At 72.1% G+C, this 42,148-nt stretch carries 42 protein-coding genes; 22 read left to right on the top strand and 20 right to left on the bottom strand.

Features of this window, described 5'->3' with window-relative positions:
- Positions 1–126 precede the first annotated feature (126 nt).
- Positions 127–810: a pyridoxal 5'-phosphate synthase gene (locus AB8A24_RS03740; RefSeq protein ID WP_328962855.1), complete on the top strand. Its 684-nt coding sequence runs from the start codon at positions 127–129 to the stop codon at positions 808–810.
- A gap of 24 nt (positions 811–834) precedes the next feature.
- Here the strand turns inward: AB8A24_RS03740 and AB8A24_RS03735 are convergent, their stop codons facing one another.
- On the bottom strand, positions 835–1,260 hold the full coding sequence (locus AB8A24_RS03735) for a Zn-ribbon domain-containing OB-fold protein (protein WP_328962854.1): 426 nt from the start codon (positions 1,258–1,260) through the stop codon (positions 835–837).
- Complete coding sequence (locus AB8A24_RS03730; protein ID WP_369474677.1) at positions 1,257–1,709, bottom strand: DoxX family protein; 453 nt, start codon at positions 1,707–1,709, stop codon at positions 1,257–1,259. Before AB8A24_RS03730 ends, AB8A24_RS03735 begins: the two co-directional genes overlap by 4 nt.
- Positions 1,710–1,941: 232 nt before the next feature.
- Between AB8A24_RS03730 and AB8A24_RS03725 the strand changes: the two genes are divergently transcribed.
- The 4 genes from AB8A24_RS03725 to AB8A24_RS03710 all read left to right on the top strand — a co-directional run bounded on the left by AB8A24_RS03725 (position 1,942) and on the right by AB8A24_RS03710 (position 7,024).
- On the top strand, positions 1,942–3,144 hold the full coding sequence (locus AB8A24_RS03725) for a flavin-containing monooxygenase (protein ID WP_369474676.1): 1,203 nt from the start codon (positions 1,942–1,944) through the stop codon (positions 3,142–3,144).
- On the top strand, positions 3,141–3,590 hold the full coding sequence (locus AB8A24_RS03720; protein ID WP_369474675.1) for a hypothetical protein: 450 nt from the start codon (positions 3,141–3,143) through the stop codon (positions 3,588–3,590). Before AB8A24_RS03725 ends, AB8A24_RS03720 begins: the two co-directional genes overlap by 4 nt.
- Positions 3,591–3,853: 263 nt before the next feature.
- Positions 3,854–6,088 carry an acetate--CoA ligase family protein gene (locus tag AB8A24_RS03715; protein WP_369474673.1) on the top strand — a complete coding sequence of 745 codons (2,235 nt, stop codon included), beginning with the start codon at positions 3,854–3,856 and terminating at the stop codon, positions 6,086–6,088.
- 144 nt (positions 6,089–6,232) lie between these two features.
- A complete protein-coding gene (locus AB8A24_RS03710; protein WP_369474672.1) occupies positions 6,233–7,024 on the top strand; it encodes an enoyl-CoA hydratase/isomerase family protein in 792 nt (263 codons plus the stop codon).
- Here the strand turns inward: AB8A24_RS03710 and AB8A24_RS03705 are convergent, their stop codons facing one another.
- Positions 7,025–7,810, bottom strand: coding sequence for a VOC family protein (locus AB8A24_RS03705; protein WP_266384167.1), 786 nt, complete (start codon positions 7,808–7,810; stop codon positions 7,025–7,027).
- 110 nt (positions 7,811–7,920) lie between these two features.
- On the opposite strand from AB8A24_RS03705, the gene AB8A24_RS03700 reads away from it, so the two are divergent.
- From AB8A24_RS03700 to AB8A24_RS03690, 3 genes are all read left to right on the top strand, one after another.
- Complete coding sequence (locus AB8A24_RS03700; RefSeq protein ID WP_369474670.1) at positions 7,921–8,346, top strand: hypothetical protein; 426 nt, start codon at positions 7,921–7,923, stop codon at positions 8,344–8,346.
- Between the two features lie 43 nt (positions 8,347–8,389).
- A complete protein-coding gene (locus AB8A24_RS03695; RefSeq protein ID WP_328965937.1) occupies positions 8,390–9,007 on the top strand; it encodes a flavin reductase family protein in 618 nt (205 codons plus the stop codon).
- Positions 9,008–9,178: 171 nt separating this feature from the next.
- Positions 9,179–10,111 (top strand): D-alanyl-D-alanine carboxypeptidase, encoded by a 933-nt coding sequence (locus AB8A24_RS03690; protein WP_328962847.1) that lies wholly within the window; start codon positions 9,179–9,181, stop codon positions 10,109–10,111.
- Positions 10,112–10,257: 146 nt separating this feature from the next.
- Here AB8A24_RS03690 and AB8A24_RS03685 read toward each other — a convergent pair whose 3' ends face one another.
- The 3 genes from AB8A24_RS03685 to AB8A24_RS03675 are packed head-to-tail and all read right to left on the bottom strand — an operon-like array spanning position 10,258 to position 13,469.
- Entirely contained in the window at positions 10,258–11,325 is a 1,068-nt protein-coding gene (locus AB8A24_RS03685) for a Zn-dependent alcohol dehydrogenase (RefSeq protein ID WP_369474668.1), read from the bottom strand.
- On the bottom strand, positions 11,322–12,527 hold the full coding sequence (locus AB8A24_RS03680) for an acyl-CoA dehydrogenase family protein (protein WP_328962845.1): 1,206 nt from the start codon (positions 12,525–12,527) through the stop codon (positions 11,322–11,324). Before AB8A24_RS03680 ends, AB8A24_RS03685 begins: the two co-directional genes overlap by 4 nt.
- A gap of 30 nt (positions 12,528–12,557) precedes the next feature.
- On the bottom strand, positions 12,558–13,469 hold the full coding sequence (locus tag AB8A24_RS03675; RefSeq protein ID WP_030731961.1) for an SDR family NAD(P)-dependent oxidoreductase: 912 nt from the start codon (positions 13,467–13,469) through the stop codon (positions 12,558–12,560).
- 120 nt (positions 13,470–13,589) lie between these two features.
- Here AB8A24_RS03675 and AB8A24_RS03670 point away from each other — a divergent pair, with 120 nt between their 5' ends.
- Positions 13,590–14,516, top strand: coding sequence for a cyclase family protein (locus tag AB8A24_RS03670; RefSeq protein ID WP_369474666.1), 927 nt, complete (start codon positions 13,590–13,592; stop codon positions 14,514–14,516).
- A gap of 141 nt (positions 14,517–14,657) precedes the next feature.
- Entirely contained in the window at positions 14,658–15,350 is a 693-nt protein-coding gene (locus tag AB8A24_RS03665) for a hypothetical protein (protein ID WP_328962843.1), read from the top strand.
- Here AB8A24_RS03665 and AB8A24_RS03660 read toward each other — a convergent pair.
- Positions 15,347–15,595, bottom strand: coding sequence for a hypothetical protein (locus AB8A24_RS03660; RefSeq protein ID WP_369474664.1), 249 nt, complete (start codon positions 15,593–15,595; stop codon positions 15,347–15,349). The genes AB8A24_RS03665 and AB8A24_RS03660 overlap by 4 nt on opposite strands.
- 157 nt (positions 15,596–15,752) lie before the next feature.
- On the opposite strand from AB8A24_RS03660, the gene AB8A24_RS03655 reads away from it, so the two are divergent.
- On the top strand, positions 15,753–16,370 hold the full coding sequence (locus AB8A24_RS03655) for a TOPRIM nucleotidyl transferase/hydrolase domain-containing protein (protein ID WP_328962841.1): 618 nt from the start codon (positions 15,753–15,755) through the stop codon (positions 16,368–16,370).
- A 196-nt stretch (positions 16,371–16,566) separates the two neighbouring features.
- On the opposite strand, the gene AB8A24_RS03650 is transcribed toward AB8A24_RS03655, so the two are convergent.
- The 4 genes from AB8A24_RS03650 to AB8A24_RS03635 form a co-directional block, all read right to left on the bottom strand.
- On the bottom strand, positions 16,567–17,043 hold the full coding sequence (locus tag AB8A24_RS03650) for an ATP-binding protein (protein ID WP_328962840.1): 477 nt from the start codon (positions 17,041–17,043) through the stop codon (positions 16,567–16,569).
- 384 nt (positions 17,044–17,427) lie between these two features.
- On the bottom strand, positions 17,428–18,324 hold the full coding sequence (locus tag AB8A24_RS03645) for an acyl-CoA dehydrogenase family protein (RefSeq protein WP_369474661.1): 897 nt from the start codon (positions 18,322–18,324) through the stop codon (positions 17,428–17,430).
- Positions 18,325–18,329: 5 nt separating this feature from the next.
- Entirely contained in the window at positions 18,330–19,487 is a 1,158-nt protein-coding gene (locus tag AB8A24_RS03640; RefSeq protein ID WP_328962838.1) for an acyl-CoA dehydrogenase, read from the bottom strand.
- Positions 19,487–20,692: an amidohydrolase family protein gene (locus tag AB8A24_RS03635; protein WP_328962837.1), complete on the bottom strand. Its 1,206-nt coding sequence runs from the start codon at positions 20,690–20,692 to the stop codon at positions 19,487–19,489. Before AB8A24_RS03635 ends, AB8A24_RS03640 begins: the two co-directional genes overlap by 1 nt.
- 133 nt (positions 20,693–20,825) lie before the next feature.
- Here AB8A24_RS03635 and AB8A24_RS03630 point away from each other — a divergent pair, with 133 nt between their 5' ends.
- Positions 20,826–22,379, top strand: a complete 1,554-nt coding sequence (locus AB8A24_RS03630) for an AMP-binding protein (RefSeq protein WP_369474659.1) — start codon at positions 20,826–20,828, stop codon at positions 22,377–22,379.
- 93 nt (positions 22,380–22,472) lie between these two features.
- On the opposite strand, the gene AB8A24_RS03625 is transcribed toward AB8A24_RS03630, so the two are convergent.
- A complete protein-coding gene (locus tag AB8A24_RS03625) occupies positions 22,473–22,688 on the bottom strand; it encodes a hypothetical protein (RefSeq protein WP_328962835.1) in 216 nt (71 codons plus the stop codon).
- Positions 22,689–22,787: 99 nt separating this feature from the next.
- The gene (locus AB8A24_RS03620) at positions 22,788–23,153 is read right to left on the bottom strand and encodes a hypothetical protein (protein ID WP_328962834.1); all 366 of its coding nucleotides are present in this window, start codon (positions 23,151–23,153) and stop codon (positions 22,788–22,790) included.
- Between the two features lie 146 nt (positions 23,154–23,299).
- On the opposite strand from AB8A24_RS03620, the gene AB8A24_RS03615 reads away from it, so the two are divergent.
- The 5 genes from AB8A24_RS03615 to AB8A24_RS03595 all read left to right on the top strand — a co-directional run bounded on the left by AB8A24_RS03615 (position 23,300) and on the right by AB8A24_RS03595 (position 28,652).
- Positions 23,300–24,298 (top strand): LuxR C-terminal-related transcriptional regulator, encoded by a 999-nt coding sequence (locus AB8A24_RS03615; RefSeq protein ID WP_328962833.1) that lies wholly within the window; start codon positions 23,300–23,302, stop codon positions 24,296–24,298.
- Positions 24,299–24,876: 578 nt separating this feature from the next.
- On the top strand, positions 24,877–26,031 hold the full coding sequence (locus AB8A24_RS03610) for a DUF692 family multinuclear iron-containing protein (protein WP_328962832.1): 1,155 nt from the start codon (positions 24,877–24,879) through the stop codon (positions 26,029–26,031).
- Entirely contained in the window at positions 26,031–26,849 is an 819-nt protein-coding gene (locus AB8A24_RS03605) for a DUF692 family multinuclear iron-containing protein (RefSeq protein ID WP_328962831.1), read from the top strand. The genes AB8A24_RS03610 and AB8A24_RS03605 overlap by 1 nt, the downstream gene beginning before the upstream one ends.
- Positions 26,788–27,330 (top strand): hypothetical protein, encoded by a 543-nt coding sequence (locus tag AB8A24_RS03600; protein ID WP_328962830.1) that lies wholly within the window; start codon positions 26,788–26,790, stop codon positions 27,328–27,330. The genes AB8A24_RS03605 and AB8A24_RS03600 overlap by 62 nt, the downstream gene beginning before the upstream one ends.
- On the top strand, positions 27,327–28,652 hold the full coding sequence (locus tag AB8A24_RS03595; RefSeq protein WP_328962829.1) for an MATE family efflux transporter: 1,326 nt from the start codon (positions 27,327–27,329) through the stop codon (positions 28,650–28,652). The genes AB8A24_RS03600 and AB8A24_RS03595 overlap by 4 nt, the downstream gene beginning before the upstream one ends.
- Positions 28,653–28,710: 58 nt before the next feature.
- Here the strand turns inward: AB8A24_RS03595 and AB8A24_RS03590 are convergent, their stop codons facing one another.
- The gene (locus tag AB8A24_RS03590) at positions 28,711–30,009 is read right to left on the bottom strand and encodes a zf-HC2 domain-containing protein (protein ID WP_369474654.1); all 1,299 of its coding nucleotides are present in this window, start codon (positions 30,007–30,009) and stop codon (positions 28,711–28,713) included.
- The gene (locus AB8A24_RS03585) at positions 30,006–30,569 is read right to left on the bottom strand and encodes a sigma-70 family RNA polymerase sigma factor (protein WP_030732432.1); all 564 of its coding nucleotides are present in this window, start codon (positions 30,567–30,569) and stop codon (positions 30,006–30,008) included. The genes AB8A24_RS03590 and AB8A24_RS03585 overlap by 4 nt, the downstream gene beginning before the upstream one ends.
- Positions 30,570–30,871: 302 nt before the next feature.
- Between AB8A24_RS03585 and AB8A24_RS03580 the strand changes: the two genes are divergently transcribed.
- Positions 30,872–31,390, top strand: coding sequence for an EF-hand domain-containing protein (locus tag AB8A24_RS03580; RefSeq protein ID WP_266384111.1), 519 nt, complete (start codon positions 30,872–30,874; stop codon positions 31,388–31,390).
- A 197-nt stretch (positions 31,391–31,587) separates the two neighbouring features.
- Here AB8A24_RS03580 and purU read toward each other — a convergent pair whose 3' ends face one another.
- Both purU and AB8A24_RS03570 read right to left on the bottom strand, forming a co-directional pair.
- Positions 31,588–32,466: a formyltetrahydrofolate deformylase gene (gene purU / locus AB8A24_RS03575; protein ID WP_328962827.1), complete on the bottom strand. Its 879-nt coding sequence runs from the start codon at positions 32,464–32,466 to the stop codon at positions 31,588–31,590.
- A 14-nt stretch (positions 32,467–32,480) separates the two neighbouring features.
- The gene (locus AB8A24_RS03570; protein ID WP_030774087.1) at positions 32,481–32,927 is read right to left on the bottom strand and encodes a hypothetical protein; all 447 of its coding nucleotides are present in this window, start codon (positions 32,925–32,927) and stop codon (positions 32,481–32,483) included.
- A gap of 195 nt (positions 32,928–33,122) precedes the next feature.
- On the opposite strand from AB8A24_RS03570, the gene AB8A24_RS03565 reads away from it, so the two are divergent.
- Entirely contained in the window at positions 33,123–34,412 is a 1,290-nt protein-coding gene (locus AB8A24_RS03565; RefSeq protein ID WP_328962826.1) for an ABC transporter substrate-binding protein, read from the top strand.
- A 48-nt stretch (positions 34,413–34,460) separates the two neighbouring features.
- Here the strand turns inward: AB8A24_RS03565 and AB8A24_RS03560 are convergent, their stop codons facing one another.
- Positions 34,461–35,771, bottom strand: coding sequence for a hypothetical protein (locus AB8A24_RS03560; protein WP_369474650.1), 1,311 nt, complete (start codon positions 35,769–35,771; stop codon positions 34,461–34,463).
- 155 nt (positions 35,772–35,926) lie between these two features.
- Positions 35,927–37,306, bottom strand: coding sequence for a transcriptional regulator (locus tag AB8A24_RS03555; RefSeq protein WP_369474649.1), 1,380 nt, complete (start codon positions 37,304–37,306; stop codon positions 35,927–35,929).
- A gap of 222 nt (positions 37,307–37,528) precedes the next feature.
- On the opposite strand from AB8A24_RS03555, the gene AB8A24_RS03550 reads away from it, so the two are divergent.
- The 3 genes from AB8A24_RS03550 (at position 37,529) to AB8A24_RS03540 (ending at position 40,880) form a co-directional block, all read left to right on the top strand.
- Positions 37,529–38,209, top strand: coding sequence for a bifunctional DNA primase/polymerase (locus AB8A24_RS03550; protein ID WP_328965936.1), 681 nt, complete (start codon positions 37,529–37,531; stop codon positions 38,207–38,209).
- A gap of 149 nt (positions 38,210–38,358) precedes the next feature.
- Positions 38,359–39,201, top strand: a complete 843-nt coding sequence (locus AB8A24_RS03545; protein ID WP_030732403.1) for an ABC transporter ATP-binding protein — start codon at positions 38,359–38,361, stop codon at positions 39,199–39,201.
- Positions 39,198–40,880 (top strand): transporter, encoded by a 1,683-nt coding sequence (locus AB8A24_RS03540; protein WP_369474647.1) that lies wholly within the window; start codon positions 39,198–39,200, stop codon positions 40,878–40,880. Before AB8A24_RS03545 ends, AB8A24_RS03540 begins: the two co-directional genes overlap by 4 nt.
- A 156-nt stretch (positions 40,881–41,036) precedes the next feature.
- On the opposite strand, the gene AB8A24_RS03535 is transcribed toward AB8A24_RS03540, so the two are convergent.
- Complete coding sequence (locus tag AB8A24_RS03535; RefSeq protein ID WP_266384092.1) at positions 41,037–41,915, bottom strand: alpha/beta fold hydrolase; 879 nt, start codon at positions 41,913–41,915, stop codon at positions 41,037–41,039.
- Positions 41,916–42,148: the final 233 nt, after the last annotated feature.

Raw genomic sequence — 42,148 nt, 5'->3', positions numbered from 1 at the left:
AAGCCCCCCCCCTTCCCTTCCCCGACCCCGCCCCACCGGCCCCCGCTCCCCGAAGCCCACGCCCCGCCTCGCACCGCCACCCGATCCCCTGGCCCACCGCCCCCGCCCTGCTGTTCCATGGGGTTCATGAGCAGCGAAGACAGTCAGAGCAGCCCCGACGCGTTCCGTGCCACCCTGCATTCCCTGCGCGTGTGGGACTGCCCGCTCCCCGGGTTCGATCCCGGAGCCGCGCCCGGTGAGCCCTTGACGCTCTTCCGGGAGTGGTTCGTGCATGCCGCGCGGGCGGGGCAGTTGGAGCCGCACACCATGAGTCTGGCGACGGTGGACGGGCAGGGGCGGCCCGATGTGCGGACGCTGATGCTGCACGACGTCGACGCGCGCGGCTGGCACTTCGCCTCGCACGCCACCAGCGCCAAGGGCGTGCAGTTGGCCGGGCGGCCGGAGGCGGCGCTCGGGTTCTACTGGCCGAGCGTGGGCCGTCAGGTCCGCGTCCGGGGTCGGGTCACCGCCTGCGGGCCCGAGGAGAGCAGGGCGGACCTGGCGGTCCGCTCGCGCGGTGCGCTCGCCGCCGCGCTGACCGGCCGGCAGAGCGAGGTGCTCGGTTCCGTGGAGGAGCTGGCGCGGGTCTCGGCGGCGGCCTGGGAGCGGGCCGGGGCCGAGCCGGACGCGCCGGCTCCGACCTGGACGCGGTACGTACTGGAACCCGTCGAGGTGGAGTTCTTCCAGGGGGACGCCGCGCGCCGGCACGTCCGCCTGCGGTACTCCCGTACCGCCGACGGGTCCTGGGAGCGCGAGCTGCTCTGGCCCTGACCGTCGGCTGACGGCCGCCGGCCGTCAGCGCGGTGGCGCGGGCCGGAAGACCGCCACCCACACCCCGTCCGCCGCCTCGCGGAAGGTGACCGTCAGCGGCATGCCGATGCGCAGGTCCGCCGCCTCGCAGTCCACCACCTCGGTCATCATCCGCGGGCCTTCGGCGAGGTCGACGACCGCCGCCGTGTAGGGGACGCGCGTGCCGAACGGCGGGAGGTCGTTGCGGTGGATCACCGACCACGTGTAGAGGGTCGCCCGGCCGCTCGCCGTCTCCCACGTCACGCGGTCCTCGCCCGCCCAGCAGAACGGGCAGAACTCGCGCGGGTAGTGGTGGGCCCGTCCGCAGTCGGCGCAGCGCCGCAGCAGGAGCCGGTCCTCGGCCGCCGCGTCCCAGTAGGGGCGGGTGAAGTCGTCCGCCTCGGGGAGGTCGTACCGCGCGGTGCCGCTCACAGGAAGAGTCCGATCGACGCGTCGAGGGACCAGGTCTGCCAGGACATGGCGAGGAGCGCGACGAGCGAGATGAGCGCCATCATCGCGTTCTGGCCCTGCTCGGCCCAGTCGTGGATCATCAGGACCAGGTAGAGCAGGTTCAGCAGGAGTCCGCCGATCAGTGCGACCGGGGTCAGGAAGCCGATTACGAGGCCGAGCCCGAGGGCGAGTTCCGCGTAGACGACGATGTAGGCCATCGCCTTCGGCCGTGGTGCGACGACCAGTTCGAAGCCGCCCTTGACGAAGGTCCAGCGGTGTTTGCCAGCGACGTCGGCGGCCCAGGCGATGCCGGTGCCGCGCTCGAACCAGCCCTTCTTGTCCTTGTGCCGCCAGCTCTCCAGCCACCACAGGCCGAGGCCTATCCGGAGCACGGCGAGCCATTCGGCCCCACTGAGCCAGATGGTCTGCATCGGCGGCCCCCACCCCTCTCGCGATCGACGCGCACGCTCTATCTGACGGTACGTCAGTTCAGCGGATCCGGAGCGATCGCGCAAGGCCCCGGCCGGCCTCGGGTCCGCGCCGCCACGGGCGCCGCGCGCGCCCGTGATCGATCCGCAATCGATTCCCCGCCCGACCGAGACCCATGAACCCAGCGTGGCGATACGATCACACCTCATGCCCGGAGACCCCACAGCACCCGACATGACCACCCAGCCCCGCCCCGTGTACGTCATCGGGGCCGGCCCCGGCGGCCTCGCCGCGGCCGCCGCGCTGCGCGCCCGCGGGGTACGCGCGGTGGTCGTCGAGAAGTCCGATGGGGTCGGCGCGTCCTGGCGGCGGCACTACGACCGGCTGCGCCTGCACACCACGCGCCGGCTCTCCGCCCTCCCGGGTCTGCCCATGCCGCGCCGCTTCGGGCGCTGGGTCTCCCGCGACGACGTCGTGCGCTATCTGGAGAAGTACGCCGAGTTCCACGAGCTGGAGCTGGTCACCGGTGTGGAGGTGACCCGGATCGAGCCCGCCACCTCCGGCCCCGACGGCGAGAGCGGCAACGGGGCCGGGGGCGGGAACGGGGACGGGGACGGCTGGATCCTGCACGCCAGCGGCGGCCGGGAGCTGGCGGCCGCGGCCGTCGTCATCGCCACCGGGTACAACCACACGCCGGCACTCCCCGACTGGCCGGGCCGGGACACGTACGAGGGCCGGCTGCTGCACGCCCGCGAGTACCGCAACCCCCAGCCGTACGCCGGCCAGGACGTCCTCGTCGTCGGCGTCGGCAACACCGGCGCCGAGATAGCCGTCGACCTCGTCGAGGGCGGCGCGGCGCGGGTGCGGCTCGCCGTGCGCACCGCGCCGCACATCATGCGCCGCTCCACCGCCGGCTGGCCGGCCCAGCGCAGCGGGATCCTCGTACGCCGGTTGCCCGCGCGGCTCGTGGACCGGCTGGGCGCGCTCGTCGCGAAGGCCTCCGTACCGGACCTGTCGGCGTACGGGCTTCCGCGCCCGACCACCGGCCTGTACAGCAGGGTGAAGCAGGGGTCGATACCGGTTCAGGACGTCGGTCTGATCGACGCGGTCCGCGGCGGCACGGTGGAGCCGGTGGCGGCCGTCGAGGCCTTCGACGGCGCCGAGGTGGTGCTCGCGGACGGCTCGCGGATCACCCCGGACGCGGTGATCGCGGCGACCGGCTACCGCCGCGCCCTGGAGGAGCTGGTCGGCCACCTGGGGGTGCTCGACGAGCGCGGCCGCCCGCGTACGCACGGCGCCCGCACCCCCGAGCAGGCTCCCGGCCTGTACTTCACGGGCTTCTCGAACCCCATCAGCGGCATGTTCCGCGAGATGGCCATGGACGCGGAGAAGATCGCCAAGGCGGTCGCCCGCCGGGCGGCAAAGGGCGCCGCGTGAAGCCGGCCGGCCCGGGCGCTCCGGCCTCCCGGATCCGGGAGACCGTCAGGACCGCATGGAGCGAGCCGCTGTCCCGCTGGTACCTGGTGCTGCTCACCGTCTGCGCGGTGTGGTCGACGGCAGGTGGCGTCGGGCTCGGCGAGGACGGTTGGCTGATCCGCAACATCGCCGTGGTGCTGACGATGCCCTGGCTCCTCGTCGTGCACCTCTTCCTCGTCGTCACCCAGGCCGACACCTTGCTGCTCGGCTACGGCATCTACTTCGAGTCCCCCGCCTGGCTGTTCGAGCCGCTCTGGCTGCTCTACTGCCTGACCGCCGGGCTGCTGAACGCCCGGCTGCTGGCCCGCGTGTCGCGCTCGACGCGGGAGGCGGGATCCGCGCCGTGGTGGGTTCCGATGTTCGCCCTGCTCTTCTTCGTCGGGCTGTTCGCCCTCTGGCACACCTGAGCCGCGGCGGCCGGAGGGCGGGCCGACCCGCCCCGGCCGCCCCGCCGCCTCGCCGCCTCGCCGCCCCGCCGCCCCGCCGCCCCGGTCGGCCGAATCGCGCCCTGGACCGGCGCCCGCGGGATCTGTCACCGTTCACTTCACCACACCACCTCCACACCTTTCCTGCGCAGCCCTGTTCCTGACGGCACGTCAGTTCAGTAATCTGACTACACGTCAGTTATTGAGTTCCATCGAGGTTCATCGAGCAGGAGTGGGCGGCAACGATGCTTGGATCTACTCACGGCACCCTCACCACCGACTTCCGCGCACGTGTCGAGGCCTGCGGGGAGTCTCCCAGGACCGCCGTCCACTCGTCGGCGGCCCCATCCGCCGACGACGCGGTCCCCCTGGACGTCAGCGGACGACCGCTGCACGCCGACGTGCCCGACCTGGACCGGTTCTTCCGGCCCGATTCCGTGGCCGTCATCGGCGCCTCCGACGCGGAGGGCCGACCGAACACCGGCATCACCCGCCAGCTCATCGCCTGGGCGGAACGCGTCGGCGCCCGGATCCACCCCGTGCACCCCACCCGCCCCACCGTCTTCGGCCTGACCTGCCACGCCTCCGTGGCCGACCTGCCCGAACAGGTGGACCTCGCCGTCCTCCTCGTCGCCGACCCGCTCCCCGTCATCGAGGAACTGGCGGAGACCAAGGTCAAGTTCGCGGTCGCCTTCGCCTCCGGCTTCGCCGAGACCGGCGACGCCGGCGCCGCCGCCCAGGAGCGGCTCGGCGCCGCCGTCCGGGGCTCCGGCCTGCGCCTGCTGGGACCCAACACCAATCTCAACGCCTTCGAGAAGTTCCGCGAGGACCTCGACGGCCCGGCGATCGCCCTCATCACCCAGTCCGGCCACCAGGGCCGACCCGTCTACACCCTGCAGGAGCTGGGCATCCGCCTCTCCCACTGGGCGCCCACCGGCAACGAGGCGGACCTGGAGACCTCCGACTTCATCTCCTACTTCGCCGAGCAGCCCGAGGTCGGCGCCATCGCCTGCTACGTGGAAGGCCTCAAGGACGGCCGGTCGTTCCTGCTCGCCGCCGACCGGGCCGCACGCAACGGCGTCCCCGTCGTCGCCGTCAAGGTCGGCCGCACCGAGACCGGCGCCCGCATGGCCGCCTCCCACACCGGGAAGCTGACCGGGGCCGACACCGTCGTCGACGCCGCCATGCGCCAGTTCGGCGTCATCCGCGTCGACGGCCTCGACGAGCTCCAGGACACCGCCGCCCTGCTCGCCCGAGCCCGTAAGCCCCAGGCCGACGGGGTCGTCGTCTACTCCATCTCCGGCGGCACCGGGGCCCACTTCTCCGACCTGGCCACGGAGGCCGGCCTGACCCTGCCGACCTTGTCGCAGGCCAAGCAGGACGAACTCCACCAGTGGATCCCCGGCTACCTGAACGTCGCCAACCCCGTCGACAACGGCGGCCACCCCGTCGGCGACTGGCGCGGCCGCAAGATCATCGACGCGATCCTCGCCGACCCCGAGGTGGGCGTCCTGATCTGCCCGATCACCGGCCCCTTCCCGCCCATGAGCGACAAGCTAGCCCAGGACCTGGTGGACGCGGCCGAGCAGAGCGACAAGCTGATCTGCGTGATCTGGGGCTCCCCCGTCGGCACCGAGGACGCCTACCGCACCACCCTCCTCGGCTCCTCCCGCGTGGCCACCTTCCGTACCTTCGGCAACTGCATCACCGCCGTCCGCGCCTACCTCGGCCACCACCGCTTCACCGCCGGCTACCGCTCCCCCTTCGAGGACGCACCGCGCACGCCCTCGCCCTCGTACCGCAAGGCGCAGGCCCTCATGCGGCCGTCGCAGCAGCTCAGCGAGCACGCGGCGAAACAGCTCCTGCGCGCCTACGGGATACGGGTCCCCCGCGAGCAGCTCGTGACCAGCGCGGCGGCGGCCGTCCGCGCCGCCGGGCTGGTCGGCTACCCGGTGGTGATGAAGGCCTCGGGCCCGCAGCTGGGCCACAAGACGGAGCTCGGCCTCGTGAAGATCGGCCTCACCTCGGCGAGCCAGATCCGCGACGCGTACCGGGAGCTCACCGACATCGCGCGCTACGAGAACGTGCCGCTCGACGGGATCCTGGTCTGCCAGATGGTGGAGCGGGGCGTGGAGATGGTCGTCGGCGTGACCCAGGACGACCTCTTCGGACCCACCGTCACCGTCGGGCTGGGCGGGGTCCTGGTGGAGGTCCTGCACGACGCGGCGGTCCGCGTGCCGCCGTTCGGCGAGGACCAGGCGCGGGCGATGCTGCGGGAGCTGCGCGGGCACGCACTGCTGGAGGGCGTACGGGGGGCACCCCCGGCCGATGTGGACGCCCTGGTGGAGGTCGTGCTCCGCATCCAGCGGATGGCCCTGGAACTGGGCGACGAACTGTCCGAGCTGGACATCAACCCGCTGATGGTGCTCCCTCGCGGTCAGGGAGCGGTAGCCCTGGACGCCCTCGCCATCTGCCGCTGACGCTGCGCTCGCCCCGCGGCCCCGCTGCGCGGAGCCACTCCCCGCCCCGCCCCTTCGCCGCTTCCCGGGCTCCGCCCGGACCCGCGCCTCAAACGCCGGCGAGGCTGGAGGTCTCAGCCTCGCCCGCCGAACGGGAGTTCACGCATGGACGAAGTCCTCCACCGCATCGACAACGGCGTCGCCTGGATCACCCTCAACCGTCCCGAGGCCATGAACGCCGTCACCTGGGACCAGCGCGAGCGCGTCATCGCGCTGCTCGCCGAGGCCTCCGCCGACCCGGCCGTGCGGGCCGTCGTCGTCACCGCCACCGGCAAGGGCTTCTGCGCCGGCGCGGACCTGCGGGGAAGCCCCGGCGCCCCCGCGGGCGAGCGGGTCGCCGGGGATGTCGCCCGGATGATCCGCCTCGGCGCGCAGCGCCTGATCACCGCCGTGCTCGACTGCGAGAAGCCCGTCCTCGCCGCCGTCAACGGCACGGCCGCCGGCATCGGCGCGCACCTGGCCCTCGCCTGCGACCTCGTGATCGCCGCCGAAGCGGCCCGTTTCATCGAGGTGTTCGTCCGGCGCGGCCTGGTCCCCGACGGCGGGGGCGCGTATCTGCTCCCCCGGCTCGTCGGGCCGCAGAAGGCCAAGGAGCTGATGTTCTTCGGCGACGCCGTCCCGGCCGTCGAGGCCGAGCGCCTGGGCCTGGTCAACCGGGTGGTTCCGGCCGGGGAGCTGGAGGCGACGGCCCGGGAGTGGGCCGAGCGGCTGGCCCAGGGGCCCACCCGGGCGCTGGCCATGACCAAGCAACTGGTCAATGCCTCCCTGGACGGTGACCGGGCGGCCGCGCTCGCCGCCGAGGCCACCGCTCAGGAGATCAACATGACCACCGCCGACGCGAACGAGGGCGTGGCGAGCTTCGTGGAGCGCCGCACGCCCAAGTACCTCGGCCGCTGACTACATCCGCGGGTCGGGCTTGAGCAGCGCGAACACCGCGCCGGCCGGGTCGGCCAGCCACGCGATGCGGCCGACCTCGGGGAGGTCGGTGGCCGGCATGAGGACCGAGCCGCCGTTCGCCTTGGCCGCCGCGACGGTGGCGTCGACGTCCGCCGAGGCGAAGTAGGGGACCCAGCGCGCCTTCTCGCCCTCGCCGACGCCCATGAAGGGGGCGACCCCACCGAAGGAGGCGTCCTGCTGGTCTCCGTCGGCGGTGCTCACCACCCGGTACGTCATTCCGGGCGCGGGCATCTCGGCGCTGCGCCAGCCGAACAGCCCGGCGTAGAAGGCGATGGCGGCGACCGGGTCGGCGACGTGGAGCTCCGTCCACACCAGCGTGTTGTCGGCGGAGGTCAGCTGGAGTCCGCCGGTCTTCCCCGGCTGCCAGCAGGCGAACTCGGCGCCCTGCGGGTCGGTGAACTGGGCGAGCCAGCCCTCTCCCATGACGTCCATGGGCTCCATCCGGACCTTGCCGCCACCGGCGGTGACGGCCGCCGCCGTGGCCTGGGCGTCGGGGCTCATGAAGTGCTGCATCCAGGCGGACGTGGCCCCCTCCTCGGTGAGCGGCCCGAGCGCGGCGACGGTCTTGCCGTCCACCTGGAAGAACCCGTACCCGCCCGCCTCGGGCCCGGCGGAGACGAACTCCCAGCCGAGGACGGCGTTGTAGAACTCGGCGGCCGCCTCGGTGTCGGGGCTGCCGAGGTCGAGCCAGTTGGGTGATCCGGTGGTGAAGTCGGTACCGAGCATGGGGTCCTCCCGGGGGTACGGCGGCGGTACGAGGTCGCTGCCACGATGCCGAGCCTCCCCCCGCGCCCGGGCGTACGGACCCACGGAGGCCGGGGGTTTCACCCGTGTGGGTGTACGAGCGCCCGCGGCGCGGCGGCCGGGCTGCCGAACGGGTGGACCCGTACCGTCCCCGTACCGTCCCCGGACCGCCGCCCTCGCCGCGCCATGTGCCGGCGTACCCCGGCTGCTGCACCCGTGACGGCTCGTACCGGTCCTCCGCGGGCCCGTCGAACACGTACGGCCCGCCGATCAGGACGGCGCGCGCGAGCACGCCGGAGGTGACGTACGACGCCGTCGCGACGAAGCCGCACGACCGGGTGGTGCGCAGCGCCAGGCCCACCACCAGCAGGGGCAGTACGCCGCTGCCCGCGATCCAGGCCAGGGAGACGACGAACGGTCACCCCGCGAGCTGCAGCAGCAGGGCGGGGACGACGGCGGCCCCGGTGACGACCGCTTCCGTGCCGGGCGCCGACGCCCGCCCACCCCTTCCTATCTGACGATCCGTCAGCTTCAATCGTCGGTGTGATGGGACATGCAGGGATGGCGGCCACCGTCGTCCGATACCTCAGGTCAGTCGGCTCCCCCACCTCCGCCTCGGCGCAGCGGGAACCCGAGTCCGTCGACGCCCTGCCGCGTCCCGACCTGCGGGCCGTCGGCGAGGACGAGCGCGCGCCGGTGTCCCCCGCCGAGTTCCGGGCCGTGCTCGGGAACTTCGCCAGCGGGGTCACCGTCATCACCGCGCCGCCCGGCGAGGCCGAGGAGGGACCGGCCGGCTTCGCCTGCCAGTCCTTCGCCTCGCTGTCCCTCGACCCGCCCCTGGTCACGTTCATGGTGGCCCGTACGTCGACCACCTGGCCGCGGATCGCCCGCGCCGGGGTGTTCTGCGTCAACATCCTCGGCGCCGAACAGGGCGAGCTGTGCCGGTCCTTCGCCGTCAGCGGCGCCGACAAATTCGCCGGGGTGGCCCACACCCCCGCCCCCGTCACGGGATCACCGCAGCTCGACGCCGTGCCGGCCTGGATCGACTGCCGGATCCAGGCCGTTCACACCGGCGGGGACCACCTCATCGTCGTGGGCCGGGTGGTGGCCATGGGCGCGGCCGGCGAAGGCGAACCGCTCCTCTTCCACAAGGGCCGCTTCGGGCGCCTCGCCGACTGACGGGACCCCCGCCGAGCAGGCCGAACGGTCGGCTCACCGCCCCTGCGCGGACACTTCGTCGTCCGGGTGTCGGATCCGCTGCGTAAGCTCCCCACGGGGAAGGTCACTTCGGTGGTCCGGCCCCATCGGACCTCTTCTGATACGCGGGGATTTGATTTGATACTGAACCTGATGCGCCGCACCCGCGGCGCGATCGCCGTCACGGTCGCCACGGGGGCGCTCCTGGTGGCCGCTTCGCCGAGCTCGTCGGCGGCCCCGGTCGCCGCACCTCCCGTCACCGCCGCCGGCGCGATCCTGATCGACGGCACCAGCGGGGCCACGCTCACCAGCAAGGACGCCGACACCCAGCGTCAGAGCGCGAGCACCACGAAGATCATGGCCGCTCAGGTCGTGATGCGTACGCCCGACCTGAACTACGACCAGAAGGTCACCATCAAGCAGGAGTACGCGGACTACGTCGTCCGCGAGGGCGCCAGCTCGGCCCACCTGAAGGTGGGGGCCACTCCGACGGTCCGCCAGCTGCTGTACGGGCTGATGCTCCCGTCGGGCTGCGACGCGGCCTACGCGCTCGCCGACACCTTCGGCAAGGGCGCGACCACCCAGGCCCGCACGGCGGACTTCATCGCGCAGATGAACGCCAAGGCGAAGGCGCTGGGCATGACCAAGACGGTCTACGACTCCTTCGACGGCATCTCGCCGACCGGCAACAACCTCACCACCGCCCGCGACCTGGCGAAGCTCACCAAGTACGCGATGTCGGGCGTCGCCTTCCCGAAGATCGTGGCGGCGACGACCTACAGCACGGGCGGCACCTCGACCGACGCCACGTGGGGCAACAGCAACCTGCTGATCCGCGAGCGTCCCACCGGCTACGCGTACCCGGGTGCGACCGGCGTCAAGACCGGCACCGGCACCGCCGCGGGCAAGTGCCTCGTCTACTCCGCGACCCGTAACGGCAAGACCGTCATCGGTGTCCTGCTGAACGACGAGGAGCGCTACGCGGACGCGATGAAGCTCATGGACTGGGCGCTCGGTTCGACCGCCGGCTCCGGGGCGGCGCTGCAGCGCGGCAACACCGACCCGATCCCGGACGTCCTCGACTGATCGGTCGACCTGCTGATCGACCGTCCGACCGACTGATCGGCTGACCGACCGACGGTCGCACGGTGCACGTTCACGGCTCCTCCGCCGACGGGTGACCTCCCGTCGACGGGGGAGCCGAGTCGTTCGCGGCCCCGGGCCGCGGCGCCTCAGAAGGTGAGCACCCCGCGCGCCACCCGCCCGTGGTGGGCGTCGTCCACGGCCTTGGCGAAGTCCTCGACCGGGTAGACCTCCGTCACCAGCTCGTCCAGCAGCAGCCTGCCCTGCCGGTAGAGCTCGGCGTAGAGCGCGATGTCGCGTTGCGGGCGCGAGGACCCGTACCGGCAGCCCATGATCGTCTTGTCCAGGTACATGGACGACACCAGGAACGAGGCCTCCTCCTTGAAGCCCGGCACGCCGAGCAGGATCGCCTGCCCGTGCCGGTCCAGGAGGTCGATCGCCTGGCGGATCAGCTTCACGTTGCCCACGCACTCGAAGGCGTGGTCGGCGCCCGTCGGCAGGATCTCGCGGACCGCCGCCGACGAGTCGGCCACGGCGGACGCGTCGATGAAGTGGGTGGCGCCGAACTGCCGGGCCACCGCCTCCTTCGCCGGGTTCGCGTCCACCGCCACGATCGTCGTGGCACCCGCGATCCGGGCCCCCTGCAGCACGTTCAGCCCGATGCCGCCGGTACCGATGACGAGCACCGTCTCGCCGCGGTCCACCCGCGCCCGGTTCAGCACCGCCCCCACGCCCGTGAGGACCCCGCAGCCGATGAGCGCCGCCGAGGTCGGCGGGATGTCGGCCGGGATCTTCACGGCCTGTACGGCCTTGACGATCGTGCGTTCCGCGAAGGCGGAGTTGGAGGCGAACTGGAACAGCGGCTTCCCGCCCCGCGAGAACGGCTGTCCCGGCATCCCGATCGCCTTGCGGCACATCGTCGGCCGGCCCCGGTCGCAGTCCGCGCACGCCCCGCAGTTCGCGAGGGTGGACAGTGCCACGTGATCGCCGGGCACCACGTGGGTGACGCCCGCGCCCACCGCTTCCACGATCCCGGCGCCCTCGTGCCCGAGCACCACCGGCGGCGGGAAGGGGATCGTCCCGTCGATCACCGACAGGTCGCTGTGGCACAGTCCGGCCGCGCCGATCGCGACCAGCACCTCCCCCGGCCCCGGGTCCCGGATCTCCAGGTCGTCGACCACCTGGGCCTGCTTGCCGTCGAACACGACGCCTCTCACCTGGGCTCCTTAGGCAGGCCGAGCACGCGCTCGGCGATGATGTTCCGCTGGATCTCGTCCGAGCCGCCGTAGATGGTGTCGGCACGGGTGAACAGGAACAGGCGCTGCTCCTCGTCGAGCCCGAGTTCGTACGGGACCCCGGGCGCCCAGCCCGCCGGCCCGGCCGTGGCCGCCGCGCCGCGGACCTCCACCGCCAGCTCCCCGAGCCGCCGGTGCCAGCCGCCCCACAGCAGTTTGGCGACGCTGGGAGCGCCCGCATCCCCCTCGGCGCGGGCCAGGGTCCGCAGCGCGTTCCACCGCATCGTGCGCAGCTCGGCCCACTGGCGGACGAGGCGCTCGCGCAGGACGGGGTCCTCGGCGCCCGCGGCGGCCCGCGCCGCGTACGACGCCAGTACGCGCTCCAGTTCGGCAGCGAAGCCGATCTGCTGGACCAGGGTCGAGACCCCCCGCTCCAGGGCGAGCAGGCCCATGGCCACGGTCCAGCCGTCGCCCTCGGCGCCGACGACCTCCGCCGCGACCGCCCCGTCGAAGAACACCTCGTTGAACTCGCTCGTGCCCGACATCTGCCGGATCGGCCGGACCTCGACGCGGCCGGGCTGGTCCATGCGTACGAGCAGGAACGACAGCCCCCGGTGGCGGCGCGAGCCGGGCTCGGTGCGGGCCAGGACGAAACACCAGTCGGCGTCGTGGGCGAGCGAGGTCCAGATCTTCTGCCCGGTCACCCGGTACAGCCCGTCGGCCGCGTCCCGTACCGCGGCCGTCCGGATCCCCGCGAGGTCGGACCCGGCGCCCGGCTCGCTGTAGCCCTGGCACCACAGTTCATCGCCGCGCGCGATGCCGGGCAGGAAGCGGGCCCGCTGCTCGGGCGTCCCGTGGGCGATGAGGGTCGGGGCGAGGAGGTTCTCGCCGATGTGGCCGACCCGGCCGGGCGCGCGCAGGGCCGCGTACTCCTCGGCCCACACCACCTGGCCGGTCAGGGACAGCCGCCGATTTCCCCACCCGTCGGCCTCCCAGCCCTGCCCGATCCAGCCGCCCCGGCCGAGCTCGCGCTCCCACGCCCGCCGGATCCCGGCCCCCTCGTGCTCGCTGCCCGGCCCGCCGAGGCCGACGGCCTGCGCGTACGGGCCCACGAGGTGCTCCGACAGCCACGCTCGGGCGTGCCCGCGCAGCTCCTCGTCCTCGGCCCCGAAGCTGAAGTCCACGCCGCTCCCCCTGGTCCTGTCCGGTCGGTCCTACGCGTTGGGGCGGTCCTTGGCGGCCGCCGCCTTGGCCATGGCCTCCAGTTGCGCGAGCATCGGCATCGGGTCGGTGCCCACCGTGCCGGGCAGGAAGTCGGCGATCTTCTCCGGTGTCCAGGAGCCGTCGGCGTATCCGGCGCGCAGCTCGCGCGGCTGCGCCCAGACGGCGATCTTCGGGCCGGCGATCGTGTAGACCTGCCCGGTGATGTCCTCGGCCTTGGCCCGGTCGCTGAGCAGGTAGGTGACCAGCGCCGCCACGTCCTCGGGCTCGCCGATCTCCTTGAGCTCCATGGGGACGTTCGCGGACATGCGGGTGCGGGCGACGGGTGCGACGGCGTTGGCCGTGACGCCGTACTTGGCCAGGCCCAGCGCGGCGGAGCGGACGAGGGAGATGATCCCGCCTTTGGCGGCGCTGTAGTTGGCCTGGGCGACGGAGCCCTGGTGGTTGCCGCTGGTGAAGCCGATCAGGGTGCCCGAGCCCTGCCTGCGCATGACGGCGGAGGCGGCACGGAAGACGGTGAAGGTGCCTTTGAGGTGGGTGGCGATGACCGGGTCCCACTCCTCCTCGGCCATGTTGAACAGCATCCGTTCGCGCAGGATGCCGGCCACGCACACGACGCCGTCGATGCGGCCGTAGCGCGCGAGCGCGGTGTCGACCAGGCGCTGGCCGCCCGCCATGGTGGAGATGTCGTCGGCGACGGCGACGGCCTCCCCGCCGAGGGCGGTGATCTCCTTCACCACGGCCTCGGCGATCTCGCTGGTGGGCTCCGCGCCCTCGATCCCGACCCCGTAGTCGTTGACGACGACCTTGGCGCCCTCGGCGGCCGCGGCGAGTGCCACGGCCCGCCCGATGCCCCGGCCGGCGCCGGTGACGGCGACGACCTTGCCTGCCAAGAAGTTCCCCACGTCCGGCCCCTTCCCGCGATTTCTGACGGACCGTTAGATTCTATGGGTAGTCAGATACACCTGCACAAGCCCCCGTTGCCGTCGTAACCGCCGCATCCACGCAAGGAGCTGTCGACGCCCATGACCCTGCCCGCCGAGTTCCACGACATCGCCAAGCACGTCAACAACTGGGGACGCTGGGGCGCCGACGACGAGATCGGCACCCTGAACCTGATCACCGACGAGGTGGTCCGGGGCGCCGCGGCCGAGATCCGCACCGGCCGCCGGATCCCGCTCGCGCTCCCGCTCAAGGAGGACGGGGTCCAGGTCGGCATGATCCCCGGACGGATCAACCCGCTGCACACGATGGTGCAGATCAACCAGGAGCTGTTCGGGCCCGGCACCGTGGCGTGCAGCGACGACGCCGTGAGCATGGGCCTCCAGGCGGGCACCCACTGGGACGCCCTCACCCACGTCTCGCACTCGGGGAAGATCTACAACGGCCGCCCGGCCGGCACCATCACGGCGCACGGCCGCGCCGAGTTCAGCGGCATCGACAAGGCCGGCCCCATCCTCTCGCGCGGGGTGCTCCTCGACGTCGCGCGCGCCAAGGGGCTGGACCGGCTGCCCGGCGACCACGCGGTGACCCCCGGGGACCTCACGGAGGCCGAGGAGTTCGGTGGGGTCACCGTCCGCCCCGGCGACATCGTCCTGGTCCGCACCGGCCAGATCCAGACCTACCTGGCGGGCGACAAGCACGGCTACGGCTTCCCCTCGCCCGGGCTGTCCGTCCGCACGCCCGAGTGGTTCCACGCGCGGGACGTGGCGGCCGTCGCGAACGACACCCTGACCTTCGAGATCTTCCCGCCGGAGATCGACAACCTGTGGCTCCCGGTCCACGCCCTCCACCTGGTCGAGATGGGCATGCACCAAGGTCAGAACTGGAACCTCGAAAAGTTGTCCACAGCCTGTGCAGAAGAGAACCGGTACGCGTTCCTCCTCTCCGCGATGCCGGAACCCTTCGTCGGCGGCACCGGCACCCCCGTGGCCCCGGTGGCCGTCCTCTGAGCCCGACGGGCCGGCGGCGCCGGCCCGGAGGACCCCGGCCACCCGCGAGCCGCACGCGGTGGAACCATGAGGTGTACATGCCGCGTCACCGTACGCGCGTCACGCCCCGTCCCCACCACCTTCCCCGCAGGAGAAGCTCGCATGGCCAACCCGTACCAGGTAACGCCGCCACCTGCCCCCAGGCGCCGCTCGGGCGGCAACGTCGTCACCGTCGTCGTCCTCGCCGTGGTCATCATCGGCGGCTACTTCCTCATGCAGTCCCTCCGCAAGGACGACGGCAAGCCGACGGCGTCCCCCTCCGCCTCCGCCTCCCCCTCCACCAAGCCCACGGCCAAGGACCCCGGCTCCCCCGAGTCCTCCTCCGACACCTCCAGTTCGTGGAAGGTCGGCGACTGCGGCGGCCCCGACACGTCCAAGGCTCCCGACGGATACAAGCGGGCGGGCTGCTCCGACTCCGGGGCCACCTTCAAGGCCATCGACATCAAGGAGGCCAGCATCCTCCCGAACGCGGTCCAGTGCCCGCCCGGCACGGACCTGATGATCGACGTGAGCATCTCCTACGGCGGCAAGGGGAGCGGCATCCCCACCAACACCGTCTGCGGCCGCAACCTGTCGGGCGACCACCCCGGCGACGCGGGCGCCGGCGGCGGCCAACTGGTGAAGGGCGACTGCGTGACCTCCCAGGCCAAGGAGGTCGCCTGCGGCGGTTCGGGCGCCCAGAAGGTCCTCGGCCTCGTCAAGACGAAGTCCGAGTGCCCCTCCGGCACCACCGACCCGATCGAGCTGACGATGGCGATCGGCCGCCCGTACGACGTGATCTGCACCGACGGCTAGGGCGTGTTCCGGCGGCGGTGGCGCCCGTACCTCGCCACCGCCGCCGGCCGCTCCGTGCACATGACGAGGCCGATCGTCGTGCTGAGCCACCAGGGCATGTGATCCGGGCCTTCGACGGCGAGCGGCACGACGGTGGCCGCACTGGCGATCCCGCCCCAGACCGTGGCGCGCCGCACGCGTCTACGGCGTGCCACGTCCGCCACATCCGCCTCGCCCTCCGCCGCCCCTTCGACCGTCTCGTCCATCTGCCCCCCGCCCGCCCGTGCACAGCTGCCGCCGCCCGCCAAAACCACATGCCGGCAAGGGTGTTCAGGGACCTGACCTGCCTCGCACGCCGGCCCAGGGGCCGGCCGCCCGGCAAAATTCCGTGCCCCGGCGCCGGTGAGGGCGCAGACTCACCCCATGGCGGACATGCGGGCATTCCGGGAAGCGGTCGGCGACTGGGCGAGCGGCGGTACCGGCGAGGCCGCGCGCGAGCTGGCCGCCCACGTGGACGTGCGGACGGCGGTGCTGCTGGAAGGGCCCAGCGACCACGCGGCCGTCGAGGCGCTCGCCGAGCGGCGTGGCCGCGACCTCGCCGCCGAGGGCGTGTGCGTCATACCGATGGGTGGGGCGATGAGCGTGGCCCGCTACACCGGACTCCTCGGCCCGCCCGGCCTCGGCCTGCGTCTGACGGGTCTGAGCGACGAACGCGAGCAGCCCTTCTACGACCGCGCGCTGGAGCGGGCCGGGGCGCCCCGGCAGGGCTTCTTCGTCTGTGTGGCGGACCTGGAGGACGAACTGATCCGCGCCCTGGGAACCACCCGGATCGAGGACGTCCTGCGGGCCGAGGGCGACTTCCGCTCCTGGCAGACCTTCGTGCGTCAGCCCGCCCAGCGCGGCCGGCCCCGACAGCAGCAGTTGCGGCGCTTCCTCGGCACGACGAAGGGCCGCAAGATCCGCTACGGCCGCCTCCTCGTGGAGGCCCTCGACCCCGAACAGGTACCGGCCCCGCTCGAAGACCTTCTCGCGAGCCTGTGAACCCCGGTCCGGCCTCCTCCCTCAGGAGGAGGCCGTGCAGGTGCTGCGGGTGGCGGCGGCGCGCATGCACGCCCCGAGCGCGGCACGGCAGCCGCCACCCCACGACCCGCACTCGTCAAGGCCTGCCTTGGCGTCCCCTCGCGTCGAATCGCTCCACACCAGGGTGATCAAGATGTGACGAACCGTCAACACCTCGTTAGAGGTACACGCGCGGTTCCCGGGGCGGGGTATGAATTTCCGACGGGCCGTCGGAGGGTCGCTCGGAGGCGCAGTCGGAGGTCGATTTCTGCGCGCGGTCGATCTCGCACCAGATCCGTTTGCCCGCACCCTCGCGCTGCCAGCCCCAGCGGTCCGCCAGCCCGTCGACCAGCTCCAGGCCGCGCCCGCCCGTGTCCTCCCCGCACGCCTGCCGGCGGTTCGGCGCCCGGTCGCTGGTGTCGGCCACCTCGACCCGCACCCCCGGCCCCCCGAACAGCATCCGCAGCACGGCCGGACAGCCCGTGTGCACGACCGCGTTCGTGACCAGCTCGGAGATCAGCAGGATCAGCGTCTCGGCGAGCGGCTCGTCGTCCCCTATGCCCGACCCGGCCAACCGGGAACGTGCCCACCGGCGGGCCCGGCCGACCTCGGCGGGATCCGCTCCGACCTCCAGCTGAACCTGAAGCACCTGCACCGCTCACACCATCCGAACCGGCGGACACTTCGCCTCACGACGGGACGGGATCACCCAATGTGATCCCCTTGCGGAGCAGCATGGTTGACGTACAGTCACCACAACAAGCGCTTCGGGCATATTCCCGCGCGAAGGAGTGGGCGTGGTGCATACTGTGCGACGCCTGCGCCGCTCAACCGCTCGCATTCGTGGGAGCGTACCGGAGCAGGCCCCCGCTTCCGGGCCGCAATGAGGCGGGCGAAGGACACAAACCGATATCAACTCTCTGTAATCGGACATGCGTCCCGCGCCGTCCCTCCCGTGCCTCCGCGTCACAGTGAGCGACGCCCGCCGAGGGCCCCCGGCCGGCCCCCCGCATTGATCACCTACCCCGCCGAGCTTGGCCTATCCCGCCGAGCCCAGCAGCTCCCGCGCCAGCAGCTCCTCCGCCTGCGCCGCCGTCCGCCACTGCTCGGCCCGCACCCAGGCCCGCTTCAGGTGCAGGTGCACGTCCGCCTCCCAGGTGAAGCCCATCCCGCCGTGCACCTGAAGGCAGTCCCGGGCGCCCCGGACCGCCGCCTCGTCCGCGAGGAGCTTGGCCCCGGCCACCTCACCCGCGTCCCCCGTCACCGCCGCCGCGTAGACCGCCGTACGGGCCACCTCCGCCCGAACCAGCATCCGCGCGCACAGGTGCTTGACCGCCTGGAACGCCCCGATCGGCTGCCCGAACTGCTCGCGCTCGCCCGCGTACCGCACCGCCAGCTCCACCGTCCGCAGCGCGCTCCCGAGCTGCAGCGCGGCCGTCAGCAGCGCCCCCACCTCCCGGTACGCCGAGGAGTCGCCCGCCACCGCCACCCGGTGCAGCGGAGTCAGCGGGTCCACCGAGCGCACCGGCTCGCCGGCCGGCACCCCGGACGCCCCCAGCACCGCGTCCGCGTCCCCCAGGTGGGCCACCAGCGGCCCGCCCAGGTCGAAGGCGCTCACCACCGCCGTCCCCGCCGCCGCCCCCGGGACCACCCCGGCGGCCAGGTGCGTGGCCACCAGCGGCCCCGGCACCAGCGCCCGCCCGGCCTCCTCGAAGACCAGCACCGCCTCCGGCAGCCCCAGGCCCACACCGCCCTCGGATTCCGGCAGGCGCAGCGCGAAGAAGCCCGCACCGCCGAGCTCCCGCCACAGCGCGCGGTCCACGCTCACGCCCGAGTCCACCGACGCCCGCAGCGCGTCGCGTCCGTACCGGCCCGCCAGCAGGTCCCGTACGCCCGCCCGCAGGTCCTTCTGGTCCTCGGTCGGCTGGAAGTCCATGCCCCTCACCGGCCCTTCGGGAGGCCGAGGATCCGCTCGGCGACGATGTTCCGCTGGATCTGCGAGGTGCCCGCCGCGATCGTGTACGAGAGGGACGAGAGCCGGTCCAGCACCCACCCCTCCTCCAGGTCCAGGGACTCGGCCCCGAGAACCTCGGCCGCCGTGTCGTACAGCTCCTGGCGGGCGTGCGAGTAGGCGAGCTTGAAGACGGAACCGCCGATGCCCGGGACCCCGCCCGCCGACCGCTCGGCCTCGCTCACGTTCCACTGGGTGAGCCGCCACAGCGCGCCGAACTCCCCGTACAGCCGCCCCAGCCTGCGCCGCAGCACCGGGTCGTCCCACCGCCCGTTGGCCTTCGCCGTCCGGGCCAGTTCCCCCAGGGTCCGGCGGCAGGCGACGACCTCGCCGACGAAGGCGGTGCCGCGCTCGAAGGACAGCGTGACCATGGTGACGCGCCAGCCGTCGTTCTCCGCGCCGACCCGGTCGGCGACCGGGACCCGTACCTCGTCGAGGAACATCTGCGCGAACTCCGTCGACCCGGCGAGCGTGCGCAGCGGCCGCACCGTCACGCCCGGCGCGTCCATCGGCATGGCCAGCCAGGAGATCCCCCGGTGCTTGGGCGCCGCGGGATCGGTGCGCACCAACAGCTCGCACCAGTCGGCGACCTCCGCGTGCGAGGTCCAGATCTTCGACCCGGTGATCACGTAGTCGTCGCCGTCGCGCACGGCCCGCGTCCGCAGGGAGGCCAGGTCGGAGCCCGCGTCCGGCTCGCTGAACCCCTGGCACCACACCTCGTCGCCGCGCAGGACGGGCGGCAGCCAGCGCGCCCGTTGCGCCGCCGTGCCCTCGGCGGCGATCGTCGGGCCGGCGTGCAGCAACCCCACGAAGTTCGCGCCGACGTACGGGGCTCCGGCGCGCTCGGTCTCCTCCAGGAAGATCAGGTGCTGGGTCGGGGTGGCCCCGCGGCCGCCCGCGTCCACCGGCCAGTGCAGGCCCGCGTACCCGGCCTCGTACAACCTGCGCTGCCAGCCGAGGTCGTAGGCGCGCCGGCCCGGCCAGTCGTCGGGGGAAGGCCTGGCGGGCAGCTCGGGGAGCGTCTTGGCGAGCCATTCGCGCAGGTGGGCCCGGAAGTCCTGCTCCTCCTCGGTGTAGGTCAGGTCCATCAGCGGCGGCTCTTGTCCAGGTCGAGGCCGAGCATGCGGATGGCGTTGCCGCGCATCAGCTTGTAGATCGTCTCGTCGTCGAGGCCCTTCACGTGGTCGAGGGCGACCTCCTTGGTGTGCGGGAAGGTCGAGTCCACGTGCGGGTAGTCGGTCTCGAAGGTGGCGTTGTCGCGTCCGACGACGTCGAGGGAGGCGATCCCGTGCTTGTCGCGGAAGAAGCAGCAGAACATCTGCCGGTAGTAGTACGTGGACGGCGGCTCGGGGATCAGGTCGCGGACCCCGCCCCAGGCGCGGTGCTCCTCCCAGACGTCGTCGGCCCGCTCCAGGGCGTAGGGGATCCAGCCCATCTGGCCTTCGCTGTAGGCGAGCTTGAGCGTCGGGAACTTCACCAGGACGCCGCTGAAGAGGAAGTCCATCATCGAGGCCATCGCGTTGTTGAAGCTGAGCGAGGCCTGGACGGCGGGGGGTGCGTCGGGGGAGGCGGCGGGCATCTGGGAGCTGGACCCGATGTGCATGTTGACCACCGTGCCGGTCTCCTGGCAGACGGCGAAGAAGGGGTCCCAGTAGCCGGTGTGGATGGAGGGGAGCCCGAGGTAGGTGGGGATCTCGGAGAAGGTGACGGCCTTCACCCCGCGGGCCGCGTTGCGCCGGATCTCCGCCACCGCCAGGTCGATGTCCCACAGCGGGATGATGCACAGCGGGATCAGTCTGCCGCCGCTGTCGCCGCACCACTCCTCGACCATCCAGTCGTTGTAGGCGCGTACGCAGGCGAGGGCGACCTCCTTGTCCCGGGCCTCTGCGAAGGTCTGGCCGCAGAAGCGCGGGAAGGTCGGGAAGCACAGCGAGGCCTCGACGTGATTGAGGTCCATGTCGGCGAGGCGGGCCTTGGGGTCCCAGCAGCCGCGGCGCATCTCCTCGCGGGTGATGCCCTCCAGGGTCATGTCGTCGCGGTCGAAGCCGACGGCGGCGATGTTGCGCTTGTACGGGAACTTCAGGTCCTCGTAGATCCACCAGTCGGTCGGCGGGCCGTCGGGGTCCATGGTGATGACGTACTTGCCGCCGGTGTAGGCGAGCTCGCCGATGCCGGCGGTGAGCGCCTTGGGGCCGCGGTCGCGGTATTTGGCGGGCAGCCAGACGTCGAACAGGTGCGCGGGCTCGATCACGTGGTCGTCGACGCTGATGATCCGAGGCAGTCCCAGTTCCATGACAGTCTCCCCAATGCATCGATCTGATGGATCGTCAGAAACAAGCTAGCCCCGCCACCCCTGGACCGACAAGCGCCGGCGCTCTACGCTCTGCGCTTGATCTGACTATCCGTCAGCTATGGGGAGGTCTGGGATGACGGACACCGCGACCGCGACAGAATTGAGCCGGTCCCGAACCCTGTGGGAGCTGATCTCCCGCCGGGCCGCACTGACCCCGGACACCACCGCCCTCGTCGAAGCCGCCGAGAACCCCGCACACGACCGCCGGCTCACCTTCGGCGAACTGCGCGACCGCTCCGAACGCGTCGCCGCCGGCCTCCACGCCATGGGCGTGCGCCCCGGCACCGTCGTCGCCTGGCAGCTCCCCACCCGCATCGAGACCGTGCTGCTCTCCGCCGCCCTCGCCCGCATCGGCGCCGTCCAGACCCCCGTCATCCCCTTCTACCGGGACCGCGAGGTCGGCTTCGCCCTCCGCGAATCCAAGGCCGAACTCTTCGCCGTCCCCGGCACCTGGCGCGGCTTCGACCACACCGCCATGGCCGCCCGCCTCGGCGCGCGCGGCACCTTCGAGGCCTACGCGACCCTCCCCGACGGCGACCCCGCGGTCCTGCCCCCGCCCCCCGCGGACGGCACCTCCGTCCGCTGGATCTACTGGACCTCCGGCACCACCTCGGACCCCAAGGGCGTCCTGCACACCGACCGCTCCCTGATCGCGGGCGGCTCCTGCCTCGCCCACGCCCTGCGCCTACACCCGTCCGACGTCGGCTCCATGGCCTTCCCGTACGCGCACATAGGCGGCCCGGACTACCTGGTGATGCTGCTGCTCTACGGCTTCCCCGCCGTCCTCTTCGAGAAGTTCGCCATGCCGGACGCCCTCGACGGGTACCGCCGCCACGGGGTCACCGTGGCCGGCGGATCGACGGCCTTCTACTCCATGTTCCTCACCGAGCAACGCAAGGCCCCGGACATCCCACTGATCCCCACCCTGCGCCTCCTGGCGGGCGGCGGCGCCCCCAAGCCGCCCGAGATCTACCACGCGGTCGTACGGGAGCTGCGCTGCCAGCTGACCCACGGCTACGGCATGACCGAGGTCCCGATGATCACCATGGGCGCCCCGGACGACACCGCCGAGAACCTCGCCACCACCGAGGGCCGGCCCCCGGCGGGCATGTCCATCCGCATCACCGCCCCGGACGGCACCGAACTGCCCCCGAACACCGACGGCGAGGTCCGACTCCGGGGCGAGGCCGTCTGCCAGGGCTATCTCAACGGCGACGAGTCGACGGAGGTCTTCGACCCCGACGGCTACCTGGTCACGGGCGACCTCGGCCACCTGACACAGGACGGCCACCTGGTCCTCACCGGCCGCAGCAAGGACGTCATCATCCGCAAGGGCGAGAACATCTCGGCGAAGGAGATCGAGGACCTCCTCCACCAACTCCCGGGCATCACGGACGTGGCGGTCATCGGCCTCCCCGATCCGAGCCGCGGCGAACGCGTCTGCGCGGTGGTGGAACAACCCCCGACAGCCGCCCCCCTGACCCTCCCCCAACTGACGGCCTACCTCCGCACCCAAGGCCTGGCCACCCACAAGCTCCCGGAACAACTGGAACTCCTGGAAGCCCTCCCCCGCAACGAGGCCCTGCGCAAGGTCCTGAAGTACAAACTGCGGGAGCGTTACGCGTGACACTGCGGGGCGGTGCGGGGTTCCGGCGGGGCGGGAGGCTTCGGGGCGCGATCCGCGCACGCGTTGGTCGGTGACGCGTGCCGGAGCTTCCCCTCAGTGACCCCAGGTGACATCGGTGATGTCCGACTTGTCCCGCGGGTCGGACGGGTCCAGCGAAATGGTCACCGAACCGAAGTCGAAGGCGGAGACGGAGGAACGGCGCGATTCCACCGGCTCCCCCGCGGTGAACGAATGCGCCACACCCAGAGCACCGACGGCGATGACGGCCGCGGCCGCGGTCTTGGCGATTCGAGTGGCGAGCGTGGACATCGGTTCCCCCTGAGAGCGCAATCACTTCTGTCACGTCCCCGGGCACCTGCCCGGTTCCCGGCCGGTTCCCCCTGCCGATGGTCCTACTCTGCTGGGCCGTCAGAACGGGTGGAAGAGGTTCGTGGTGGACGGATCCTGCAGCTGCATATCCCGTCCATCGGAGTGCAGGAGCGCGTTCCAGTACTGCGGGACCAGGGCCGCGTCGAACGACCCCACGTCCAACCCGGCGAGCGAGGGGTGCGCGAGGAGCGCGCGGCGGCAGACGGCCGACGCGGCCCGCTCCGCGAGGGCGAGTGAGGGCGCCGTCAGGTAGAAGCCCACGACCGGACCGCCCTCCGCATCACCGTGTGCACTGACGTGCTCCAGTCCTTCCCCGTCGAGGGCACACCCCAGGAACAGCTGTGCCGCGTCCGGGGGAAGGGAGGTGTGATCCGGGGCTCGAAGTCGGACATGCACGAGATACATACGGCCATCCTGGGCAGCGCCCGCCCCCGCAGTACAGGCCGACACAGGGGACTGTTTATGCCAAAACAGAAACCGACCAGGAGGTACTTCGTGCCTTCATATGGTTCCCTACAGGCGCACGTGTACTAATATCCGGGGGTATCGCCATGCTGGAACTGCTCGGGCTCGACGCCGAGGCCGAACGCGTCTACCGGGCACTGCTCGCCCACCCCAAGGACGGGGTGACCGCACTCGCCCAGCGGCTCGCGCTTCCCGAGAGCGACCTGCGCGCCTGCCTCGACCGGCTCAGCGGCCTCGCACTGGTCCAGCCCTCGGCCCAGGAAGGCATCGGGTTCCGTGCACTGAACCCCGAAGACGCCATGGAACTGCTGCTGGCCCGCCAGCAGGCCGAACTGGCCACCCACCAGCAGAAGGTGGAAGCCTCCCGGGCCGCCGCCGCGCAGCTCATCGCCGAATGCTCGGCGATGCGTCCGCGGGGCGCCACCGCCGGCGCCGAGAGCCTGCAAGGGCCGGAGGAGATACGCGACCGGCTGGCCCGGCTGGCCGCCAACACCCGCCACGAGATCATGACGTTCGCGCCCGGCGGGGCCCACAGCGCCGCCGACCTCGAGGCCAGCCGCGGCCCCAACGCCGCGCTCCTGGACCGGGGCATCACCATGCGCACCGTCTACCTCGACAGCGTCCGCAACCACCAGCCCACCCTCGACCACGTGGACTGGCTGCACCGCCACGGCGGACAGGTCCGCACCGCTCCCACCCTGCCGGTGCGGATGATCATCTCGGACCGCCGGGAGGTCGTCCTCCCGCTCGACACCAACGACGCCCAGACCGGCGCGGTCGTCCTCACCTACGAGGGGACCATCGCCGCACTGTGCGCCCTGTTCGAGAGCGTCTGGCAGAGCGCCGACCCGCTGGGCACCGCCGTCGAACGCAACATGGACGGACTGACCCGCCAGCACCGGGAGTCCCTCCACCTGCTCCTCCAGGGCCTCACCGACGAGGCCATCGCCAAACGCCTCGGCGTCTCCCCGCGCACCGCCCGCCGCATCGCCGCCGAACTCATGGAGGCCCTGGAGGCCCGCAGCCGCTTCCAGGCCGGCGCGCACGCCGTCCAGAACGGCTGGCTCCCCGCCACCCGCGTCTGAGCCCGCTCCACCCCCGCCTCCCGGCCCCCTACGAAAAGCCGCGTCCCGTCGGACGCGGCTTTTCGTCGTTCGGTGACCCCTTTTTCCTTCCGCGCCGCAGGTGGAGGTGGACGGGATATGCCAGTGCAGAATCCGTCCACCGGAAAGCCCTTCCAGTGATCCTTGGGGACCGGCACAGTAGAGACATCGGCAGGGAGAACCGGCCGACACCGGCGAATCCGGGGGGACCGAAAAGGGAATCCCGAAAAGCCTTCGCTCCACACCTACGCCACATCCGGACAAGGAGGTGAAAGAAATGATCGACATCCAGGACATCGAGGTCATGGCCGAGGCCCTGACCTGCGGCAGCTACAACAAGGGCTGAGCCTGCGCAGGGTGATACCTGCCCGACGCTTGCGTGGCCAGTGCATCGCACACAGGTGAGGGGGTGAACGAAATGATCGACATCCAGGACATCGAGGTCATGGCCGAGGCCCTGACCTGCGGCAGCTACAACAAGGGCTGAGTAATTGTGCGGGCGCGCTCCGAATTCGGAGCGCGCCCGCGCCGTACGCGGAAACAGGGGGGAGAGGAAAGAAATGCAGGCGACAGTTCAGCCGGTCCACGACGACTTCCTGCGAGTGGGTGGAGCATTCACTCCGGGGTTTCTCGACCCCGACCCGGCCAGGAGGCTCGCCCTCGTCGGTGAAAGTCCCTTCCTGGAGTTCGGGTTCAACGAGTGGCGGAAATGGGAGAGCCTCGACGAGGTGCCGGCCGTCCCGGAATTCTCCCTCCACCTGGGGCGTACGGCGATCTGCGAAGGCCCGCGTGAACAGGCCCGCTACATCGACTACGTGATGGAGCAGTCGGCCACCCGCCGCAACAAGCCGACGTCCATCGGGGTGCACGTCACCGGCGACCGGGCCCTGGGCGGCGGATCCTTCGGACTCCACTCGTACTTCACCGGCACGAAGGAGGAAGAGGAACGCGCCGTCCGCTTCCTCACCGACCTCCACCGGACCTCGGGCCTGCCCGTCTGGGTGGAGAACGCCAACTGCTACTCCGCCTCCGCCCGGGGCATCCTGGACGCCTGGCAGGCGGTGACCCGCATCTGCGAGAACACCGGGTCCGGCCTCATCGTCGACCTGGCCCACCTCTACATCGACGCCGTCAACTGCGGTGTCCCCGTGGAGGTGCTGCTCGGCGCGGTCCCCTGGTCCCAGGTGGTCGAACTGCACCTGTCGGGCGTCCGCACGGGACGGGACGGCACCCTCCACGACGGCCACTCCGAGGCCGTCCACGAAGGCGTGTGGTCGCTGCTGGACACCGTGGTGAGCCAGCGGCTGATCACGGAGACCGAGCCCGTCACCGTCATCGTCGAACACGCGGACATCACCTGGACGGACCGTCCGGACCAGTACTACGCCGACTTCGCCCGGGCCGCGTCGTTCCTGGAACGGCACCGGCAGGCAGGCGTCGCGGGAGCCGCGGACACGGAGCCGCACGACTACGGCGTCCCCTACTGCCGCGCCTACCTCCGCCAGCTGTGCAAGGGCTGGATCCCGGGCCTCGCGGAGGCCTCCGAACAACGCGGCCTGTCCTACGTCGACCTGTTCGACCAGTGGGTGGACGACGTCCGCGCCCGCGGCAAGCGCATCGTCCTCAACCTCGACGAAATACCCCCGGCCGAACGCCCGTCGGCGGTCAGCGCCCCCCAGGACCTGCTGGCCTACGCCAAGGAGAAGCTGCGCTGATGCTGATCGGTGTCAATGTGACCTCGCCGGACACCCTCGAGATGGCATGCCGGCTGCGCGACTCGGGCCACATCGACTTCGTCGAGGTCCTGATCGACGGCTTCGCCCACCTGGACCCGAAGGAGTTCCGCCGCACGGTCGGTGACCTCCCGGTCGGCTGCCACATCATGCTCTCCCGGTTCCTGGACCCGGACCGGGCACGCCTCGACCACTACCTGAACCTGGTGAACCAGTGGCAGGAGGACTGCGGCCTGCTCTACGTCAGCGACCACATCGCCCACTTCTCCCACAACGGCCAGCCGCTGCCCGTCGCCCTGGAGGTGGACTACGCCGCCTGGCAGCCGGTGATCGACTCCGTGCGCGCGTGGCAGGACCGGCTCGGCACCACCCTCGCCGTGGAGAACTTCCCCTCGCAGGCGCCCTCCGGCATCCCGCAGGCCCGCGCCTACGCCGAGCTCACCGAAGCGACCGGATGCGAGGTCCTCATGGACCTGTCCAACGCCATGGTCGCCCAGCTCAACACCGGGCAGCCCGCCGCCGCGTGGGCCGACGTCCCGGGCGTGGGCCGCAGGTTCCACCTGGCCGGCTACAGCCCCTCCCCGGCGGCCCCCTCGCTCGTCGTCGACAGCCACGACGTCCCCGTCAGCGACGACACCCTCGACCTGGTGACCTTGTTCGCCGGCCGCGCCGCACCCGACGCCACGCTCGTCGTCGAACGCGACGCCAACCACGACCTGGACGAATGGAGAACGGACCTTGACCGCACGCGCGCCGCAGTCGTCGCGGCTCAACGCCTGCATCAGCCCCACCGCACGTGACTCCCTCACCCCGGGTTCCCGTGACCGGCTGATCGCCCAGGAAGCGCTCCGCATCCGCTGGCACCAGCTCTTCGACCGCATCCCACAACTGGCCGAACGCCTGCCGGACACCACCGACCTCTACGAGGCCTTCCTGGAATGGGCGGTGGCCGCGGGCAGGCGGCTGGACTGGCGCATGCACCTGCACTTCCTCGAATTCCTGAACGCCGAAGGCATCGCCCTCCAGCCGCAGGACCACATCGAACTGCTCGCCGCCTCGGCCGCCCGCTGGTTCGCCTCACCGGAGCACCGGCAACGGGGCCTGGCCCTCACCACCGGGACCACCACCCCCAAGGTCGTCGTGGCACTGAAGGGACACTCACCCCTGGAACGCGGCCGCGTGAAACTCGCCGCGGTGCCGGGGCTGGAGCCGACACCGGGCATCCGGTGGTCGCTCTCCCGTTCCGGCGACTTCGCCACCCTCACCTGGAGCCCGCTGTGACCGGCGCGACCGCCACCACCCCGTCGCTGGGCCGACGCGTCCTCGCCCTGATGGGCCCCATGGTGGTGGCGTCCGTCATGGGCCAGGCCATCGCCCAGACCGATCTGTGGGTGATCAGCACCCTGGGCGAACAGGCCGTGGCCGCCGCGGCCGTACCGCAGCGCCTGCTCCTCCTCGACTCGATCACCGCCATGGCCATGGGCCCCGTCGTCGGGCTGTCCGTGGCCGGGGCCGTATCCGCCCACGCCCGCCGGCGCGCGGTGCAGGGCGGGCTGGTCGGCGCCACGGCCGCCGGGCTGCTCATCGCGGCAGTGGGCCTGGCCGTGCTGCCGTTCCTCGTGGACACCCTGGTCGCCGCACCGGCCGTCCGCGACCACACCCGGTCAGCCCTCTGGTGGCTGCTGATCGCCACCCCGGTACGCCTCGCGCAGTTCGTCGGCGCCATGGCGCTCTTCGCACTCCGGCGCTCCCGCCCCCTCCTCACCCTGTACGCCGTCGCCGTCGTCGCCAACGCCGCGCTCGACCTGTTCTTCGTCCACGGACTCGGACTCGGCTTCGCCGGCGCCTACGCCGCTACCTCCGTCATCGCCGCCCTCGAATGCGCCGTCACCGTATGGCTGCTGCGTGATCACCTCTCCGTCCCCCTCCGGCTCCGCGACAGCGCACGCTGGCTGCGCCAGGTGGCGCGCAGCATGCTCACCGAGTGGGGACACATGCTCTCGGTGATCGGCTTCGAACTGCTCCTGGTCCTCACCCTGACCCTCCATGCCTCGTGGGCGGACCGGCTCGCCGCGTTCTCCGCCGGCGCCGTGCTCACGGCGACGCTGCTCATCCCGATCACGGCGCTGGTCAACGCGACCGGCATGGTCTGCAAGGACGCGGTCCCCTCCCACCAGGAATGGCGGCACCTACGTCGATGCGTCCTGGCCGCATCCGCAGGCGTCTGCGTACTCGTCGCGAGCACCGCCTGGACGGTACTGCCCGGGCTCTACGGCCTGCACGGTCCGGCCGCGACGTGGTTCACCTGGCTGATGGTCGGACAGGCCGTCGCCTTCCCCTTCCGTCTCCTGGCCGCCACCGCCGAAGGCCGGCACAAGGCCGCCGACCGCTTCGGCGTGGTGCTGCGCCTGCGTCTGCTCCAGGAGTTCGGCATCGCCCTGCCCGTCTTCCTCGCGGGCCTGCTGACGGACAACGCGGTCCTCGCCTGGTCGGGCATCGCGCTGGGCTGCGCGGTCAACCACTGGCTGCTGCAGGCCGCCGCCACCGCACCACGACGTCCGCCGGCCCGGTCCTTCGGAGTCCGTCACGCCGATCACCGGTGACCGGAGCGCCGTCGGCGCCGGCGGGTACGACGAGCCCCCGTACCCCCGGCCCCACCTCCTACAGCCTGCTCAGCGACGCCGCCGCGAACAGCACGTCCCGGATCGCCTCGCGGTCGCCGTGCTGGCCCACCGCCGCCTCCTCCGGGGAGATGTGCCCGGCGGCCAGCTGGCAGAACTCGATGCCGTCCAGGGCGATCTCCGCCACCGTGCGTTCCGGCGACGGTTTCGCTCCCGGCGAGTCCAGCGCGATGTCCCAGCCTCCGCCGCCCGAGCCCTCGATCTCCAGGTGCAGGGTCCGTCCGGGCGCGCCCGCCGCGACCAGGCCCCGCGCCGGAGCGGCCAGACCCGCGCGCCTGCGCTGCGCCAATGCGCCCGGCAGGAGCCGCGCCGCCAGGTCGATCATCCCGTGCAGGTGCGGCCCGGCCGGCGGCTCGTACGGGTAGTCCACCGCCTCCGCGATGTCCCACGCGTGCACCCAGCACTCGAAGGCGCGCTCCAGGAACGCGTCGCCGAGCGGCAGTGCGAAGCCGCCGTAGTCCACGGCCAGCTCGGCGACTCCGCGGCCGGCGAAGGAGACCGTACGGACCAGGGTGTGGCCCTGCTCCCGCCACGGGTCGCGGACCTGCCGCGTGATCGGGTTCACCGACGCGCCCCAGAAGTGCTCCGTCCGCACGGTCGGACCGCCCTTCGGCGCGTCCGGCCCCAGCGGGTCGTCGAGCCCGAGCGCCGAGGCGATCAGCCCGTCGACCGTCAGCAGATGGCCGATCACCCCCGCCACCGTGGTCCGTTGCGACCGGCGCCGTTCCTCCTCGAACCACTTCAGCCGTACCGGGGTGTGCCATTCCGAGTCCCCGAAGTCCTGCAGCAGCGCGTCGAGCCGCGCGGTCTCGGTGTCGTACGGACTCGCCCACACCGGCACCGGAATGCGGGCCGGCCGCTTGCCCAGGCAGTCCTCCAGGACGCGTGAACGCAGCAGCGGTTTCAGGTCGAGGTTCTCCTCCGGGTGCAGCAGCCCCACCGCGTCGCGCAGGCGCAGGGCCTCCTCCGCGCAGGGCGCGCACTCGGTGAGGTGGTCCTCCACCGCCTGGGTCTCCTCGGCCGAGCAGGCCGCCAGTGCCCACGCCCCGAGCAGGGACTTCAGCACGGCGTGGGAGGGCGGGGGCGGGGCGACCGGCGGCAGCTCGGCCGGCGTCCGCGGCATCGGAGCGGGCGGCACGGGAGCGGGCGGCATCGGCGGCAACGACCGCGGCGCGTGCGCCGGGTCGAGGTCGTCGCCGGCCCCGCGCGGACCGGGTATCCGCGCCTGCCCGCCGAGACGCTCGTATCCGTCATCGGGCGACTGGGGAGGGCCGTTCATCGAGGCGTTCCATATCCGGACCGGGCGGTTTCCTCCTGCGGGAGGGCGTTGGCGGTCGACAACAGCTGCAGTCCGAGGCGCAGCCTGCGCCGCGCCTCGTCCTCACTGATCTGCAGGTCGGCGGCGGCCTGCCGGTAGTCGCGCCGCTTGAAGTACGCGAGTTCCAGCGCGGCCCGCAGGGGTGCGGGCATCGAGGTGACGATGTAGTCGGCGCGGGCGGCCGCGTTGGCGCTGCGCACCTTCTGCTCCAGCTCCTCGCGGGAGCCCCGGCCCAGTTCGGCCTGGCGCAGCCGGGCCACCGCCTGGCCCTGGGTGATCCGGGCGACCCAGGAGCGCATGGAGCCCTGTTTGGGGTCGTAGGCGTCCGGGTTCTCCCAGATGTATCCGAAGACCTCTCGGGTGATCCGGTCCGCCGCCTTCTCGTCGCCCAGCACCCGGTGCGCCAGGCTGTGCACGAGCGAGGCGAAGCGGTCGTACAGCTCCCCGAGCGCGGCGGCCTCGCCACGGGCGAGTCGCTGCTGCATGCGGCGGTCCCAGCGCGGTGGTGCGTCCTTCGGCATGAATGCCCCCAGCCGTGTGTCGACGCATCGAATGTAGTGGGCACATGGCGTATCGCGCCTGTTTTGGAAGAACCTCACCCTGGAAGTGCGCCCTGCGTGATAGGTGCGTGGCAGGGCGTGAACGGTGGTACGGGTGACGGCACATGGGGACAGGTGTACGCGCCCCACCGCGCTCCCCGTGCGCGGGTTCGATGCGGCCGCCTCCTTGACCACTTCGCTTAACGCACAGGCCACGTAGGCCTTACGCTCCTGCCTTGTCTTGATCTGAACCCCACTGCACACGTGAAGGCGGAACGCCGAATATGGACAGCGCAGAATACGAGCGCAAGATCGCCGCCCGATTCGCCACCTTCGACCAGGACGGGTCCGGCTATATCGACCGGGAGGACTTCAGCGCTGCCGCGAAGGCCGTCCTGGCCGAATTCGGTACCACCGCCCGGTCGGACAAGGGCCAGGCCGTCTTCGCGGGCGCCGAGGCCTTCTGGCAGGGCATGGCCGGTATCGCGGACGTCGACGGGGACCAGCGGGTGTCCCGCGAGGAGTTCATCACCGGGGCCGCGAAGCGGCTGCGCGACAACCCGCAGCGGTTCGCGGAGATCGCACGGCCGTTCCTGCGGGCCGTGATCGCGGTGGCGGACGAGGACGGCGGCGGCGCGACCCCGCCGAACGCGGCCCGGGTGCTGCGCGTCCTGGGCACCGCCCCGGAGCTGGCCACCCAGGTGGCGGCCGCCCTGGACGCGGACAGCGACGGCCGCATCTCGGAGGACGAGATCCTGGCGGCCTTCGCGGGCTACTGCGGCGTGGAGGCCCCCGACGCGTAACGCCTGCGGCGCGCTCGGCGGTACATCCCACAACCCGGCCTCGCCGGCGATCGAGGCGCGGGGTCCGGGGCGGCGCCCCAGGAAGCCGAGCCGCAGGGGCCGGACACCGGTGTGAGGCGCGGCGGGCCCGTGCGGGCCGGCTGCTGAGGGCGCCGCCCCAGACCCCCGCGCCTCGAACGCCTGCGAGGCTGTATTCGCTACGCGAAGACGACCGTGCGGGCGCCGTTCAGCAGCACACGGTGCTCGCTGTGCCACTTCACCGCGCGCGCGAGCGCCTGGCACTCCACGTCCCGGCCGACCGCCACCAGCTGGTCCGGCGTCACCTCGTGGCCCACCCGCTCGACCTCCTGCTCGATGATCGGCCCCTCGTCGAGGTTCGCCGTCACGTAGTGCGCGGTCGCGCCGATCAGCTTCACACCTCGCGCGTGCGCCTGGTGGTACGGCTTCGCGCCCTTGAAGCTCGGCAGGAACGAGTGGTGGATGTTGATGATCCGCCCGCTCAGTTCGGTGCACAGCTTGTCGGAAAGCACCTGCATGTAGCGCGCCAGGACGACCAGGTCGACGTTCTCGGCGCGCACCAGCTCCAGCAGCTGCGCCTCCGCCTCCGGCTTGGTGTCCTTGGTGACGGGGATGTGCACGAACGGGATGTCGTAGGAGCCGACCAGTTCGGCGAAATCGGTGTGGTTGGAGACCACGGCCGCGATCTCGACCGGCAGGGCGCCGATGCTCGAACGGAACAGCAGGTCGTTCAGGCAGTGCCCGAACCTGGACACCATGAGGATGATCCGCATGCGCTCCTCGGAGCGGTGGATCTGCCAGTCCATCTTGAAGGAGTCGCCGATCGCGGCGAAGCTGGCGCGCAGCTTCTCGACCGTCACCGGGGGCTCGGCCTCGAAGTGCACCCGCATGAAGAAGAGTCCGGTCTCCCGGTCTCCGAACTGCTGGCTGTCCACGATGTTGCATCCGGTCATGAAGAGGTAACTCGACACGGCATGCACGATGCCCTGCTTGTCGGGGCAGGACACGGTCAGGACGTACTGGGGCTGGGCCGGGGCCTCGGTGTGCGGGTCGCTCATGACCGCACAGCCTTTCACACCGCGCGGGTGAGGATCTTCAACGCATCGAGCGACGTCGGTCGCACGTCGGGGTCGTCCCCGTCGGCTTCCGCCAGCCGTACGTGGGCCTCGCGCGCGGCACGTACCGCCTCGGGCCACGCGTGGTGCTCCAGGTAGGCGGAGACCGGGGCGTCGGGCCCGACCTGGTGGAGGATGCGGAGCACCCGCAGCACGGCGAGGTCGACGACGGCCGCCTCCTGCGAGTCGCGGAAGATCGTGCCGACGTACTTCTCGGCGGACCAGCTGTCGAGCCAGGTGTCCTCGACGAGCCGGTACACGGCGTCGGTGATGTCGCCGTACGCCTCGTCGCCGGTCAGCCAGGTGTCCTCGTGGAAGACCGGATCGGAAAGCATGTGCAGCGCCGAGCGCACGTTGCTGCGCCAGCGCCACCACGGCATGTCGTTGAGGGGCATGCCGCCCATGGTGGAGGAGCGGCCACCGCGTCGGGAAGGGTTCTTCGAACCTTGGGCGAATGTCACGCTTTCGATCGTACGTTCCTGGTCAGCGCGATCTTGAGGCGCCCAGGGGGACCGTGCCCCCGCAATTCACCTGGACGTCACCCGATGTTGTGTCCATCTCACTCGACAGTTACCGGTGGGGCGGAATGGTGCATGGACATGACCAACTCGCGACGCGTCGTGTCCCTCTCCCGCACCTTCGTGGCCACGGCGCTGGGTACGTGTCTCATCGCCGGATGCGGGACGATCCCCGGGGGCTCGGGGGGCTCCGGGGACACCGTCACCGTCCTGACCTTCGCACCGGAAAACACCAAAGCGACCAACATGCCCGGAATGACCGGCATGGCCAAGGCGTACGAGCGCTGGGTGAACTCCAAGGGCGGGATCAACGGCCGCAAACTTCGCGTACTGACCTGCAACGAGAAGAACACGGCCTCCGGCGCCGCCGACTGCGCCCGCAAGGCCGTCGCCGAGAAGGCCATCGCCGTCGTCGGCTCCTACAGTCAGCACGGCCGCGCCTTCATGGCACCGCTGGAGGCGGAGGGCATCCCCTTCATCGGCGGCTACGGAGTCTCCTCCGAGGAGTTCCAGTCCCCCCTGTCCTACCCGGTCAACGGCGGCCAGCCCGTCCTGATCGCCGGCGCCGGCCACCAGCTGGGCCGCGCCTGCAACCAGGTCGCCCTGGTCCGCCCCGACACCCTCGCGGGCGACACCCTCCCGGTCCTGCTCAACGCCGGGCTGCGGGCCAACAAGATGGCGGACGCCTCCGACATCCGGGCCGCCGAGGACTCCGCCGACTTCGGACCGGAGGCCCGCGAGGCCCTCGCGCACACCAGCGGCACCGGCAAGGAGAAGGAAAAGGACAAGGGCTGCGTGACCGCCGTCCTCGGCGAGCGCACCGAGACCTTCTTCGACGCCTTCCGCCGGACCGACGCCCAGCGCAAGAAGCCGCAGATCTCCTCCGTCCTGGGCAGCGTCAGCCAGTCCCTGGTGGACCGCACGGGCGGCAAGGAGAGCCCCTTCGAGGGCGCGTACCTGACCAGCTGGTACCCGGTGGCCGCCGATCCGCTCTGGGAGCCCATGCGCAAGGTGGTCGCCGAGTTCGCCTTCGGCGACGACACCGTCGACCCCGACGACAGCGGGGCGCAGACCACCTGGATCGCGTACACCGTGCTCGGCGAGATCCTCGAGCGGTTCAAGGAGGGCGAGCAGATCACCGGCCGCAAGGTCAAGCGCGCCCTGAACGAGTCGCAGCCGGTCGACACCGGCGGTCTCACCCCGAAGCTGAGCTGGCGCTACCAGGACATGCGCGCCGTCGCCGGCTTCCCCCGCATCGTCAACGGACAGGTCACCTTCCAGATCGTGCAGGCCGGGCGGCTCGTGGCGCAGCCCGGCGAGCGGTCCCTGGACATGACCCCGACCCTGGTGACGGCCCCGCCCATGGCCTGACACGGACCCCGAGGCCCCGGGCCCGCAGACCCCGGGCCCGGACCCGGCTCAGAGCTGGGACTTGTCCCGCTTGGTGAGGCCGTACTTGCCCGCGATCGCGTTCCACATGGTCGCGGCGGACTCCTTGGCCTTCGTCGCCTCGCCGCTCGACCGGTTGCCGTCGGAGGCGTTCTTGGTGGACTTGGCCTTGCCGTCCTTGCACTTGTCGTCGTCGACGTCGTCCGCCCAGGCCGCGTAGCTGTCGTCGGCGTCCGCCGAGGACTGCCAGGCCTTGGTCAGGGACGCGGACAGCTTCGCGTGGTCCGGGAGCTGGTCCAGCTTCAGCTCCTGGAGGCGGGTGACGAGCTCCTCGCGCTGGCGGGCCGCGTCGCGCAGGTCGGCGGCCGCCTGGTCGAGGTTGCTGCAGCCCTTGATGTCCTCCACGGCCTTGATCACCGCGGCCCGGCTGTCGTTGCTGTCCGCGAGGAGTTTGTCCAGCTGGACGGCCTGCGGGCGGGCCGGGTCGACCGGGGCCTCGCCGCCGGGGGCCGCGGAACCGCCGCTCGCGGTCGGGGCGGCGGCGACCGCGCCCGGGTCGTTGTTCTGCGGCTTGTCGTCGGCGAGCAGCGAACCGACCCCGAGCCCGACGACGGCCAGCCCGATCACCACCGCGGCGATGATCGCCGGCGAGACCTTGCGCCCGGTCTCCGGGGGCGGGGCGTACTGCTGCTGCGGGTGCGGCTGCTGGTACTGCGGGTGCTGGGGGTGCGGCTGCTGGTACTGGGGCTGCTGCGGGCGCTGCGACCGGGGGCGCGGCGGCTGGGGGCGCAGCACGGGCTCCTGCACGGGCGGCAGGTGCTGGGTGTGCCCGGCGGAGTCGTCGCCCCGGAAGAGCCCGTCGAACCCGTCCACGGCGCGGTCGGCGGGGACCGGCGGGATGTACTGGGTCGCCGCCTCCTCGTGCGCGGGCGCGGCCGGAACCGGCGGAATGTACTGCGTCGCCGCCTCGTCGTGGCCGGGCGCCGCCGGGACGGGCGGGATGTACTGGGTCGCCGCCTCCTCGTGGCCGGGCGCGGCCGGGACCGGCGCAATGTACTGCGTCGCGGCCTCGGGCAGCGGCGGATAGCCGTAGCCGTGCGGATCCCCCGGCCCCTCGTAGCCGGGCCCCACCACATGACCGGGCGCGGCCTGCGGGCCGGGATAGGCCTGCGGATATCCGTACGCGGCCCCGGGCTGCGACTGATGCAGCTGCTGCTGCTCCGGCTGCTGCTGCGCCTGCTGGGGCGCCTGCTGCTCGGGGTACGCCGGGTACCCGGACGCCGGGTCCGGACCCCACGGGCCACCCGGCTGGGGGGCGCCCCCTTGTCCGCTCTGCGTCACCGGGACTCCTTCTCCGACTCGCCCGACCCTACGGAACCGTCGGGCCACGCTACCCCGTCACGCACCGCCACCGTGAGAGCACCCCGAACCCCGTCCGGCCTCGCTCTACGGGTGTCCTGCCGATCAGGCCGGGCTCGACCGACAGGACACCCCGCCTACGCCGTCACCTCCAGCCGCGCCGCGAACTCCCGTACCGCCGCCTCCTCCCGGTACGGCTCCAGCCGCGCCCGGAAGTCGTCCAGGTACTCCACTCCCCGGTTCGAGCGGAGCCCCTCCAGCAGTTCCGCCGCCTGCGTCGCCGTCAGACAGGCCTGTTCCACCTCCCGCTGCTGCACCTGCGCCGCCGCCAGCAGCAGCAGCCCGATGGCCCGGCGGCGCGCCTTGCCCGCCGGGAGGCCCCGCAGGGCCTCCTCCGCCCGCCTGGCCGCCGCGTCCGCCTGGCCCAGGTCGCGGTGGCAGTGCGCCAGCTCGTCCGCCAGGTACGCCGTGTCGAAATGGCGGATCCACACCGGGTCGTCGCCCGACTCCGGCTCCGCCCGCTCCAGCGCGCTCACCGCCCGCCCCGACAGCACCGCCGTCGCCCGGGTGTCCCCGAGCAGGGCGTGCCCGCGCGCCTCGGCCGCGTAGAACATGGCCTCGACCCGCGGGGTGACCTGCCCGCGCGTCCCCTCCTGGGCGGCCCGGGCCAGCTGCGCGATCTCCCGCGGGTTGCCCAGTTCGGCGGCGAGGTGGCTCATGGACGCCGCGAGCACGTAGCCCCCGTACGCCCTGTCCCCCGCCGCCTGGGCGAGGCGTAGCGCCTGGATGTAGTAGCGCTGGGCCAGGCCCGGCTGGCCCGTGTCCACCGCCATGTAGCCGGCCAGCTCGGTCAGCCGGGCCACGGCCGCGAACAGGGCCCGCCCGACGGGCTCCCGGTACGAACCGCCGATCAGCCCCGACACCACCGAGTTGAGGTAGTGCACGACCACCGGCCGGACGTGCCCGCTGCCGAAGCGGTGGTCGAGGTCCTTGAGGGCCTCGGTGGTCGCGCGGACCGCCTCCACGTCCGGCATGCCGACCCGCGAGCCGCCGCTGCGGGCGACCTGGGTGTCCGCCCCGGTGATCAGCCAGTCGCGGCTCGGCTCCACGAGTGCGGAGGCGGCCACGCTGGAGCCGGCGAGGAAGTCGCGGCGGCCGACGTCGCTGCGCCACAGCTCGCAGACCTGCTCGATGGCGCCGATGACGGTCGGGGAGAACTGCAGGCCGACGCCGGAGGCGAGGTTCTTCCCGTTGGCCATGCCGATCTCGTCGATGGTGACGGTCCGGCCCAGTTTGCGCCCGAGCGCCTCGGCGATGATTCCGGGAGCCCGGCCGCGCGGCTGCTGGCCGCGCAGCCACCGGGCCACGGAGGTCTTGTCGTAGCGGAGATCGAGGCCGTGCTCGGCCCCGCACATGTTCACGCGCCGGGCGAGCCCGGCGTTGGAGCACCCGGCTTCCTGGATGAGCGCCTGCAGCCGTTCGTTCGGCTGGCGGGCGACGAGAGGCCTGGCTGCCATGAAAACCCCCTGCTGACCGCGGGTGATCCGTTGGAATGATCACTTCCCGCCTGATGTGCGGAGAATCTTCCGCTCTGCGTCGTGTCGCTACCCAACTCCGGCGCCCCGGCCTCCTACGCGCCCCCACGCGTGCACCAGTGCGCCCCGTATGCAGGATCGATGCTCCGCCCGCCCCTTGGTTTACGCCCGTAACCCCGGGTGACCCGAGGAGTTGTGATGGGCGTGGAAGAGACCATCACAGTCACGGAGACCGCACCCATCCCCAAGCAGCGCGGCGAGCAGCTGTTGGACCATGCCGTGCGGTACGCGGAAGAACGGCACTGGGATGTCTTCGCCGGCACCTGGTTGGAGCCCGCGGACGGCCGCGAGCTGTGCTCCTGCGCGGCCGCGGACTGCCCGACGCCCGGCGCCCACCCGGCGGTGAAGGACTGGGCGGCGCAGGCCACCGGCAGCGCCGTGCAGGTCCGACGGATCTGGGCGAAGCACCCGCTGGCCTCGATCCTGCTGCCCACGGGCCGGACGTTCGACGCGCTGGACGTGCCCGAGTCGGCCGGATTCCTCGCGCTGGCCCGGCTGGAGCGGATGGAGCGCACCCTCGGGCCGGTCACCCTCACCCCCGACCACCGGATGCTGTTCTTCGTCCTGCCGGGTGCCGGCGTCAAGGTGCCCGACCTGGTGCGCAAGCTGGGCTGGCCGGCCGCCACCATCGACCTGGTGGCGCGGGGCGAGGGCGAGTACGTGGCGGCACCTCCCACCCGCTTCGGCGGCCGGGGCTCGGTCCAGTGGGCGCGGCGGCCCACGCCGGCGAACCGGTGGCTGCCGGACACGGAGGAGCTGATCGACGCGCTGGCGTACGCGTGCGGCAGCGAGGCCGCGGCGGAACGCAAGCGCCGCCAGGGCTGACCGACCCGCGGCACGCGCCCGCCGGAACCGCCCGCCGGACATGCGAAATCAGGGCGAAAACTGATGACATAAGTAACTGCTCAAGCCTCTCCCCCTCCTCCTATGGTGAAGAAGGAACGACCAACGGGGACGTAATGAGAGGCAGGCGCATGCCGGACCAGGGCGATGCGACGGGTGGGACGTACGGAACGGGTGGCGCGCGATCCGCGCCGCCCGCCGTGCGGGTGGAAGGTCTGTGGAAGCGGTTCGGCGAGCAGGTGGCCGTCGCCGGGATCGACCTGGAACTGCCCGCGGGGCAGTTCATCGGACTGGTGGGCCCGAACGGGGCGGGCAAGACGACCACGCTGTCGATGGTGACCGGCCTGCTGCGCCCCGACATGGGGCGGGTCCACGTCGCCGGGCACGACGTGTGGGCCGACCCGACCGAGGTGAAGGCGCGGATCGGCGTACTGCCCGAGGGGCTGCGGCTCTTCGAGCGGCTGTCGGGCCGCGAACTGCTCGGCTACATGGGCCGGCTGCGGGGGCTGCCGGGCGAGGAGACCGACAAGCGGGCGACGCAGCTGCTGGACGTCCTGGACCTCGCGGGCTCGCAGCACAAGCTGGTCGTGGACTACTCGACCGGTATGCGCAAGAAGATCGGCCTGGCGGCCGCCCTGCTTCACAACCCCGAAGTGCTCTTCCTGGACGAGCCGTTCGAGGGCGTCGACCCGGTGTCGGCGCAGACCATCCGCGGGGTGCTGGAGCGCTACACGGCCTCCGGTGCCACCGTCATCTTCTCCTCCCACGTGATGGAGCTCGTCGAGTCGCTGTGCGACTGGGTGGCCGTGATGGCCGCCGGCCGGATCCGCGCCGCGGGCCCGCTGGCCGACGTACGGGGCTCCGCGCCCTCGCTGCAGGCCGCCTTCCTCGAACTGGTCGGCGCCCACGGGCGCGACGCGGCCGGGGACTCGCTGGAGTGGCTCGGCGGCGGCTCCGGGGCGGGATCGCGATGACCTCGCCCGCCGCCGGCCCGGCCGGCACGGTGATCACCTCCGTCACCGGACCCGCCGGGTCCGCCGGAACCGCCGGGGCCTCGTCCGTCGCGTCGATCCCGCTGACCTCGGTCTTCGTCCGCCTCAAGCTGTCGCTGCTGCGCAACGGCCTGAAGGGTTCCTCGAAGCGCAAGGCCGCCTACTTCTCGACGCTCGCTTTCGCCCTGATCGTCGGCTTCTTCGTGACGCTCGGCCTGGCCCTGCTCCACGGGAACGCCCACGCGGGCACCGTCGTCGTCCTGCTCGCCGCCGTCCTGGCCCTCGGCTGGGCCTTCATGCCGCTGTTCTTCCCCGCCGGGGACGAGACCCTCGACCCGAGCCGGCTGGTGATGCTGCCGCTGCGCCCGCGTCCGCTCGTACGGGCCCTCCTCGCCTCCTCGCTGGTCGGCATCGGGCCGCTCTTCACGCTGTGCCTGGCCGTCGGCTCCGTACTGGCCGTCGCGCGCGGCGCCGCCGGCGCGGTGGCGGCCGTGGTGGCCGCGCCCCTGCTGGTGCTCGGCTGCGTGACCCTCGCGCGGGCCATGGCCACGGCCAACGTGCGGCTGCTGACCAGCCGCAAGGGGCGCGACCTGGCCGTGCTCAGCGGTCTGCTGATCGCCGTGGGCGGGCAGCTGGCCAACTTCGCCAGCCAGAGCCTGTTCCAGGCGGGCGGTCTGGCCTCCCTGGAGCCCGTCGAGGCCGTGGTGCGCTGGCTGCCGCCGGCGACCGCCGTCGGCATGGTGGACTCGGCGAGCGAGGGCGCGTACGGGGTGGCGGCCGCCCAACTGGCGCTGACCCTGGCCGCCGTGGCCGGACTCCTGTGGTTCTGGGAGCGGAGCCTGACCAAGCTGATGGTCACCCCGGACGGCTCGACCATCACCGCGGCCCGGCCGATGAAGGACCGTGGGGCGGGCGGGCTGTGGTCCCTGCTGCCCGGCGGCCGGACGGGCGCGACCATGCAGCGCACGCTGCGCTACGCCGTCCGCGACCCGAAGACCAAGGCGGCCTGGGTGACCGCGCTCGCGATCGGCCTGATCATCCCGGTCTTCAACGCCCTCCAGGGCACGGGATCCGTCTACCTCGGCTGCTTCGGCGCGGGCATGCTCGGCATGCAGATGTACAACCAGTTCGGCCAGGACACCTCCGCCTTCTGGATGGTCGCGCAGACCATCTCGTCCACGCACGACGCGTACGTGGAACTGCGGGCGCGGGCCGCCGCTCTGGCCCTGGTCACCGTCCCGTACACGGTCCTGGTCACCGTGATCACGGCCGCCGTGATCGGTGACTGGTCGGCCCTCCCGGCGGCCACCGGCCTGGCCCTGGCCCTGCTGGGCTCGATGCTCTGCACGGGGGCACTGGCCTCGGCCCGCTTCCCGTACTCGATCCCGTCGGACGGCGCCTTCAAGAACGTCGCCCCCGGGCAGGGCGGGCTCGCCTGGGCGGGCATCTTCGCCGGGCTGCTGGTCTCGGCGGTGATCTCCGCCCCGGTGATCGCCCTGACGATCTGGCTCCAGGTGGGTGACCACCAGGGCATCTCCTGGATCGTGCTCCCGCTGGGTGTGGTGTGGGGTCTGCTGGCCGCGTGGGCGGGCCTGCGGCTCGCGGCCCCGAAGGTGGCGCGGCAGCTTCCGGAGATCCTTTGGGCGGTCAGCAAGGGCTGACCCCCGACCGCCGACCACCGACCGTCGACCACGCCGGAACGGGCCGGGCATCGTTCGACCCCTACGAGGAGGGGGTCGACCGGGAGTCGAGACGTGCGGATCCCACTGGACCGTTGTGCCCCTCCCGGGGTGGGAGGGGCACACGCGTCGGCGTGGTCAGGGGGCTTCGGCCTTGATGCCGTCGAGGAAGGGTTCCAGGACTTCGCGCCAGGCCGTCGGCTGGTCGTAGTGGAGGTAGTGGCCCGCGTCGGGGATTTCCGCGTACTGGCCGGCCGGGAGGACGCGGACCATCTCCTGGGCCTCGGCCCGGCCCAGTTCGCCGTCCAGGCCGCGGACCACCAGGGTCGGGCAGCGGACCTGGGCGAGCTCCTCCCAGTGCGCGTCGTGCACCCAGGTCTCGCGGGCCGTCAGCATCTGGCGGCGGGAGAAGACCGGGCGCCAGCCGTCCGCGGCCTCGTGCATGACCTCGGCGAAGAAGGCGCCGCGGCCGGGATCGGGGCGTTCCACCCGGGGGTCGTCCTCGCCGAACCAACGGCGGGCCGCGTCCTGGGTGGGGAAGGGCAGGGGCCAGTGGTGGAACCAGTCCTCCCATTCCTGCTGGGAGGCCGCGCCCAGGGCGGAGGCGCGCATGTCGCAGATGACCACGGCCTCGACCAGCTCCGGGCGGCGGGCCGCGAGCTGCCAGGCGGTGAGGGCGCCCATGGAGTGGCCGATCAGCGTCACGGGGGCGAGGCCGAGCTGCTCGACGACCGCTTCGGCGTCGGCCACGAAGGCCTCGCGGCCCAGGGCGGTGGGGGTGCCGTCGGGGGCGGCGGGCGGGCGGCCGCTCTGGCCGTGTCCGCGCTGGTCCAGGGCCACGACGCGGCGGCGCTCGCGGAGCCAGCGGGCGGTGCCGGCCCAGTGGAAGGCGCGGCCCATCAGGCCGTGCAGTAACAGCACCCCGGGGCGGGTGTCGGGCTCGGCCTCTGCTTCGCGGAACTCCCAGGCGGCCAGGCGCACACCGTCGGCCCCTGTCACATCGACGCGTTGTACCACCGCAGATGCACCCCCTTCGCTCCCCGCCAGACTATCGAACCCGTATTCGAAAACGGGTTTCTCGCCCACAACACCGCTCTTTCGAGTGACCTTGCTCAAGGATTGGCCGCCGCTGCCGATGGAGATCCTTTCAACAGGGAGGCGGGCCGCTCGGGGAAGACGGTCCGAGGGGACGACCTTGAGAGCTCGGGGCTCCAGGTCACCAGGGGAGGATCGGTCCCGGCGCCTTTCGG

It is taken from the genome of Streptomyces sp. BF23-19 (assembly GCF_041106355.1).
GTDB lineage: Bacteria > Actinomycetota > Actinomycetes > Streptomycetales > Streptomycetaceae > Streptomyces > Streptomyces virginiae_A.
Note: the sequence above shows the minus strand (reverse complement) of the source record. Positions and strands in the feature narration are given on the sequence as shown.

Excerpts from the sequence above, each read along its gene's own strand:
- AB8A24_RS03740 (WP_328962855.1), top strand. The coding sequence starts at position 127 with ATGAGCAGCGAAGACAGTCAGAGCAGCCCCGACGCGTTCCGTGCCACC.
- AB8A24_RS03730 (WP_369474677.1), bottom strand. The coding sequence starts at position 1,709 with ATGCAGACCATCTGGCTCAGTGGGGCCGAATGGCTCGCCGTGCTCCGG.
- AB8A24_RS03725 (WP_369474676.1), top strand. The coding sequence starts at position 1,942 with ATGACCACCCAGCCCCGCCCCGTGTACGTCATCGGGGCCGGCCCCGGC.
- AB8A24_RS03715 (WP_369474673.1), top strand. The coding sequence starts at position 3,854 with ATGCTTGGATCTACTCACGGCACCCTCACCACCGACTTCCGCGCACGT.
- AB8A24_RS03710 (WP_369474672.1), top strand. The coding sequence starts at position 6,233 with ATGGACGAAGTCCTCCACCGCATCGACAACGGCGTCGCCTGGATCACC.
- AB8A24_RS03705 (WP_266384167.1), bottom strand. The coding sequence starts at position 7,810 with ATGCTCGGTACCGACTTCACCACCGGATCACCCAACTGGCTCGACCTC.
- AB8A24_RS03695 (WP_328965937.1), top strand. The coding sequence starts at position 8,390 with ATGGCGGCCACCGTCGTCCGATACCTCAGGTCAGTCGGCTCCCCCACC.
- AB8A24_RS03690 (WP_328962847.1), top strand. The coding sequence starts at position 9,179 with ATGCGCCGCACCCGCGGCGCGATCGCCGTCACGGTCGCCACGGGGGCG.
- AB8A24_RS03670 (WP_369474666.1), top strand. The coding sequence starts at position 13,590 with ATGACCCTGCCCGCCGAGTTCCACGACATCGCCAAGCACGTCAACAAC.
- AB8A24_RS03665 (WP_328962843.1), top strand. The coding sequence starts at position 14,658 with ATGGCCAACCCGTACCAGGTAACGCCGCCACCTGCCCCCAGGCGCCGC.
- AB8A24_RS03660 (WP_369474664.1), bottom strand. The coding sequence starts at position 15,595 with ATGGACGAGACGGTCGAAGGGGCGGCGGAGGGCGAGGCGGATGTGGCG.
- AB8A24_RS03655 (WP_328962841.1), top strand. The coding sequence starts at position 15,753 with ATGGCGGACATGCGGGCATTCCGGGAAGCGGTCGGCGACTGGGCGAGC.
- AB8A24_RS03645 (WP_369474661.1), bottom strand. The coding sequence starts at position 18,324 with ATGGACTTCCAGCCGACCGAGGACCAGAAGGACCTGCGGGCGGGCGTA.
- AB8A24_RS03640 (WP_328962838.1), bottom strand. The coding sequence starts at position 19,487 with ATGGACCTGACCTACACCGAGGAGGAGCAGGACTTCCGGGCCCACCTG.
- AB8A24_RS03635 (WP_328962837.1), bottom strand. The coding sequence starts at position 20,692 with ATGGAACTGGGACTGCCTCGGATCATCAGCGTCGACGACCACGTGATC.
- AB8A24_RS03630 (WP_369474659.1), top strand. The coding sequence starts at position 20,826 with ATGACGGACACCGCGACCGCGACAGAATTGAGCCGGTCCCGAACCCTG.
- AB8A24_RS03625 (WP_328962835.1), bottom strand. The coding sequence starts at position 22,688 with ATGTCCACGCTCGCCACTCGAATCGCCAAGACCGCGGCCGCGGCCGTC.
- AB8A24_RS03620 (WP_328962834.1), bottom strand. The coding sequence starts at position 23,153 with ATGTATCTCGTGCATGTCCGACTTCGAGCCCCGGATCACACCTCCCTT.
- AB8A24_RS03615 (WP_328962833.1), top strand. The coding sequence starts at position 23,300 with ATGCTGGAACTGCTCGGGCTCGACGCCGAGGCCGAACGCGTCTACCGG.
- AB8A24_RS03610 (WP_328962832.1), top strand. The coding sequence starts at position 24,877 with ATGCAGGCGACAGTTCAGCCGGTCCACGACGACTTCCTGCGAGTGGGT.
- AB8A24_RS03605 (WP_328962831.1), top strand. The coding sequence starts at position 26,031 with ATGCTGATCGGTGTCAATGTGACCTCGCCGGACACCCTCGAGATGGCA.
- AB8A24_RS03590 (WP_369474654.1), bottom strand. The coding sequence starts at position 30,009 with ATGAACGGCCCTCCCCAGTCGCCCGATGACGGATACGAGCGTCTCGGC.
- AB8A24_RS03585 (WP_030732432.1), bottom strand. The coding sequence starts at position 30,569 with ATGCCGAAGGACGCACCACCGCGCTGGGACCGCCGCATGCAGCAGCGA.
- AB8A24_RS03580 (WP_266384111.1), top strand. The coding sequence starts at position 30,872 with ATGGACAGCGCAGAATACGAGCGCAAGATCGCCGCCCGATTCGCCACC.
- purU (WP_328962827.1), bottom strand. The coding sequence starts at position 32,466 with ATGAGCGACCCGCACACCGAGGCCCCGGCCCAGCCCCAGTACGTCCTG.
- AB8A24_RS03570 (WP_030774087.1), bottom strand. The coding sequence starts at position 32,927 with ATGGGCGGCATGCCCCTCAACGACATGCCGTGGTGGCGCTGGCGCAGC.
- AB8A24_RS03565 (WP_328962826.1), top strand. The coding sequence starts at position 33,123 with ATGACCAACTCGCGACGCGTCGTGTCCCTCTCCCGCACCTTCGTGGCC.
- AB8A24_RS03555 (WP_369474649.1), bottom strand. The coding sequence starts at position 37,306 with ATGGCAGCCAGGCCTCTCGTCGCCCGCCAGCCGAACGAACGGCTGCAG.
- AB8A24_RS03545 (WP_030732403.1), top strand. The coding sequence starts at position 38,359 with ATGCCGGACCAGGGCGATGCGACGGGTGGGACGTACGGAACGGGTGGC.
- AB8A24_RS03540 (WP_369474647.1), top strand. The coding sequence starts at position 39,198 with ATGACCTCGCCCGCCGCCGGCCCGGCCGGCACGGTGATCACCTCCGTC.